At 61.3% G+C, this 57,671-nt stretch carries 52 protein-coding genes (1 of these 52 running past the window's edge); 25 read left to right on the forward strand and 27 right to left on the reverse strand.

Annotation, left to right across the window (positions count from 1 at the left end; genetic code table 11):
* Positions 1-115 precede the first annotated feature (115 nt).
* Positions 116-730, reverse strand: a complete 615-nt coding sequence (locus AC07VF_RS17830) for a hypothetical protein (protein WP_495007791.1) — start codon at positions 728-730, stop codon at positions 116-118.
* A 218-nt stretch (positions 731-948) separates the two neighbouring features.
* Complete coding sequence (locus AC07VF_RS17835; RefSeq protein WP_495007790.1) at positions 949-1,977, reverse strand: alpha/beta fold hydrolase; 1,029 nt, start codon at positions 1,975-1,977, stop codon at positions 949-951.
* 323 nt (positions 1,978-2,300) lie between these two features.
* On the opposite strand from AC07VF_RS17835, the gene AC07VF_RS17840 reads away from it, so the two are divergent.
* Positions 2,301-4,040, forward strand: coding sequence for a dipeptidase (locus AC07VF_RS17840; protein WP_495007789.1), 1,740 nt, complete (start codon positions 2,301-2,303; stop codon positions 4,038-4,040).
* A 68-nt stretch (positions 4,041-4,108) separates the two neighbouring features.
* Here the strand turns inward: AC07VF_RS17840 and AC07VF_RS17845 are convergent, their stop codons facing one another.
* The 6 genes from AC07VF_RS17845 to galU form a co-directional block, all read right to left on the reverse strand.
* Entirely contained in the window at positions 4,109-4,414 is a 306-nt protein-coding gene (locus tag AC07VF_RS17845; protein WP_282373314.1) for a DUF1883 domain-containing protein, read from the reverse strand.
* Between the two features lie 227 nt (positions 4,415-4,641).
* Entirely contained in the window at positions 4,642-6,204 is a 1,563-nt protein-coding gene (ahpF, locus tag AC07VF_RS17850) for an alkyl hydroperoxide reductase subunit F (protein ID WP_495007788.1), read from the reverse strand.
* Between the two features lie 158 nt (positions 6,205-6,362).
* The gene (gene ahpC, locus AC07VF_RS17855) at positions 6,363-6,926 is read right to left on the reverse strand and encodes an alkyl hydroperoxide reductase subunit C (RefSeq protein ID WP_065987199.1); all 564 of its coding nucleotides are present in this window, start codon (positions 6,924-6,926) and stop codon (positions 6,363-6,365) included.
* Between the two features lie 179 nt (positions 6,927-7,105).
* Positions 7,106-8,818 carry a hybrid sensor histidine kinase/response regulator gene (locus AC07VF_RS17860; RefSeq protein WP_495031060.1) on the reverse strand — a complete coding sequence of 571 codons (1,713 nt, stop codon included), beginning with the start codon at positions 8,816-8,818 and terminating at the stop codon, positions 7,106-7,108.
* A 105-nt stretch (positions 8,819-8,923) separates the two neighbouring features.
* A complete protein-coding gene (gene gorA / locus AC07VF_RS17865) occupies positions 8,924-10,279 on the reverse strand; it encodes a glutathione-disulfide reductase (RefSeq protein WP_495007787.1) in 1,356 nt (451 codons plus the stop codon).
* A gap of 136 nt (positions 10,280-10,415) precedes the next feature.
* Positions 10,416-11,258, reverse strand: a complete 843-nt coding sequence (galU, locus tag AC07VF_RS17870) for a UTP--glucose-1-phosphate uridylyltransferase GalU (RefSeq protein WP_192172113.1) — start codon at positions 11,256-11,258, stop codon at positions 10,416-10,418.
* Between the two features lie 349 nt (positions 11,259-11,607).
* On the opposite strand from galU, the gene AC07VF_RS17875 reads away from it, so the two are divergent.
* Both AC07VF_RS17875 and AC07VF_RS17880 read left to right on the forward strand, forming a co-directional pair.
* Entirely contained in the window at positions 11,608-11,793 is a 186-nt protein-coding gene (locus AC07VF_RS17875) for a hypothetical protein (protein WP_346629802.1), read from the forward strand.
* A 180-nt stretch (positions 11,794-11,973) separates the two neighbouring features.
* Positions 11,974-12,255, forward strand: a complete 282-nt coding sequence (locus tag AC07VF_RS17880) for a hypothetical protein (RefSeq protein ID WP_065987192.1) — start codon at positions 11,974-11,976, stop codon at positions 12,253-12,255.
* Between the two features lie 56 nt (positions 12,256-12,311).
* Here the strand turns inward: AC07VF_RS17880 and AC07VF_RS17885 are convergent, their stop codons facing one another.
* Complete coding sequence (locus AC07VF_RS17885) at positions 12,312-12,668, reverse strand: hypothetical protein (protein ID WP_122534636.1); 357 nt, start codon at positions 12,666-12,668, stop codon at positions 12,312-12,314.
* Between the two features lie 203 nt (positions 12,669-12,871).
* Between AC07VF_RS17885 and AC07VF_RS17890 the strand changes: the two genes are divergently transcribed.
* The 3 genes from AC07VF_RS17890 to alkB all read left to right on the forward strand — a co-directional run bounded on the left by AC07VF_RS17890 (position 12,872) and on the right by alkB (position 14,160).
* A complete protein-coding gene (locus AC07VF_RS17890; RefSeq protein WP_037010615.1) occupies positions 12,872-13,177 on the forward strand; it encodes a DUF1883 domain-containing protein in 306 nt (101 codons plus the stop codon).
* 96 nt (positions 13,178-13,273) lie between these two features.
* Positions 13,274-13,453 carry a hypothetical protein gene (locus AC07VF_RS17895; RefSeq protein ID WP_495007786.1) on the forward strand — a complete coding sequence of 60 codons (180 nt, stop codon included), beginning with the start codon at positions 13,274-13,276 and terminating at the stop codon, positions 13,451-13,453.
* A gap of 29 nt (positions 13,454-13,482) precedes the next feature.
* Positions 13,483-14,160, forward strand: coding sequence for a DNA oxidative demethylase AlkB (gene alkB, locus AC07VF_RS17900; protein ID WP_407073221.1), 678 nt, complete (start codon positions 13,483-13,485; stop codon positions 14,158-14,160).
* Between the two features lie 490 nt (positions 14,161-14,650).
* Here alkB and AC07VF_RS17905 read toward each other — a convergent pair whose 3' ends face one another.
* The 4 genes from AC07VF_RS17905 to gnd form a co-directional block, all read right to left on the reverse strand.
* Positions 14,651-16,456 (reverse strand): glycoside hydrolase family 15 protein, encoded by a 1,806-nt coding sequence (locus tag AC07VF_RS17905; RefSeq protein WP_495007785.1) that lies wholly within the window; start codon positions 16,454-16,456, stop codon positions 14,651-14,653.
* A 97-nt stretch (positions 16,457-16,553) separates the two neighbouring features.
* On the reverse strand, positions 16,554-17,372 hold the full coding sequence (locus tag AC07VF_RS17910; protein ID WP_495007784.1) for an HAD family hydrolase: 819 nt from the start codon (positions 17,370-17,372) through the stop codon (positions 16,554-16,556).
* Complete coding sequence (gene zwf / locus AC07VF_RS17915) at positions 17,369-18,892, reverse strand: glucose-6-phosphate dehydrogenase (RefSeq protein ID WP_346626305.1); 1,524 nt, start codon at positions 18,890-18,892, stop codon at positions 17,369-17,371. Before zwf ends, AC07VF_RS17910 begins: the two co-directional genes overlap by 4 nt.
* Positions 18,892-19,869 (reverse strand): phosphogluconate dehydrogenase (NAD(+)-dependent, decarboxylating), encoded by a 978-nt coding sequence (gene gnd / locus AC07VF_RS17920; RefSeq protein WP_192172119.1) that lies wholly within the window; start codon positions 19,867-19,869, stop codon positions 18,892-18,894. Before gnd ends, zwf begins: the two co-directional genes overlap by 1 nt.
* 321 nt (positions 19,870-20,190) lie before the next feature.
* On the opposite strand from gnd, the gene AC07VF_RS17925 reads away from it, so the two are divergent.
* Positions 20,191-20,364 (forward strand): DUF6026 family protein, encoded by a 174-nt coding sequence (locus AC07VF_RS17925; RefSeq protein ID WP_192172120.1) that lies wholly within the window; start codon positions 20,191-20,193, stop codon positions 20,362-20,364.
* Positions 20,365-20,714: 350 nt separating this feature from the next.
* Positions 20,715-22,460 carry a phosphoethanolamine transferase CptA gene (locus AC07VF_RS17930; protein WP_495007783.1) on the forward strand — a complete coding sequence of 582 codons (1,746 nt, stop codon included), beginning with the start codon at positions 20,715-20,717 and terminating at the stop codon, positions 22,458-22,460.
* 90 nt (positions 22,461-22,550) lie between these two features.
* Here the strand turns inward: AC07VF_RS17930 and AC07VF_RS17935 are convergent, their stop codons facing one another.
* Both AC07VF_RS17935 and AC07VF_RS17940 read right to left on the reverse strand, forming a co-directional pair.
* Positions 22,551-24,107, reverse strand: a complete 1,557-nt coding sequence (locus tag AC07VF_RS17935) for a TerC family protein (protein ID WP_495007782.1) — start codon at positions 24,105-24,107, stop codon at positions 22,551-22,553.
* Between the two features lie 400 nt (positions 24,108-24,507).
* On the reverse strand, positions 24,508-24,999 hold the full coding sequence (locus AC07VF_RS17940) for a GNAT family N-acetyltransferase (protein ID WP_495007781.1): 492 nt from the start codon (positions 24,997-24,999) through the stop codon (positions 24,508-24,510).
* A 606-nt stretch (positions 25,000-25,605) separates the two neighbouring features.
* On the opposite strand from AC07VF_RS17940, the gene glgA reads away from it, so the two are divergent.
* The 8 genes from glgA to AC07VF_RS17980 all read left to right on the forward strand — a co-directional run bounded on the left by glgA (position 25,606) and on the right by AC07VF_RS17980 (position 38,287).
* Positions 25,606-27,192 carry a glycogen synthase GlgA gene (glgA, locus tag AC07VF_RS17945; RefSeq protein ID WP_192172124.1) on the forward strand — a complete coding sequence of 529 codons (1,587 nt, stop codon included), beginning with the start codon at positions 25,606-25,608 and terminating at the stop codon, positions 27,190-27,192.
* A gap of 25 nt (positions 27,193-27,217) precedes the next feature.
* Positions 27,218-29,044, forward strand: coding sequence for a malto-oligosyltrehalose trehalohydrolase (gene treZ, locus AC07VF_RS17950; protein ID WP_495007780.1), 1,827 nt, complete (start codon positions 27,218-27,220; stop codon positions 29,042-29,044).
* Positions 29,034-31,118, forward strand: coding sequence for a 4-alpha-glucanotransferase (gene malQ / locus AC07VF_RS17955; protein WP_495007779.1), 2,085 nt, complete (start codon positions 29,034-29,036; stop codon positions 31,116-31,118). Before treZ ends, malQ begins: the two co-directional genes overlap by 11 nt.
* The gene (locus AC07VF_RS17960) at positions 31,115-33,901 is read left to right on the forward strand and encodes a malto-oligosyltrehalose synthase (protein WP_495007778.1); all 2,787 of its coding nucleotides are present in this window, start codon (positions 31,115-31,117) and stop codon (positions 33,899-33,901) included. The genes malQ and AC07VF_RS17960 overlap by 4 nt, the downstream gene beginning before the upstream one ends.
* A 16-nt stretch (positions 33,902-33,917) precedes the next feature.
* Positions 33,918-34,406, forward strand: coding sequence for a DUF2934 domain-containing protein (locus tag AC07VF_RS17965; protein ID WP_192172128.1), 489 nt, complete (start codon positions 33,918-33,920; stop codon positions 34,404-34,406).
* 174 nt (positions 34,407-34,580) lie between these two features.
* On the forward strand, positions 34,581-36,767 hold the full coding sequence (glgX, locus tag AC07VF_RS17970) for a glycogen debranching protein GlgX (RefSeq protein WP_495007777.1): 2,187 nt from the start codon (positions 34,581-34,583) through the stop codon (positions 36,765-36,767).
* A 664-nt stretch (positions 36,768-37,431) separates the two neighbouring features.
* On the forward strand, positions 37,432-37,761 hold the full coding sequence (locus AC07VF_RS17975) for a hypothetical protein (protein ID WP_074885710.1): 330 nt from the start codon (positions 37,432-37,434) through the stop codon (positions 37,759-37,761).
* Between the two features lie 220 nt (positions 37,762-37,981).
* A complete protein-coding gene (locus AC07VF_RS17980) occupies positions 37,982-38,287 on the forward strand; it encodes a DUF6482 family protein (RefSeq protein ID WP_495007776.1) in 306 nt (101 codons plus the stop codon).
* Between the two features lie 159 nt (positions 38,288-38,446).
* Here the strand turns inward: AC07VF_RS17980 and adhP are convergent, their stop codons facing one another.
* The 5 genes from adhP to AC07VF_RS18005 form a co-directional block, all read right to left on the reverse strand.
* Entirely contained in the window at positions 38,447-39,478 is a 1,032-nt protein-coding gene (gene adhP / locus AC07VF_RS17985; protein ID WP_495007775.1) for an alcohol dehydrogenase AdhP, read from the reverse strand.
* A gap of 382 nt (positions 39,479-39,860) precedes the next feature.
* Positions 39,861-40,646 (reverse strand): sulfite exporter TauE/SafE family protein, encoded by a 786-nt coding sequence (locus AC07VF_RS17990; protein WP_282372691.1) that lies wholly within the window; start codon positions 40,644-40,646, stop codon positions 39,861-39,863.
* A 146-nt stretch (positions 40,647-40,792) separates the two neighbouring features.
* Positions 40,793-41,296, reverse strand: a complete 504-nt coding sequence (locus tag AC07VF_RS17995) for a cupin domain-containing protein (protein WP_495007774.1) — start codon at positions 41,294-41,296, stop codon at positions 40,793-40,795.
* A 71-nt stretch (positions 41,297-41,367) separates the two neighbouring features.
* Positions 41,368-42,132, reverse strand: coding sequence for a trans-aconitate 2-methyltransferase (gene tam, locus AC07VF_RS18000; protein ID WP_495007773.1), 765 nt, complete (start codon positions 42,130-42,132; stop codon positions 41,368-41,370).
* A gap of 263 nt (positions 42,133-42,395) precedes the next feature.
* Positions 42,396-43,340, reverse strand: coding sequence for a glycoside hydrolase family 3 N-terminal domain-containing protein (locus tag AC07VF_RS18005; RefSeq protein WP_495007772.1), 945 nt, complete (start codon positions 43,338-43,340; stop codon positions 42,396-42,398).
* Positions 43,341-43,640: 300 nt separating this feature from the next.
* Here AC07VF_RS18005 and AC07VF_RS18010 point away from each other — a divergent pair, with 300 nt between their 5' ends.
* The 4 genes from AC07VF_RS18010 to AC07VF_RS18025 all read left to right on the forward strand — a co-directional run bounded on the left by AC07VF_RS18010 (position 43,641) and on the right by AC07VF_RS18025 (position 47,054).
* The gene (locus tag AC07VF_RS18010; RefSeq protein WP_346629787.1) at positions 43,641-43,988 is read left to right on the forward strand and encodes a hypothetical protein; all 348 of its coding nucleotides are present in this window, start codon (positions 43,641-43,643) and stop codon (positions 43,986-43,988) included.
* A gap of 210 nt (positions 43,989-44,198) precedes the next feature.
* On the forward strand, positions 44,199-44,762 hold the full coding sequence (locus AC07VF_RS18015; RefSeq protein WP_495007771.1) for a type 1 glutamine amidotransferase domain-containing protein: 564 nt from the start codon (positions 44,199-44,201) through the stop codon (positions 44,760-44,762).
* 209 nt (positions 44,763-44,971) lie between these two features.
* A complete protein-coding gene (locus AC07VF_RS18020; protein WP_495007770.1) occupies positions 44,972-45,637 on the forward strand; it encodes a glycosyltransferase family 2 protein in 666 nt (221 codons plus the stop codon).
* Positions 45,638-45,779: 142 nt separating this feature from the next.
* Positions 45,780-47,054, forward strand: a complete 1,275-nt coding sequence (locus AC07VF_RS18025) for an Nramp family divalent metal transporter (protein WP_495007951.1) — start codon at positions 45,780-45,782, stop codon at positions 47,052-47,054.
* A gap of 263 nt (positions 47,055-47,317) precedes the next feature.
* Here the strand turns inward: AC07VF_RS18025 and AC07VF_RS18030 are convergent, their stop codons facing one another.
* Together AC07VF_RS18030 and AC07VF_RS18035 are read right to left on the reverse strand one after the other, a co-directional pair.
* Positions 47,318-47,803, reverse strand: a complete 486-nt coding sequence (locus AC07VF_RS18030; RefSeq protein ID WP_495007769.1) for a copper chaperone PCu(A)C — start codon at positions 47,801-47,803, stop codon at positions 47,318-47,320.
* Positions 47,803-48,411, reverse strand: coding sequence for an SCO family protein (locus tag AC07VF_RS18035; RefSeq protein ID WP_192172142.1), 609 nt, complete (start codon positions 48,409-48,411; stop codon positions 47,803-47,805). Before AC07VF_RS18035 ends, AC07VF_RS18030 begins: the two co-directional genes overlap by 1 nt.
* A 440-nt stretch (positions 48,412-48,851) precedes the next feature.
* Between AC07VF_RS18035 and AC07VF_RS18040 the strand changes: the two genes are divergently transcribed.
* From AC07VF_RS18040 to AC07VF_RS18050, 3 genes are read left to right on the forward strand one after another with little or no spacing between them, the layout of a single operon-like run.
* Positions 48,852-49,883, forward strand: coding sequence for an acyl-CoA dehydrogenase family protein (locus AC07VF_RS18040; protein WP_495007768.1), 1,032 nt, complete (start codon positions 48,852-48,854; stop codon positions 49,881-49,883).
* Complete coding sequence (locus AC07VF_RS18045; RefSeq protein ID WP_192172144.1) at positions 49,880-50,641, forward strand: PIG-L deacetylase family protein; 762 nt, start codon at positions 49,880-49,882, stop codon at positions 50,639-50,641. Before AC07VF_RS18040 ends, AC07VF_RS18045 begins: the two co-directional genes overlap by 4 nt.
* Positions 50,638-51,237, forward strand: coding sequence for an SAM-dependent methyltransferase (locus AC07VF_RS18050; protein ID WP_192172145.1), 600 nt, complete (start codon positions 50,638-50,640; stop codon positions 51,235-51,237). Before AC07VF_RS18045 ends, AC07VF_RS18050 begins: the two co-directional genes overlap by 4 nt.
* Before the next feature lie 8 nt (positions 51,238-51,245).
* Here AC07VF_RS18050 and AC07VF_RS18055 read toward each other — a convergent pair whose 3' ends face one another.
* Entirely contained in the window at positions 51,246-51,977 is a 732-nt protein-coding gene (locus tag AC07VF_RS18055; RefSeq protein ID WP_495007767.1) for a GNAT family N-acetyltransferase, read from the reverse strand.
* A gap of 82 nt (positions 51,978-52,059) precedes the next feature.
* On the reverse strand, positions 52,060-52,407 hold the full coding sequence (locus AC07VF_RS18060; RefSeq protein WP_192172147.1) for a hypothetical protein: 348 nt from the start codon (positions 52,405-52,407) through the stop codon (positions 52,060-52,062).
* A 550-nt stretch (positions 52,408-52,957) separates the two neighbouring features.
* On the opposite strand from AC07VF_RS18060, the gene AC07VF_RS18065 reads away from it, so the two are divergent.
* Positions 52,958-55,360: a glucose/quinate/shikimate family membrane-bound PQQ-dependent dehydrogenase gene (locus tag AC07VF_RS18065; protein ID WP_192172148.1), complete on the forward strand. Its 2,403-nt coding sequence runs from the start codon at positions 52,958-52,960 to the stop codon at positions 55,358-55,360.
* Positions 55,361-55,457: 97 nt separating this feature from the next.
* On the opposite strand, the gene AC07VF_RS18070 is transcribed toward AC07VF_RS18065, so the two are convergent.
* The gene (locus AC07VF_RS18070) at positions 55,458-55,706 is read right to left on the reverse strand and encodes a hypothetical protein (RefSeq protein ID WP_346626323.1); all 249 of its coding nucleotides are present in this window, start codon (positions 55,704-55,706) and stop codon (positions 55,458-55,460) included.
* Between the two features lie 475 nt (positions 55,707-56,181).
* Here AC07VF_RS18070 and AC07VF_RS18075 point away from each other — a divergent pair, with 475 nt between their 5' ends.
* Positions 56,182-56,727, forward strand: a complete 546-nt coding sequence (locus tag AC07VF_RS18075) for a sterol desaturase family protein (protein WP_495007950.1) — start codon at positions 56,182-56,184, stop codon at positions 56,725-56,727.
* Here AC07VF_RS18075 and crtB read toward each other — a convergent pair.
* Positions 56,609-57,598: a 15-cis-phytoene synthase CrtB gene (gene crtB / locus AC07VF_RS18080; protein ID WP_495007766.1), complete on the reverse strand. Its 990-nt coding sequence runs from the start codon at positions 57,596-57,598 to the stop codon at positions 56,609-56,611. The genes AC07VF_RS18075 and crtB overlap by 119 nt on opposite strands.
* Positions 57,595-57,671, reverse strand: the final stretch of a protein-coding gene (locus AC07VF_RS18085; protein WP_495007765.1) for a phytoene desaturase. Its footprint extends 1,414 nt past the window's final position; 77 of the gene's 1,491 nt are visible here — the last part of the coding sequence; its start codon lies beyond the right edge, outside the window — the gene reads right to left on this strand; it ends in the stop codon at positions 57,595-57,597. Before AC07VF_RS18085 ends, crtB begins: the two co-directional genes overlap by 4 nt.

Raw genomic sequence — 57,671 nt, forward strand, 5'->3', positions numbered from 1 at the left:
CGAAGTCGGGCCCAACCGAGAGCAAGCACCCTTGGTTACTTGGGGTGCTTTTCCAAGTAACTCGCCGAAGGCGAAACGCTCTGCCGTTAGGCAGAGCACCCGAGGCGCCAACAGATCAGGCCATTTCCGCCTTTGCCATGGCGATCCTGGTCTTCACCTCCCGCTCAGCGACCTGCTGATCCGTCTTCTGCTTCTGCAGCTCAGTCACCTGCTTGTCAACCGCCGCCTGCTCTTCCGGCGTCATGGCGTCGTATTCCGCCTTGCTGACCCCCGTCAACCGCTGCCGCACCTTCTCCGCGTCGGTCTGGTTCATGTAGGACAGAAACTGATCCTTCACCGAACCCGCGCCGTCAGAACCCGCCGTGCCATCGCTGGCCGCCAGTTCATCGGAGACGGTCTTGCTGACGCTGTCAGACGACGCGACCTGCTTGTCAGCGCTGGACACAAACGCCGCAGCCGCAGCCGCCTTGTCTTCGTCCGTCACCGACGACGCCGTGTTGGCCGCCGCTGCTTTCAGGTTCACCATCATTTTGGCAAACGACTCGTCGTAGCCCTGCTTGCCGTCATTGCTGCTTTGCGCCGCGCCTTCACCATTGCTCGCAATCGCCGCCACGGGTGTGGCAGCGCCGGCCATGGCGCTGTTGTAGGCATCCGTGTCCGTCGTGGCGTAATGGGTGTGGCTTACGGCCTTCGACACGAACTGCTGGATGGCACTGTTGCCGATTAACATCTTTCACCTCCTGTTCAGGTTGTCCGATGTACCCCGACAACAGCAAAACCGATGCCATACCGCCTGATCCACCTGAAAGGCCCGCCAGCACTGGCCTACAGACCACGCGCCAGGGCGTGATGAGCCGCGTAATCGACAATGCTTGCCGTCTGCGGCAGGTTCTCGCCGCCGGCTTGCCGTACTGGGCAGTGCGCCGCTGACAACTGGAGGCCGCCGTCCTATTTAAGGAACGCCTTCACCGCCTCATTCACCTTGTCTGCTTCACACGCCGGCGCCATGTGCCCGCAATCGCTGTTGAGCACCAGCAACTGCGCGCGCTTTTGAGCGGCCAGCGCCTTGGAAGGCGCCGGGTCTACCATGCGGTCCCGTTCTGACGTGATGACTAACAGCTGCGCCTTGATCTTACCGGCCAGCGCGGCCATATCGCCCTGACGCAACAGATCAAAGGACGTCATCGCCTGCAATTGCCGGTACCAGTCGACCGTACTGAACGGCTGGCCACCTGTTGAAGCAGGAACGTTGCCGCCAGGCGCAGGCCTGTTCCCCGCCGGCTTGGCTGCAGCCCGCTCCGGTGTCCATAGATAACCGTTGTGTACCGCCGTGAGCTGCTTGAACACCGTGCCCGGCCCATAGTTGCCGTTGTTCCAGCCCGGCGCGTGTTCGATGGCGGCAAGTTCTGCATTCCATGCCTGCAGGTCGCGCTCGGTCGGGTGTGGCGTGCCGACAATGGTCACCACCTTGCTGGCGAAGTCCGGGTACATCACCGCCCACTGCAAGGCCTGCATGCCGCCCATGGAAATGCCGACGATGGCGTGGGCGTGATCGATGCCCAGGTACATGGCGAGCAAGCGATGCTGCGCCTTGACCATGTCGCGAATACCGAACTGCGGAAACTTCAGGCGCGGCGCGCTGAGGCTGTTGGACGGCGAGCAGGACACGCCATTGCCGATAGCGTCCATCGCCACCACGTACCAGCGATTGGTGTCGACCAACTTGCCAGGGCCGATCATGTCGGCCTGGTCGGACGTCCGCCCGGCGAGCCAGGTAGTCACCAACACGACGTTATTGCGATCTTCTGCCAGGGTGCCGTAGGTGCGATAACCCAAGTCGCAACGAGTGATTTTGCCGCCGGTCATGTTCAACGAGCCGATGTTCACACGCTGCTGCTCTGCCGCCTGGCAGATGCCTACACTCATCATGACCAGCAACGCACGCAGCGTCCGGTCAGCGTAATGACGCAGTTTCATGGAGTTCCTCAGTGAGATAGCCGGGCGTGGTAGCGCCTGAAAGGTTTGCGGCTACGGAAAACCATGTACATCAACACCATGCCGTCGCGCTGCGCCATCAGCGTAGACGGTTATGGCGTATGAGCGAGGCGGGTTCACGCCTATTTTTTCAGGCCATTCAATGGCCTGAGTCATTTACGGTTCTGCGCCGCTTTTCCCCTTGAAGGCGACAGATATCGCCATGAGGACTCCCCCTGCTCCACCGGCGATGGTAGCGTGCGGTGGTTTCTGATCGAATGATCAGACATTTCTCTCAACATGCCTGCCAAGGAATGCCCCACCCAATGGACTTTTCACTCAAAAAACTCGCCGCCGCCACTTTGATGTTCGCCGGCGTCTCCGCCATTGCACCGGCTGCCTTTGCCAACCTCACCGCGCAACAAAGCAGCACGATTGTCGGCAGTCTCAAAGAAAACGCGGTCACGGATTTCCGCCAATTCCTCAAGACGATCAGCACCACCGACGTCGTCAAGGCTGCCGGCATCGAGCCGGCGATCAACGCCTTCCTCGCCAATAAAAAGCTGTCCGGCGATGAGCAGAACGATATCCATCGCCTGCTGGGGATTTATGCGCGGGTGAAATACGGCAGCGCCGCCACCGAAACCCTGCGCGAGCTGGTCGCCATTCCTACGTTCCAGACTGAAGGCGTCGCACAGCACGACAACCCGGCGTTCATCAAGATGGCCGAGAAAATCAAAACCCTCGCGCAGTCGTTCAACCTGACCTTCCGCAACATCGACAACCGCGTGTATGAAATCTCCCTTGAGGGCGCGGGCCCTGAAGTGGTCGGCATTCACGCCCACGCCGACGTCGTGCCGGTCACATTGGACAACTGGGTGCTGGCCGATGGCACTCGTCTGGATCCGTTCAAAATCACCCTGATCGGCGACCGCATGTATGGCCGCGGCACCGAGGACGACAAGAACGGCATCGTCGTCGCGCTCTACGCCATGAAGGTGATCAAGGAAGAAAAGCTGCCCCTGGCGCGCAACTTCAAGCTGCTGATCGACACCACCGAAGAAACCTCCGGCGATGCCATTCCCTACTATTTCGAACGCAACCCGACGCCGGCCTACAACCTGGCGCTCGACGGCAGCTACCCGGTGGTCATCGCGGAAAAGGGCTACGGCACGGTCATGGCCAGCTTCGCCCGTCGCACCGCCGAAGGCACTGGCGCGGAAATCACTTCGATGACCGGCGGCATGGCCACTAACCAGATCCCGTCAAAATCGGTCGTCACGCTGGTGAGCGATCAACCCGCTGAACTCGCGGCCGAGTTGCAGAAAGCCGGCGCCGAGTACGCCCAGCGCAACGGCGGCAACTTCAAGGTCGACGCGGAAGTCGCCGGCAAGGACGTCAAGCTGACCGTCACCGGCGTGTCGGCGCATTCTTCCGAGCCAGAATCGGGGGTCAACCCGGTGGCGCGGATGCTCGATTTCATCAACGGCCTGGACGGTAAGGTCGCGCTCAAGCACAACGCGATCACCGACGCCGCGCGCTACGCCGCTGACAACTGGGGCCTGGACTACTTGGGCGCCAAACTGGGCGTCGGCTTCAGTGATGAGTTCATGGGCCCGCTGACGGCCTCGCTGACTTACGTGGCGATGGACGAAAAGGCCTTCAAGCTGGCGGTCAATCTGCGCGTGCCAAGGGGCAAATCACCGGAAGCGCTGAAGGCGGAAATCGCACGGAAGCTGACCGCCTGGACCCAGCAGCGCCATATCACGCCGGGCTTCAATTACTCGATCGCCGAGCCGATGTACCGCAATCCCGAGGGCGAGTGGGTCAAGGCGCTGCTGGCCGTGGCCACCGAGAACCTGGGCATGGAGCACAAGTTCGGCACTTCCGCCGGCGCCACGTCCGTGCATGAGCTGCCCAACGGAGTGCAGTTCGGTCTGGCTAAACCCGACGTCAAATACACCGGTCACACCGACGCCGAGTTCAAGACCACCGAGCAGTTCCTGCTGGACTTGCAGATCGTCACCGAGATGATGGGCCGCATCGGTCAGCTGCCGAAACTCTGACCCGCTGCCCCAGGCCCGCTGCAATGGCGGGCCTGATTCGCGCCGCTGAATGCGCAGTCATCAGCCACTCAGTTTTGAAGCTTTGAGCCTGTCCGGCGCACGATTTTGATCGAGTGTTTGAGGTTGGGCTTGCGCGTCACGCTGATCGCCCGTTGGGTGACCGTGTCCAGGGTGATGTTCCAGAAGCCGGTGCTGGGCACGACGATCTTCGCCGGAAAGCGGTCGAAGGCGCCGCCGTGATAAGTGTGGCGACCGCCGTTCTTGAAGCTGCGGAAGTTGGCGTCACTCATGAGGCGGATATTGCAGGCGTTCGAGGACTCGATCACCACGATGTCGCCTTCATTCAGGTGTTCGCGTTGGTGGATGAATTTCACGAGGATCTCAAGGCAGTGATGAAAACGGGCGCGAGAATATCACGCAGGCCCGGCTCCACAAGGCGGGGTCGCCTAAATGACAGCACAAAAAAAACCTCATGATCGCTCATGAGGTTTTGCTTTTAGTGGGACCGGCTTTAGCCGGGAAGAGGCTAGTCTGTACGCCATCATTTTGCAGTGTGGCAACCGAAGTCTTCCCGGCTGAAGCCGATCCCACTAATAAACCATCACGCCGGGGCGCTGGTGCGGATCAGGTGGTCGAAGGCGCTGAGGGAGGCTTTTGCGCCCTCGCCGACCGCGATCACGATCTGCTTGTACGGCACGGTGGTCACGTCGCCGGCAGCGAAAATGCCCGGAATGGACGTCTCACCGCGTTGGTCGATGATGATCTCGCCCCGTGGCGACAGCTCGACGGTGCCCTTGAGCCATTCAGTGTTCGGCAGCAGGCCGATTTGCACGAAGATGCCTTCCAGCTCAACGGTGATTTCCTCACCCGTGAGGCGGTTCTTGTAGCGCAGGCCGTTGACTTTCTGGCCGTCACCGGTGACTTCGCTGGTCAGCGCGCTGGTCAGGACCGTCACGTTGGGCAGGCTGTGCAGCTTGCGTTGCAGCACCGCATCGGCGCGCAAGTTGGCGTCGAATTCCAGCAGGGTCACGTGGGACACGATACCGGCCAGGTCGATGGCCGCTTCGACGCCGGAGTTGCCGCCGCCAATCACCGCGACGCGCTTGCCTTTGAACAGCGGACCGTCACAGTGCGGGCAGTACGCCACGCCCTTGTTGCGGTATTGCTGCTCGCCCGGGACGTTCATTTCACGCCAGCGTGCGCCGGTCGCCAGAATCACGGTCTTGCCTTTCAGCACGCCGCCGCTGGCGAACTTGACCTGATGCAGCTCGCCATTCTTGCCCGGAATCAACTGCTCGCCGCGCTGCAGGTTGATGACGTCCACTTCGTACTGCTTGACGTGCTCTTCGAGGGCGACCACCAGCTTCGGCCCTTCGGTGTGCTGCATCGAGATGAAGTTCTCGATCGCCATGGTGTCCAGCACCTGGCCACCGAAACGCTCGGCTGCCACGGCGGTGCGGATGCCTTTACGGGCAGCGTAGATCGCAGCGGCGGAACCGGCCGGGCCACCCCCGACGACCAGAACGTCGAAGGCTTCTTTAGCGTTCAGCTTCTCGGCCTGACGATCACCGGCGCTGGTGTCGATCTTCGCCAGAATCTCTTCCAGGTTCATGCGGCCCTGGCCGAACAGTTCGCCGTTCAGGTAGATGCTTGGCACCGACATGATCTGGCGGTCGGTGACTTCTTGCTGGAACAGGCTGCCTTCGATGGCGACGTGCTGCACGTTGGGGTTGAGCACGGCCAGCAGGTTCAGTGCCTGAACCACGTCCGGGCAGTTCTGGCAGGTCAGCGAGAAGTAGGTTTCAAACTTGAAATCACCGGTCAGGCTACGGGCCTGCTCGATGGTTTCCTCGGAGGATTTGGACGGGTAACCGCCGACTTGCAGCAGTGCCAGCACCAGCGAGGTGAATTCGTGGCCCATTGGCAGACCGGCGAAGCGCAGCTTGATGTCCTGGCCTGGGCTGTTCAGGGCGAAGGACGGCGTGCGGGCATCGCTGCCATTGGTGTCCAGGGTGATCTTGTCGGAGCTGCTGACGATGTCATTGAGCAGGGCCAGCATTTCCTGGGATTTTGCGCCGTCATCAAGGGACGCAATGATCTCGATCGGGCGAGTGATCCGCTCCAGGTAAGATTTCAGCTGAGCTTTAAGATTGGCGTCCAACATGGTTCGGCTTCCTTCTTTACTTTCAGGGTCCGGATCCGCTTCGGAATCCAGCGAGCTCTACAAAAAAAACGCCCGAGCGATAACCGCCCGGGCGTTTTTTGGGGGCGATGCGGTTTACGTGCCTACGGGCTCATCGCCCCCGATCCGGTCATGACGACTTAGATCTTGCCAACCAGGTCCAGGGACGGTGCCAGAGTGGCCTCGCCTTCTTTCCACTTGGCTGGGCAGACTTCGCCCGGGTGAGCAGCGACGTACTGAGCCGCCTTGATTTTGCGCAGCAGCTCGGAAGCGTCACGGCCAACACCGCCGTCGTTCAGTTCGACGATTTTGATTTCGCCTTCCGGGTTGATCACGAACGTACCGCGGTCAGCCAGACCTGCTTCTTCGATCAGGACGTCGAAGTTGCGGGAGATTTTCAGGGTTGGGTCACCGATCATGGTGTACTGGATTTTGCCGATGGCTGGCGAAGTGTTGTGCCAGGCAGCGTGAGCAAAGTGAGTGTCGGTGGAAACGCTGTAGATTTCGACGCCCAGTTTCTGGAACTCGGCGTAGTTGTCCGCCAGGTCTTCCAGCTCGGTTGGGCAAACGAAGGTGAAGTCAGCCGGGTAGAAGAACACCACAGACCATTTGCCTTTCAGGTCGGCGTCCGACACTTCTACGAAGTTGCCGTTCTTGAAAGCAGTTGCCGTGAACGGTTTGACTTGGCTGTTGATGATAGGCATCAGTGAATCTCCTGAGGGTTGTGGAAATGGGTGTTACAAATTCGATGGGGAGGATACTACGCAAAATCGTCGGCAAGAACTCATTGGCAAAGCTCATGCTAACGATTGGTTTTGACTATAAGGATGCTTTATTAATAGAAGACGTTGTTGATGGACGGTCGGGGCCGGGGAAGGCGCGTTCAGTCTGACTCGATCAGGCTTCGCACGCGCACCGCAAGTTCGTCGATGCTGAAGGGTTTGGTGAGCAGATCCATGCCATCGTCGAGAAAGTCGCCACGCACCTCAGCCTCTCGCGCATAGCCGGTCATGAACAGAACCTTCAGCCCGGGGCGATGCTGACGGGCCACCTCCGCCAGTTGACGACCATTCACGCCCGGCAGTCCGACGTCCGTCACCAGCAGATCGACCGGATCGCTGCCCTGCAGGACCGGGAGCGCCTCATGGCTGTCGCAGGCCACGATCACCCGGTAACCCAGCTCCTTCAGCACATCCACCACCAGCATGCGCACATCGGGCTCGTCTTCGACCACCAGCACGCGCTCGCCCTGACTGGCGCGAGGCGGCTCGATGCTGGGGTTCACGACGGGCGCACACTCGACGGCAGCCTCATGACAGGGAAGCAGCAAATCGATCCGCGTGCCGCGCCCTTCTTCGCTGGAAATACTGACCCGGCCGCCGGTCTGGTTGATGAAGCCGTAGACCATCGACAGGCCCAGCCCGGTGCCCTGTCCGATCGGCTTGGTGGTGAAGAACGGATCGAAGGCCCGAGCGATGACTTCGCTGGACATGCCCATTCCGGTGTCCTGCACGCGAAGGCGCACGTAGTCGCCCGGCGCCAGCGCATCCTGCAGCAGGGCGATGTGGGTCAGCTCGGTCTGAATCAGCAGCCGCCCGCCATCGGGCATCGCGTCGCGGGCGTTGATGACCAGATTGAGCAGCGCGTTTTCCAGCTGGTGCTCATCGGTGTTGGTCAGGCACGAGGTCCCGTGCAGATCGACTTCCAGCTCGATGCTTTCGCCGATGGTGCGGCGCAGTAACTCTTCCATCGACGCCACCATGTGATTAACGTCCACGGGGCACTGATTGAGCGACTGGCGACGGGCGAACGCAAGCAGGCGATGGGTGAGTGACGCGGCGCGGTTGGCCGAGCCCATGGCAGCCTCGATGTAACGATCGATCTCCGACACGCGCCCTGCGGCCACCCGCCGCTGAATCAGGTCCAGCGCGCCAAGCACGCCGGTCAGCATGTTGTTGAAATCGTGGGCGATGCCGCCAGTGAGCTGGCCGATGGCGTCCATCTTCTGCGCGTGGCGCAGGGCCTCTTCGGCCTGGGCGCGCTCGCTGATTTCGATCTGCAGGCGCTCATTGCTCTCGGCCAGTTCACGGGTACGCGCGGCAACGCGCTGCTCAAGACTCTCGTTCAGCTCACGCAGCGCATCTTCGGCACTGACTTGCGCAGTGATGTCCGTGCTGGTGCTCAGCCAGTGGGTGATGCTGCCGCGGTCGTCGCGGATCGGCAACGCACGGGACAGGAACCAGCGGTACTGGCCGTCTTTGCCACGCAGCGGGAAGGTGTCTTCCCACAATGAACCGGTCGCGAAACAGCGCTGCAGGCGCGACTCGACGCGCTGGCCATGGTCAGGGTGATGCAACGATCGCCAGCCCAACGCCATCATCGCCTCGTACGAGGTGCCGGTGTAACTGTACCAGCGCTCGTTGTACCAATGGATGCGCCCGGCCGGATCGGCGATCCAGGCCAACTGACTCATGTTGTCGGCGAGGCTGCGAAACTGCCGCTCACTTTCCTCAAGCGTTTCGGTTCTGGAAAGCGCCTGGTCGTCAGGTCCTGCTGGATTCAAGGGCATGGCTGCCGAAAAACTCGTGCTGGTCAAAGAGTGGGTCCGTCCCTAAAAACAATGGCTCGTCCAGCTCCCTCCATGGAGGCCGGACCGTTCGCATGTGCCGCGCGTCGTTCAATCACGCGCGCGGCGCACGCCTTAACGCGTCGGTGTGCGCATGGTGACGAATTCCTCCGCCGCCGTAGGATGCACGCCAATGGTGTCGTCGAAAATCTGTTTGGTAGCGCCGGCCTTGAGCGCGATCGCCAGGCTCTGGATGATCTCGCCCGCGTCCGGGCCGACCATGTGGCAACCCAGAACGCGATCGGTTTTGGCGTCGACCACCAGCTTCATCAGGGTACGCTCCTGGTTGTCGGTCAGCGACAGCTTCATCGGCCGGAACTTGCTTTCGAATACCTGCACCTCATAGCCGTCCTTCATGGCTTCGGCCTCGGTGAGACCGACCGTGCCGATGTTCGGCAAGCTGAACACGGCAGTGGGAATGTGGCGGTAGTCCACGGGGCGGTACTGCTCGGGCTTGAACAGGCGCCGCGCGACGGCCATGCCTTCGGCCAGGGCCACCGGCGTCAACTGCACCCGACCGATGATATCGCCGACGGCGATGATCGATGGCTCGGTGGTCTGATAGTCACCGTTGACCTTGATGAAGCCTTTCTCATCCAGCTCGACGTTGACGGTGTCCATGCCCAGGTTATCGAGCATCGGACGGCGGCCGGTGGCGTAGAAGACGCAGTCGGTGTTGAACGAGGTGCCGTCGTTCAGGCTCAGTTGCAAGGTGCCGTCGGCCAGCTTTTCGATGCTGTTGATTTCGGTCTTGAAGCGGATGTCCATCTCGCGCTTGGCGAGTTCTTCGTGCAGATGGGTGCGCAAGCTTTCGTCGAACCCGCGCAGGAACAATTCGCCGCGGTACATCAGCGAGACGTCAGCGCCCAGGCCGTTGAAGATCGAAGCGAACTCGACTGCGATGTAGCCGCCGCCCACCACGACGACGCGCTTGGGCATCTGTTCGAGAAAGAACACTTCGTTGGAGGTGATGGCGTGCTCACGGCCCGGAATGTCCGGCACCTGCGGCCAGCCACCGGTGGCGATCATGATGTGCTCGGCCGTGTGAACCTGGCCGTTGATTTCGACTTCGTGGGGGCCGCGCAGGCGCGCATGGCCTTCCATCAGTGTCACGCCGCTGCTGTCCAGCAGCTTGCGGTAGACGCCATTGAGGCGGCTGATTTCACGGTTCTTGTTGGCGATCAGGGTGGGCCAGTCGAAATGCGCCTCGCCACTGCTCCAGCCGTAGCCTTTCGCCTGTTCGAAGTCTTCGGAATAGTGCGCGCCGTAGACCATCAGTTTTTTCGGCACGCAACCAACGTTGACGCAGGTGCCCCCCAGATAACGGCTCTCGGCCACGGCCACGCGCGCGCCGAAACCGGCGGAAAACCGCGCTGCGCGGACGCCGGCCGAGCCCGCGCCAATTACAAAAAGGTCAAAGTCGTAGCTCATGTGTCTCTCCCAAGCGATGCGCTAGCATAACCGCTTGAGCGCGCTCGGCAAGTTCCGCAGGACAGAAACGACAAAGCCACCCGAAGGTGGCTTTGTCTGACAGCACAGCTAGACGCTGACTACCGATACAGATGCATCACTGAGTCGATTTGCCGGTCTTGTAGAAGTGCTCGAAGCAGAAGTTGGTCGCTTCCACGTAGCCTTCGGCACCGCCGCAGTCAAAACGCTTGCCTTTGAATTTGTACGCCAGGACGTTGCCCTCGGCGGCCTGCTTCATCAGGGCGTCGGTGATCTGGATTTCGCCGCCTTTGCCTGGCTCGGTGTTTTCGATCTTTTCGAAAATGTCCGGGGTCAGGATGTAGCGACCGATGATGGCGAGGTTGGACGGAGCAACATCCGGTGCCGGCTTCTCGACCATGTCAGTGACGCGGAACAGGCCTGGCTTGATTTCTTCGCCAGCAATCACGCCGTACTTGTTGGTCTCGTTCGGGTCAACTTCCTGAATCGCCACGATCGAGCACTTGTACTGCTGGTGCAGCTTGACCATCTGCGCCAGAACGCCGTCACCTTCCAGGTTGACACACAGGTCATCCGCCAACACCACGGCGAATGCCTCGTTACCGATCAGCGGACGACCGCTCAGAATCGCGTGACCCAGACCTTTCATTTCGGTCTGACGAGTGTAGGAAAAGCTGCACTCGTCGATCAGTCTGCGGATGCCGACGAGGTACTTTTCCTTGTCGGTGCCCTTGATCTGGTGCTCAAGCTCGTAGCTGATATCGAAGTGGTCTTCCAGCGCGCGCTTGCCGCGGCCGGTGACAATGGAGATTTCAGTCAAACCCGCAGCAAGTGCTTCTTCCACGCCGTACTGGATCAGTGGCTTGTTGACAACGGCCAGCATCTCTTTGGGCATGGCCTTGGTCGCTGGCAAGAAGCGAGTGCCGTAACCGGCTGCAGGGAACAAGCATTTCTTGATCATATAAATCCTTGATGAGCTGGGGGTGTTGCGGCGCAGTCTAATGAGGCGGCGATAACCTTACAATGCCGCTACTGGCCGTTCGCTGCCTAGGTAGAGGAACGCTGACGCAGATAGTTCCGCAGATCGTTCCACCAATAGCTCAGCAACCAGCTCATTCGCCACGCTTCACCCACTGATTATTGGGATTCCATGCTGTCCTTCGTACGAGGGCATCCAGCACCGCGTAACCGCCGTTCGGTGACCTTCGCAAGCGTAGCCCTGTTCGCCATCGCGCGTGGGAAATTGTGCGATTGCCCTTTGGCATTTGCCGATTATCATGGGCGCCTGAATTACTAATCGAGACGAGTCGATGCCTGAAGTCAAAAGCGTGAACGGTTACCAGATCAAAAAGCTCCAGGACGGCCAGTGGTGGCTGGTCGGCCACGACGGTGAAGCCGTGGCAGGCCCGTTCTCCAGCGAGAGCAGTGCCATCGAAGTCGCCGCCGTGTTCGAAGACACGCCAGCCCCGCGTCGTCGAGCTGACAAGAAGGACTGATCAGGCGGCCCGGCCCGCTCCGCAATGGAGTGCGGCCGAGGCCTCTCCTTCGCAGATTCGGCCACGGATATCGCCGAGCAAGTCCTGCAAAAAATCTACGGTGATGCCGGAACGATGGCACCGCCTCTCAGTCTCAGACTAGCAATTCCCACACCGGCCCTCATCGCGAAGCATTCCACCATGATCAAGATCTTATCCGTCATTGCTGTACTGGCCCTGACAGGCTGCGCGACTGCGCAGAACACTTACCTCAAAGACGGCAAGCAGGCGTTGAGCATCGACTGCTCCGGCGAAGCCATGTCCTGGGCCGCCTGCTACGAAAAGGCTGACGCTTCCTGTGCGGGCACCGGCTACAACATCGTCAGCACCAACGGCACGCCGCAACCCAAGGAAGACGACAAGACCCTGGGTGTCGATGTCGGCAACTATAAAAACCGCACAGTGCTGGTGGTCTGCAAATAACGTCTCGACCGTCTAACCGTTGAACCGCGTCACCCTTGATTCGCCCCGCAATCGCGTCACTCGCCCGAGATACAGGCCGTCACGGCGTGCTGCACGTCCTTGGGCCGCAGGGGGTTGTTCGACAGGCGTTCGAACAGCTTGATCGAGCTGCCGCTGGAGCGGGTCTCGATGTCGACGATGGCAGCAGGGTCACTGGTCAGCAACTTCTGTGGAACGATGATGCGCAGGCCCTCTTTGTGCGGCTCGATTTGCGGCGGCTTGCGGCTGTCAGAGATGCGTCCGACAAAGCACGCGGCATAATCCTTCGGCGACTTGCCGGACATGACGCTCATGGTCGCCGGGGTGTGTTCGATGTCCGTAACTGTGGCGCAACCGGTCATCGCCAGGGCCAGAATAACAACCGCCAATTTCATACAATCCCTCCAGTAAAGGTGCTTACGACAAGCCCGACCCGGATTAAATCCCGCGCGTGTGCTTTTTTAACTGCCAGCCTGGCGGTCAGCCTTGCGTCGATTCAAGCGAGTCCACGATCAATAAAACCCGCCGGGAAGATCAATGCCCAGGCTCGTCGTGCTATGGTTTCGGGTTTTCGAGAACGCTGTCTCCGGAGACACCCATGAAATTCGTACACCAGCGCGAGCACCTCAACGAAGACGACATGGTCGTCATCGAATGCTCCCAGCTTTGCAACATACGCCTGATGAGTGATGCCAACTTCCGCAGCTTCAAAAACGGCGGTCGTCACACTTACCACGGCGGCGCGTTTGACCGTTTCCCCGCCAAAATCGCGGTGCCCAGCACCGGCTTCTGGAACATCACCATTGACACCGCCGGCCGCAAGCTCGACAGCCATGGCGGGCGCAAGACTGCCTTCACCCATTCGATCAAAATCGTTCGCCGCTCGTCCTCGCGTCTGAGCTGATGCGCCATTGAGCCAAAGCGCCATTGAACACCGGCTGGCGTGAAATCTTTGTATTTTTTTTGCGAACATCCGGTCAGTTTTTTCCAGGAGTAAAATGTGAGCACCGCTGCCCCCGTCGTCAAATACGCAATCAGCTACAAGCTCAACGGCGAGCGTCGTTTCGAGTTTGCCCTGTTGCAGTCGCCCTCCGCCGATGAGGCCCTGGCCGCCCTGCAGAAGATGCACGGCGACAGCACCGATGTCATCAGCGATGTGAAGGTCAGCAAAGCGCTGTAGCCGAAATCTGAACGGGGAAGCCCATGGTGATGCAGCGCACAGGGACGACGCCGGCGACGTTTGATCTGTTCGCGGAGGACACGCCGCAACCGCCTTCACATGAGCAGATCGGGCCGGCGTCGTTTGTGTTTCGTGGCTTCGCTTTGCCTTTCATCGAGTCATTGCTGCCTGCGCTGGAGTCGGTGCTGACCCAGGCGCCGTTCCGCCATATGGTCACGCCCGGTGGTTACACGATGTCGGTGGCGTTGAGCAGTTGCGGGGACTTCGGCTGGACCACTGACCGAAGTGGCTATAAATATTCTCCCATCGATCCGCTCACGGGTGAGCCATGGCCAGCGATGCCTGGGGTTTTCATGGAGTTGGCGGTGGCGGCGGCTTCGGCTGCCGGGTTTGCGGGGTTTGTGCCGGATGCGTGTCTGATCAATCGTTACATCCCGGGAGCCAAGATGTCGCTTCATCAGGATAAGGATGAGCGCGGCTTGGAGTGGCCGGTGGTGTCGGTTTCGCTGGGCTTGCCGGCGATGTTTTTGTTTGGCGGGCTTGGGCGCAGTGATCCGACTCAGCGGGTGCCGTTGTTTCATGGGGATGTGGTGGTGTGGGGCGGGGTTGATCGGCTGCGCTTTCATGGGGTGTTGCCGATTCGGCAGGCGGAGCATCCGCAGTTGGGGGAGCAGCGGATTAATTTTACGTTTCGCAAGGCGCGGTGATCATCGGGGCTGCTTTTGAGGATCAAGAGCGTCTGCCTGGGGGCAGACTGTTTCGCCTTCGGCGACTTACTTTTGAAAAGCACCAAAAGTAAGCAAAAGTGCCTGCTCTCGGTTGGGCCCTTCGTTCCTCAGGGTTCCTTCACTCCGGTCCCGCTCCGTGGGCCCGCGCCGAACGGGCATCCATGCCCTGACGGCGCTCTCGCCGCATCCATGCGGCTCGGCCCACTGCGCGAGACCTGCGTTCAGCCTGCACCCAAGTCGCGATTGGCGGTGTCTGGACCTTCTGTGTATGAAGATCAAAATCAACAGCAAAAGCTTCCCGGCTGAAGCCGGTCCCACAGAGTGCGCCGCCAATCTCAATGACTGCATGCGCTGCTTTTTAGTGGGACCGGCTTTAGCCGGGAAGAGGCCCCTGTGAGCGCTATCAATCTCTCAGCGTAACGCAAAACCTGTCCCACCCATCACCGACATCGGCTAATGCCCTGCCCCACTAGGACCGAGTGGCCGCGCGGCTTTTTACGGGGCAGATGACGCGGTGAAGGTTCAGGGCGGTGTTGATGATGCCGATGTGGCTGAAGGCTTGGGGGAAGTTGCCGAGCATGCGGTTTTGCTGGGGGTCGTATTGTTCGGCGAGGAGGCCGACGTCGTTGCACAGGCCACACAGGCGTTCGAAGAGGATTTGGGCCTCGTCGTCGCGGCCTTGCAGCACGTAGACGTCGGCAAGCCAGAACGAACACACCAGGAAGGTCCCTTCGCTGCCCGACACGCCATCGGTGCTGCGTTCGCTGTCGTAGCGCAGCAGCAGGCCGTCTTTCATCAGCGACTGTTCAATCCGTGTGACGGTGCCGGTGACGCGGGGGTCGTCGACCGGGAGGAAGCCGGTGAGCGCGATCTGCAGGAGACTGGCGTCCATTTCCTGGCCGCCGTAGGTCTGCACGAAGCTGCCCAATTCTGCGTCGAAGCCGTGGGCGCAGACGTCGGCGTGGATCTGATCGGCGACCTCACGATAATGCCGACCCCGCTCGCGGTCTTGCGGGTTATCGCTCTTGGCCAACACCCCGGCATTGCGGTCGAATGACACCCACGCCATGACTTTGGAATGGGTGAAATGCCGAGGTGCCGAGCGGATTTCCCAGATGCCGGCGTCCGGTTGATGCCAGACTTTTTCCAGAAACGGCATGATCACTTTCTGGATGTCCGTGCTGCGCGGCAGCGCCGGCAGGCCGTTTTTAAGGGCTTGGGTCATGGCGTCGGCGACTTCGCCGTACACATCCAGCTGCACCTGACTGGCCGCACCATTGCCGACCCGCACGGGACGCGAATGCTCGTAGCCGGCCAGCCACGGCAACTCATACTCCAGCAAGCGCCGCTCCCCCGCCAGGCCGTACATGATCTGCACCTGTTCCGGGTTGCCCGCGATCGAGCGCAGCAGCCAGTTGCGCCACGCGGTCGCTTCTTCGAAGTAGCCCAGGTTCATGAACGCCAGCAGGGTCATGGTCGCGTCGCGCAGCCAGCAGAAGCGGTAATCCCAGTTGCGCTCGCCGCCCAGTTGCTCCGGCAACGAGGTGGTTACCGCCGCGACGATCCCGCCGGTCGGCGCATAGGTCATGGCCTTGAGGGTGATCAGCGAACGCTTGACCTGATCCGTCCAGGGGCCGACATCCGGGCAGCGGCCGGAAAAATCACGCCAGAAGGTTTCGGTCTGCTGCAGCGCCGATTCCACGTCGAACCCTGCACGCACCGGCTCGTGGGAGACCTGCCAGGACAGCGCGAAGCCCAGCCGCTGACCGGCTTCAACGCTGAACAGGCTCTCGGTGTGATGGTCCATCGGGTGCAGTTCGGCGGGCGTGCGCAGCACCAGCATGTCCGGGCCGGCAACGGCGGTCATGGTGTGCGGATCGCGCTTCTCCACCCACGGCACGGTGCTGCCATAGTCAAAGCGGATCGCCAGATCCATGGAAAAATCCACGCGCCCTTCTACGCCAACGACGATGCGCACCACGCTGCTGTCGATCTCCATGGGCATGAAGTCGATGAGCAGCGCCTGTCCGGTGTCGGTGGTGAAGAGGGTTTCGAGAATCAGGGTGCCGTCACGGTAGCTGCGGCGGGATCGGGCGCTGCCGTCGACCGGCGCCAGCTTCCAGCGCCCGTTGTTGCTGTCGCCCAGCAACGCGGCGAAACAGGCCGGCGCATCGAAGCGCGGGAAACACAGCCAGTCCAGCGACCCGTCGCGGGCCACCAGCGCTGCGGTCCGGCAGTTGCCGAGCAGCGCGTAATCTTCGATCAATACAGCCATCGGGCGGTTATCCCTCTTGGTGAGCACTTTATTCTTGTTGTGCGCCGGCCCCTTGAGTAGCGGTACCCATGAGTGGCAGCGCAACCGCCGCCCCGAATCAACGGGGCAGGATATAACGCTCGATGGCCTTCGCCAGCCCGTCATCGGCATTGCTGTCGGTGACGTAGTTGGCCTGGGTCTTGACGCCCACCTCGGCCTGCCCCATCGCAATCGACAGCCCGGCGCGAAGGAACATCGCCACATCGTTGCCCGCGTCGCCGATCGCCGCGGTGTGGGCCAGCGGCACGCCCAACGCATCGGCCAGCGTCTCAAGGGCAGTGCCCTTGTTGGCGTCCAGCGCGGTGACGTCCAGGTAGTAGGATTGTGAACGCGCTGCCAGCGCAGAATCGGCAATCAGCGGGTTGAGCGTGGCCTCCAGGCGCTTGAGCAGCTCGAAGTCCTTGCTCGCCGCGACGATCTTGTCGATGCGGTCCAGGTACTCGTCGAAGCTGTCGACCTGAACGAAGTCGTAGCCCAGCGTGTTGCGCTCGTGGTCGACGTAATCCCCTTCGGGATTGAGCAGCAGCCACTGGTCATCGGCAAAGACCCAGACCGCCACCGCCTCGCTGGCGAACAACTCCAGACTGGTGCGGGCCGCCGCGGCATCAATGCGGTGGGCCTTCAACAAACTGCCGTCCGGGTTGATGATGTTGGCGCCGTTGAACGCCACGGTCGGCAGCGTGATGCCCAGGGCTTCGATCTGCTGACGCATGGCCCGCGGCGGGCGGCTGCTGGCGACCGAGAAATAAATCCCGGCCTCCTGCAATTTACGCACGGCATCGATGTTGGCCTGGCTCAGGCTGTGATCGGGGTGCAGCAGCGTGCCGTCGATGTCGGACAGCATGAACTGGATGAGGGGCTGCGAAACGTCACTCATCCCAAGCGCTGCCATGTGCGGCCGTCACGGGCCAGCAACTCATCGGCCTCCGAGGGCCCGTCCTCGCCTGCGTGGTAAAGGTCCACTTGCGGATCCTTGGCCCAGGCATCAATGAACGGTTGCACGGCACGCCAGCCGTTCTCGATGTTGTCGGCGCGCTGGAACAGGGTCTGGTCGCCGGTCAGGCAATCGTAGATCAGGGTTTCGTACCCGGTCGACGGCTGCATCTCGAAGAAGTCCTTGTAGGCAAAACCCAGCTCGATGGTCTGCATGTCCAGGGTCGGGCCGGGCTTCTTGGCCTGCAGATCAAACCACATGCCTTCGTCAGGCTGGATCTGGATTTTCAGGAAATTCGGCGCGACGCTGTCGACATCGGTATCACGGAACTGCGCATACGGCGCTGGCTTGAAGCAGATGGCGATCTCGGTGTCGCGCACGCTCATGCGCTTGCCGGTGCGCAGGTAGAACGGCACGCCCATCCAGCGCCAGTTGTCGATCATCACCTTGAGGGCGACGTAGGTTTCGGTGTTGCTCTCGGGATCGACACGGTCTTCCTGGCGGTAGCCGGTGACGGCCTTGCCATCGATGCTGCTCTCCGAATACTGACCGCGCACCGAGTTGGCCAGCGCTTCCATTTCCGACCAGGGCCGAATCGCACCGACCACCTTGGCCTTCTCGCCGCGCACGGCATCGGCGCCAAACGCAGCGGGCGGTTCCATTGCCACCATCGCCAGCAGTTGGAACAGGTGATTGGGCACCATGTCCCGAAGGGCGCCGGTGGTCTCGTAAAAACTGCCACGGGTCTCGACGCCCACGGTTTCGGCCGCAGTGATCTGCACGTGGTCGATGTAGTGGTTGTTCCAGAACGACTCGAACAGACCGTTGGAGAAACGGCTGACCAGAATGTTCTGCACCGTTTCCTTGCCCAGGTAATGGTCGATCCGGTAGATCTGCTTCTCGCTCATGACCTTCAGCAAGCAGTTGTTCAATGCCACAGCGCTGGGCAGGTCGTGGCCGAACGGCTTCTCGATCACCACGCGACGGAAGCTCTCGTCATCTTCGACCATCAGCCCGGAAGAGCCCAGACGCTGGGTCACTTCACTGAAGAAACGCGGCGCGGTCGCCAGGTAGAACACGGCGTTGCGGGTGCCCGTGCTCTTGATCTTCGCGTCGATGTCCGCGTACGTGGAATCGTCGAGAAAATCGCCGGTGATGTACGTGATGCGCTTCGACAGGCTGCCCCACAGCGCCGGATCCAGAGGCTCTTCGCCGCCCTGAGCGACCTTGCTGGCCGCCTCCTGACGAATGAAATCCTCGAGCTTCTTGGCGAAATCGGCATCGCTGACGGTGTTGTGGTCAACGCCGACAATGTGCAGGTCCTCCCCCACCAACCCGTCGCGAAACAGGTTGTAGAGGGCCGGCATCAACAGCCGTTTGACCAGGTCACCATGGGCGCCGAAGAGGAACAGCGTGGTCGCCGGAGCGACCGGAGCATTCTGCTTGCTGCGGGATAAACCCATTATTTTGGTTCCTTATGACCACCAAATCCGAAACGCATGGCGGACAGCATTTTGTCGCCGTACGTGCTTTGTTGACGGGAGCGGAAGCGAGCGAACAGCGAAGTGGACAGCACCGGAACCGGCACCGCCTGCTCCATGGCCGCTTCGATGGTCCAGCGGCCTTCACCGCTGTCGGCGACGGAGCCGGAATAGGCGTTGAGCTGTGGGTCGGTGGCCAGAGCGTCGGCGGTCAGGTCCAGCAGCCAGGAGGAGACCACGCTGCCGCGACGCCAGACTTCGGCGATGTCGCCCAGGTTCAGGTCAAAGCGCTGCTCGACAGGGAGGTTTTCCGAGTTCTTGGTCTTGAGGATGTCGAAGCCTTCGGCGAAGGCCTGCATCATGCCGTACTCGATGCCGTTGTGAATCATCTTGACGAAGTGGCCTGCGCCCGGCGGGCCGGCGTGGATGTAACCGTGCTCGGCGCGGGGATCAGCGTCTTTGGAACGGTCCTTGGTGCGCGGGATGTCGCCAATGCCTGGGGCCAGGGTCTTGAAGATCGGGTCGAGGCGAGTCACGACGTCGGTTTCACCGCCGATCATCATGCAATAGCCACGTTCCAGACCCCAGACGCCGCCGGAGGTGCCCACGTCTACGTAGTGCAGGTTTTTGTCTTTCAGCGCCACGGAGCGACGTACGTCGTCCTTATAGAAGGTGTTGCCGCCGTCGATGATCACGTCGTCGGCATCGAGCAGGTCGGCCAGCTCGTTGATGGTGTCTTCGGTTGGAGCGCCAGCAGGCAACATCACCCAGACGGCTCGCGGTTTTTCCAGGGCAGCGACCAGTGAGGCGAGGTCTGTTGCCGGGGTCGAGCCTTCTGCGGCGAGCACGGTGCGAGACTTCTCATCGCGATCATAGACCACGGTGGTGTGGCCATTGAGCATCAGTCGACGTGCGATGTTGCCGCCCATGCGGCCTAGTCCAACAATCCCGAGTTGCATGTAGAGGTGCTCCTTAATCAAATTCAGAGGTGCCTCAGTTTATAGCCCAGTGCCGCATAGTGGGTTAGTCCGGGGAGGCAAACTATGGTTTCCCGGTGAAAAATGTTTCATGTGCATCGGCACAGAGGTCTGCAAGACTGCCCTATGACGCTGGTTTTCGCGATCAAGAAACGTTCGCGACAATCATAAATAAAAAAGTTCCTTTTTTACGCAAAAGAAATCAGAATTCCGGCCGATAGAGGTAGTGAGCAGGATTTGCCAGGTAGCAGACGTCCTTGCTTGAACCTTATGAAGTTGAACCCGCCATTTGCGAGGTGTGCAATGGGCACAGTACTGACAGCCAACGCTCCACAGACCCTTTACGTCACAATCCGTCGTGACGAGCTGCGCCAGCTCAGGGAAGAACGCGCCGTATTGCAGAACAAAGTCGCCCAGCTGACTTCGATGCTGCAACACGCCCAGCTCATCGGCAACGGCACCGCCCTGCACGCCTGATTCACGACTCCCCGCACCACACACTCCAAGGCAAGCCCGATCTGCAGGCTTGCCGGCGCAGTGTTCAATCCCCCCTCCGCCGTACCTCGGCAGCGCCTTGCATTGCCGCACACTTGACACGGTTTTCGACCCTCCGTCGGACCCGACACACGCCGTTACGTTCCCCGCCCTGCTCTAGCCTCCGCGCCTTTAGCCGATTTTGGCGATTTCGCAACACCCTCCTGACAAAATTTTCACCCCGCTGAAAACATAATCCCGACCCTCAACACATTGATTGCTGGCCATATGCTGGCACTTGAATTCATTCGGGCGGTGTTTGGTCGCCTGAACGGTCTATAGCGGAGCGCTTGATGACAACGATGAAACGGAGCACTACGACTCCGAAAGGGTTCGACTGGGCGGGAGTGATCTGGCTGTTCGTGTTTTTCTGGTACTTCTCCGGCATCACGCAACTGCTTATCCAACTGACCGGCATCACCGGTTTTGCCGGCTTCCGTCAGGCGTTCGTGATCAGCGGCATCTGGCTCGCGCCCATGCTGATGTTCCCGCAAAAGACCCGCATCATGGCTGCGGTCATCGGCATGATTCTATGGGCCTGCTCCATGGCGAGCCTGGGTTACTTCTTCATTTACCAGCAGGAGTTTTCCCAGAGCGTCATCTTCATCATGTTCGAATCGAACATCTCTGAAGCCGGCGAGTACATGACCCAATACTTCGCGTGGTGGATCGTGCTGGCGTTCATCGCCCACACCGCGTTCGCGATCTTCCTGTGGACACGCCTGCGTCCGGTGTACATGCCACGCGCTCGAGCCTACGCCGTTGCGGCAGCGCTGTTGATCGGCATCATCGGTTACCCGCTGGCCAAACAGTTGGCCCGCCACGACGACACCGCCTCGGCCCTCGAAGCCTTCGAGTCGCGCGTCGAGCCAGCGGTGCCATGGCAGATGATCGTTGCCTATCACCGTTACACCCAGCAACTGGATGGCATGCAGGACATGCTGACCAGCAGCAGCAACATTGCGCCGCTGAAAAACCTCAAGGACCAGCAGGCCAATCTGCCCACCACCCTGGTGCTGGTGATCGGCGAGTCGACCAACCGCGGGCGCATGCACCTTTATGGATACCCGCGCCAGACCACCCCGAACCTGGACGCCATGAAGGACCAGCTGCAGGTGTTCAATAACGTCATCACGCCTCGGCCTTACACCATCGAGGCGCTGCAGCAGGTATTGACCTTCGCCGATGAGGAAAACCCGGACCTTTACCTGAAGACGCCGTCGATCGTCAGCGTGATGAAACAGGCGGGCTACAAGACGTTCTGGATCACCAACCAGCAGACGATGACCAAGCGCAACACGATGCTGACCACCTTTTCCGAACAGGCTGACGAACAGGTCTACCTGAATAACAACCGCAACCAGAACGCTCGCCAGTACGACGGCGACGTGATCGCGCCTTTTACCAAAGCGCTGACCGATGCCGCGCCGCGCAAACTGATCGTGGTGCACCTGCTCGGTACCCACATGGCCTATCAGTACCGCTTCCCGGAGGAGTTCGCGAAATTCAGCGGACGTGACGGCGTACCGGCGGACATCGATGACAGCAAGCTGGAGTTCTACAACAGCTACGACAACGCCGTGCTCTACAACGATTTCGTGGTGTCCAGCCTGATCAAGGAATATGGCAAGGCCGACCCGAACGGCTTCCTGCTGTACCTGTCGGACCACGGCGAAGACGTTTATGACTCGCCAGGCCGCAACACCCTGGGCCGCAACGAGAACAAGCCGACCATACCGATGTACACCGTGCCGTTCATTGCCTACGCCTCGCCGAAGTGGAAGCAGACCCATGACTGGAATTTCGAGAGCATCCACGACCGCCCCTACACCAGTTCGAACCTGATCCACACCTGGGCGCAACTGGCAGGCCTGAGCTTTGATGAGCTCGATACCACCAAAAGCCTGGTCAGCCTGGACTTCAAGGCGCGCCCACGCATGATCGGCGATCCCTATGCGCCGAAGGGGCTGAGTGATTTTGCCCACATGGAAAAGGCCGCCAGCCAGCCCGGCACCATGCCCGAAGTGGTGCAAAAGTAAAAAAGGCGAAGTGACGTTCGCTGCAAACGAAAAGGCCTGCGCAATGCAGGCCTTTTTTTGTTCGTCGGCATGGGTGTGCTTCAACCAGGGTTAGGGAGCCGGTGTTTGACGCAGCAGCACGCGGGTCACCCGCCGTTCCTGCACTTGCACGACCTTCAGGTGCCAACCCTCCCACTGCAATTCGTCGCCAATCACCGGCAAACGATCCAGCAGGCTCACCACCAGTCCCGCCAGGGTCTGATAATCACTCGTTGCCCGCGCCTTGAAGCCGATGCGTTCGCGCAGATGGCTGAGGTTCATGGCGGCATTGACCAGCACGCCCCCGCCTTCCTCGACCAGGTCCGGGCCCTCGATTTCACTGGCGTCCGGCAGCTCGCCGGCGATGGATTCGAGGATGTCGGTCATGGTCAGGATACCGGCGAAATCGCCGAATTCGTTGATCACGAAGGCGATGTGGGTGGACTGCGCGCGCATCTGTTCCAGGGCGTTGAGGATCGAGAAGCTGTCCAGCAGATTGAGCGTCGGCCGGGCGAGGTGTTCGATGTTCGGCTCGGTACCGGACAGCCAGGCGTTGAGCATTTCCTTCTTGTGCACGAAGCCCAGCGGCTCGTCGATGCGGCCCCCGCGGATCAGCGGCAGCCGCGAGTACGACGAGTTGACCAGTCGCTGGCGAATGCCTTCCGGCGTGTCATCCAGATCGATCACGTCGACGTCGTTGCGCACCGTCATCACACCGCGAATGGGCCGCTGGGCCAATTGCAGCACGCCGCTGATCATCACCCGCTCGCGGCGGTCGAACACCACTTCGTCGCTGTCGCCATCGAGCATGTCGGCGATCTCCTCACCAAGCTCCTCGGCGCTCGGCCTGCGGCCACCCAGCAGGCGCAACACGGCATGGGCGGTGCGCTCGCGGCGTGGCAAGTCACCTTTTACGCTGCGTTTGCGGCGGGCACGGGCGATCTGGTTGAACACCTCGATAAGGATCGAAAAACCGATGGCTGCGTACAGATAGCCTTTGGGGATATGGAAACCCAGGCCGTCGGCGGTCAGGCTGAAACCGATCATCATCAAAAAGCCCAGGCACAGCATGATCACCGTCGGATGGGCGTTGACGAACGCGGTCAGCGGCTTGCTGGCGATGATCATGATGCCGATCGAGAACACCACGGCGATCATCATGATCGACAGCTCATCGACCATGCCCACGGCGGTGATCACGGCGTCCAGGGAGAACACCGCGTCGAGCACGACGATCTGCGCGACGATCGGCCAGAACAGCGCGTAGGTTGTGCTGCCCGCCCGCTGGGCAACGTGGCCTTCGAGGCGCTCGTGCAATTCCATGGTCGCCTTGAACAGCAGGAACACGCCGCCGAATAGCATGATCAGGTCGCGACCGGAGAAGCTCTTGCCGAAGACCTCGAACAGCGGCTCGGTCAGCGTCACCATCCACGAAATGCTCGCGAGCAGGCCCAGGCGCATGATCAACGCCAGCGACAGGCCCAGGACTCGCGCACGGTCGCGCTGCTCGGGTGGCAGCTTGTCGGCGAGGATGGCAATGAAAACGAGGTTGTCGATGCCGAGCACCAGCTCAAGCACGATCAGGGTCAACAGGCCAAGCCAGGCCGTGGGATCAGCAATCCATTCCATGGGTCAGCGCCCCTTCTCGATCAATGGCACAGACACGAAAAGGCCCGACGTGCCGGAAGGCAGGTCGAGCCAGACAGAAATCTTGTTTAAGCGGGATAAAGCGACGTGAACGCCTGCGACCCTGTTTGAGGGGAATCGGCGACTGGGAGGTTCCAGAGAGAGCGACATGTGTGTCCTGAAAGCAATACGGGAGGCGATCCTATCGCGCTCTCGGAATCGCCTTACAGGACAGAACTGTTACAAATGGTTTGGAAGGTGTTGCCTGGGCAACAACAGAAACACCGCGGGTATTGAGTGGGACCGGCTTTAGCCGGGAAGGCTTATTGCGTCACACCATAAAATTGAAGGTGTTCAAACCGGCCTCGTCCCGGCTGAAGCCGGTCCCACTGACAGCGCTTCGCTACAGCGCTTTCTGCCAGAACAGCGCGCGACCCATTTGCGGGTCCAGCTGGTAGTCGGCAAATCCAAGCTTGCGGTACGCGCCTTTGGCAGCTTCGTTGCCTTCGAGCACTTCCAGGGTGATTTTGCAGCAGCCGCGCTGGCGGGCGATTTCCTCGACTTTGGCCAGCATCTTCTGGCTGATCCCCTGGCCTCGTGCCGAAGCGATCACCACCACGTCATGCACGTTGACCAATGGCCGGCAGGCGAAGGTCGAGAAGCCCTCGAAGCAGTTGACCAGGCCGACCGGCTCGCCGGCGATGAACGCCAGCACGCTGAACGCATGGGGGCGCTTGGCCAATTCGATCGCCAATTGCTGACGGGTGTCCATGGACAGCGACTGACCGCCACCCATGGCGTCCTCGGCGTATTGATTGAGCAGAAATCCGATCGCTTCTGCGTGAACCGAATTGCTGTAGCTGGCTTGCAGTACCAGAACCTCAGGGGCTTGCATTGACTTCCTCTACCGCTGGAGAAACCTCAACAGGCAGTCGACTCAGTGTGCCGACGTGCCGCGTGGCGGCGATTCTAACGCCCTGGCCGAAAAAATATCCTTATACAGAAGTAGGAAATGTCTCGGATCGGTCAGGAATTCTTCCGGCGCGCACCGGGAAAAGGCAGCGCAGGCAAATTGTGCCTACGGTGTCCCACAACAGCGCAGGGGCTGCGCGCGGATAGACCATCGGCCCGGTAATTGTCCAACAATCCGACCGACGGCACCCCTGTAAGAAGGCCTACACCCCATGCTCCACAACGGCGCATTTAGGGCCTCGCAGATCGCTTCATCACCCTGAATTCCACAATACCCCGCATCGCAATCCCGCATGCCAGACATGGCCCGGAAAAATTGTCGAAACTTCTGCACAGGCGCATGGGTCATGTGAATAGAGCAACTATGCTGTTGAAAAAATCGAAGCAGAGTCCGCTTTCACCTTGTCCTCTAATGTGCAGTCGGTAAATCGGTATCGATCTTGCGTAGGTCTTGTGTGCCTGGCCATAGGAAATGGCTGCTTACACCTTAAGTGCTGTACCAACACTGCATATCGAACTGGAGAAAACGATGATTAGTGCCGCTGTCAAAACCCAGAAGGGAGAGAGTTTTAATCAGCCGGCCAGCGAGCTGACCCATCTGCCGGTCTTCGCAACGACGAGCGCACCCGTGCTGCAACTGCCTCCTGTTCAACCAGTGATTTCTTCGGTAACCCGCAAGAAAGTCCTGTTCGTGACTTCAGAGATGGCCGACCTGGTGAAAACCGGCGGTCTGGGCGATGTGTCAGCCGCACTGCCGCGCGCCATGCGCCACCTGCACGATGTACGCGTGCTGATTCCCGGCTATCCACAGGTCATCAATAGTGGCAACCCGATCCACATCATCAGCGAGCTGCCCGGTCACGCCGCGCTGCCTCCCTGCAAGATCGGCCGGATGGACATGAAAGACGGTCTGGTGATTTACGTCCTGATCTGTCCCGAGTTGTACGAGCGTGAAGGCACGCCCTACGGTGACAATGACGGCCGCGACTGGTCCGACAACCATATTCGCTTTGCCCGCCTGGGCCTGGCGGCTGCCGACTTTGCGGCCGGCGCGGTGAAGACCCAGTGGTGCCCCGAGCTCGTTCACGCTCACGACTGGCCAGCAGGCCTGGCGCCGGCGTACATGAAATGGCGCGGTCAGACCACGCCGTCGATCTTCACTATCCACAACCTGGCGTATCAGGGTTTTGTCAGCATCGCCTCCAGCCGTGAGCTGGGCATTCCCGACTCGGCATTGAGCCCGGAAGGCATGGAGTTTTACGGTCAGCTCTCGTTCATCAAGGCCGGCATGGCGTATTCCAGCCATATCACGACTGTGAGCGCGACCTACGCGAAAGAAATCACCACCCCGGATTTTGGCTGTGGCCTGGAAGGCTTCCTGCAGAGCAAAGCCGACCGCGGTCAGCTCAGCGGCATTCCCAACGGCATCGACGAGAGCTGGGACGCAGCCACCGACGAGCACCTGATCTGCCGCTTCGCTCCGAACGAGTGGACACGCAAGGAAATCAACGCCGACTACGTGCGCGAGCTATTTGAACTGGAGCCTTCCACCGGCCCGCTGTTCGCCGTGGTCTCCCGTCTGGTTTACCAGAAGGGTCTGGACCTGACCATCGGGGTTGCCGAGCACATCGTCAACAACGGCGGCCAGATTGCGATCATCGGCCGTGGCGAACCTGAAGAAGAAGACGCTATGCGCGCCCTCGCCGCCCGCTTCCCGGGACAGGTCAGTGTCCGTGTGGGCTTCAACGAAACCGACGCACGTCGCATGTTCGCCGGCAGTGATTTTCTGCTGATGCCTTCGCGCTACGAGCCTTGCGGCCTGAGCCAGATGTACGCGCAGCGCTTCGGCTCCCTGCCGATCGCACGCCGCACTGGCGGTCTCGCGGACACCATCGAAGACGGCTGCACCGGTTTCCTGTTCGACGAATCCACGGTCGAGAGCTACACCGAAGCCCTGACCCGCGCGTTCAAGGTCTTCGAAAGTCCATTGCTGCTCAACGCCATGCGCTGCCGCGCCATGGCCGCTCCGTTCGATTGGCACAAGGCAGTAGAACCCTACGCCGATCTTTACCAGGAGCTGCTGAAGAAAAACGCAGGCGTGGCACTGCATTATTGATAACCCACTGATCAAGGAATTACGGATGCCTTCGCGCACGGATCAAAACTGGCGCCACGGCGCCGTCATGCTGGATCCACAACACACCCGGTTTGCCCTCTGGGCACCGGACGCCCAAAGCGTCAGCGTCGAATTCGAAAACGGGCCTGCACAGGCCCTTCAGCCAGAGCAGGACGGCTGGTTCGTGGTCGAGACCGAGTGTGGAGCTGGCACGCGCTATCGCTTCAACGTCGCTCTCGATGGACAAAACAATCTCACTGTTCCTGACCCGGCTTCCCGGGCTCAGGACGGCGACGTGCACGGCTACAGCATCGTCGTCGACCAGGCCGCCTACCAATGGAAGAACACCGAGTGGCAGGGACGGCCCTGGCACGAGGCGGTCATCTACGAGCTGCACGTCGGTGCACTGGGTGGCTATGAAGGCGTTGAACAGCGTCTGCAGCATCTGGTGGACACCGGCATCACCGCCATCGAGCTGATGCCTATCGCGCAATGCCCGGGTGATCGCAACTGGGGTTACGACGGCGTGTTGCCTTACGCCGCGCAGTCGTCCTATGGCACGCCCGACCAACTCAAGCACCTGATCGACACCGCCCACGGGCTGGGCCTCGCGGTCATTCTGGACGTGGTCTACAACCACTTCGGCCCGGACGGCAATTACCTCGGCGCCTACGCCAGCCATTTCTTCCGCAGCGACAAGAAGACGCCGTGGGGCGACGCAATCGATTTCCGCCGCCGTGAAGTACACGACTTCTTTATCGACAACACGATGATGTGGCTGCAGGACTACCGCTTCGACGGCCTGCGTTTCGACGCCGTGCACGCCATCGAAGACCCGACTTTTCTGCAAGACCTGGCAGAACACGTACGCGAGACGATTCCGTCGGAGCGTCACGTGTGGCTGACCCTGGAAAACGAATTCAACGAAGCTGGACGCATGGATCAGGGCTACGACGCCCAATGGAACGATGACGGCCACAACACGCTGCACGTCCTGCTGACCGGCGAGACCGACGCTTACTACACCGACTTCGCCGAAAAACCCACGCAAAAGCTTGCGCGTCTGCTGGGCGAAGGCTTTGTCTATCAAGGCGAATCCACCCGTCATGGCCACGCCCGGGGCGAACCGAGCGGCCATCTGCCGCCGACCTCTTTCGTGCTGTTTCTGCAGAACCACGACCAGATCGGCAACCGGGCCTTCGGCGAGCGTCTGGTTCAGCTGAGCCCGGCCCCTGCATTGCAGGCGGCGACGGCGCTGTTGCTGCTGTCACCGATGATCCCGCTGATGTTCATGGGCGATGAGTGGGGCGCAAGCGAGCCGTTTCTGTTCTTCACTGACTTCCATGACGAGCTGGCAGATGCCGTGCGTGAAGGACGTCGTGGCGAGTTCAAGGATTTCGCCGCGTTCAAGGATCCGGCCAAGCGCGAGCAGATCCCTGATCCCAATGCTCTTGAAACTTTCGAGGCCTCGCGTCCGGCGTTCGATGCGCTGCTGCTGGAAACCGACAAGGGTCAGGACCATCGCAACTGGCTTGAGCTCTACAAAACCTTGCTGCAGATTCGCAAGACCGAGCTGTTCCCTCGCCTGCACGGCGCCAGTGCGTTGGGCGTGAAAGAGCTCGGCGACAAAGCCGTCAGCGCACGTTGGAAGCTGGGCGACGGCAGCGAGTTGCGCATTGATCTGAACCTCGGCAGCGAGGCGGTCGACACTGATGATCACACCGGCTACAGAGTGCTTCATCAATCCCGTGCCAAGTCCGCAGAACTTTCCCCATCCGCCACCCTCAATCCATACACGGCCATTGTCAGCCTGAAATCGAGTGACGTTGTGGAGGAACAGGATGAGCAATGAGCAACTGGAAAAACTGGCAGCCCAGGCGGGCCTGTCGGTTGACTGGAAGGACGCCAACGCCAAACGGCAACACGTAAGCCCCGAGGTCCTGCGCAAGGTCCTCGGCGGCCTGGGTTACCCCGCCGAGACAGAAGAAGACGTCAAAACCAGCCTCAAACGCCTGAACGAAGAAAGTCAGCCGGCTACCCCGCCGCCTTTGATGACCGTCGACCATGGCAAGGATCTCGACCTGTCGAGCTGGTTCGCCCCAGCCACCGCGTTCACGCTGACGCTGGAAGACGGCTCGCTGCTCGAAGCGAAGCTCACCGACAAGGCTGCCCTGCCCGGGTTGGCCACAGTGGGTTATCACCAGTTGGACGTGGGCGGCCAGCAGTTGACCGTCGCCGTCGCGCCGAAGACGTGCTACAGCCTGAACATGGCCAGCAAGAAAGCAATCGCCCGCGACTGGGGCCTGACCACTCAGCTGTACTACCTGCGCCGTGAAGGTGATGGCGGTATCGGCGATACCCAGGGGCTGGAGGCTTTCGTACGTGCCGCAGGCACCCGTGGTGCCTCGGCCGTGGCGATCAGCCCGGTTCACGCGATGTTCTCCAACGACAGCGAGCGCTACAGCCCGTACTCGCCGTCCAGTCGCCTGTTCCTCAACGCGCTGTATGCGGCGCCGGGCACCATTCTCGGTGACCGCGCGGTTGAGCTTGCGATCGAGAAAGCCGGCCTGGCCGACGAGTTCAAGCGTCTGGAATCACTGGAGCTGATCGAATGGCCCGCCGCCGCCAAAGCAAAATATGCCCTGCTGCGCGAGCTGTATGCCGGCTTCATCGGCAGCGATCATCCCTTCCACGAGGACTTCAAGAGTTTCCGCCAAGCGGGCGGTGAAGCCCTGGAAAACCACTGCCGTTTCGAAGCCCTGCGTGATGCGGGCGACGAATTGGGCATTGGCGGCAACTGGCATGAATGGCCGGAGCAGTACAAGAACCCGCGTAACCCTGCCCTCGACGCGTTCGCCAAGGCGCACGGCGAAGAGATCGGTTTCCACGCCTTCGCGCAATGGCTGATCGCGCGTGGCCTCGAACGCGCCCAGACCGCCGCACGATCGAGCGGCATGAGCGTCGGCCTGATCGGTGATCTGGCCGTGGGTGCAGACGGTGCCGGCAGTCAGGCCTGGAGTCGTCAGGACGAGTTGCTCTCCTCGCTGACCGTGGGCGCACCACCGGACATCCTCAACCGCTCGGGCCAGAGCTGGGGCATCTCGGCGTTCTCGCCGACCGGCCTGAAGCGCAATGGTTTTCAGGCGTTCATCGAAATGCTGCGGGCCAACTTCGCCCACGCCGGTGGCCTGCGCATCGACCATGTGATGGGGCTGCAGCGCCTGTGGGTCGTCCCGTTGGGATCCCCGGCGAGTGAAGGCGCTTACCTGAATTACCCGCTGGACGACATGCTGCGGCTGTTGAGCCTGGAATCGTGGCGTCACGAAGCAATCGTTTTGGGCGAAGACCTCGGCACGGTGCCCGAAGGTCTGCACGAGAAGCTGTCCGAGCGCGAGATCCTGGGGATGCGCGTGCTGCTGTTCGAACAGGACGACGCGACGTTCAAGCCCATCACGAAGTGGTCCAAAGACGCACTGGCTACCACCAGCACCCACGACCTGCCCACCCTCACCGGTTGGCTGAGCGAACTGGATGTCGACTGGAACAAAAAACTCGGGCTTGTTGATGACGACGCCGAGCAGAAGATGCGCGACGGCCGCGAACGGGAACGCAAGGGTCTGATCAAGGCGCTCAAGCAGAACTACACGCTGCCGAGCAGCGGTGAAAGCATCAGCGCGAAAGACGTCATCGACTACAGCATTGCGTACCTCGGCCACACCCCGGCGCCGTTGGTGCTGCTCCCGATCGAGGACGCCCTCGGCATCGACGAGCAGGCGAATTTCCCCGGCACCATCGACAGTCATCCCAATTGGCGACGTCGGCTCAACGGCGACAGCGGTACTCTGCTGGACAACGCCGATGCAGCACGACGACTTGAAATTCTGGCAGCGGCACGGCAACAAGCCGCGGAGCGTGATCAAAAATGAGTACCCCTCTTAAATCCCTGCGCGCCACCCAGCGCCTGCAGTTTCACAAAGACTTCACGCTGGACGACGCCACCAAGCTCGTGCCGTACTTCGCCAGCCTGGGCATCAGCCACATCTACGCCTCGCCACTGCTGAAAGCCCGCGCCGGTTCCATGCACGGTTACGACGTGGTCGACCCACGGGTGATCAACCCCGAACTGGGCGGTGAGCCGGCCTTGCTGCGTCTGGTCGCGGCGCTGCGTGAGCACGGCATGGGCCTGATTCTCGACATCGTCTCCAACCACATGGCAGTCGGCGGCAACGACAATCCCTGGTGGCTCGACCTGCTCGAATGGGGCCAGCGCAGTCCGTACGCCAAGTTCTTCGACATCCAGTGGAATTCCCCGGACCCGCTGCTCAAGGGCCAACTGTTGTTGCCGTTCCTGAGCACCGACTACGGCACCGTGTTGCAGAACGGTGAAGTGCCCCTGCGTTTTGATGCAGAGCACGGCACCTTTCACGCCGAGCACTACCAGCATCTCTTCCCGATCAATCCGGCCACGTACGCGCCGCTGTTGAAGGCAGCGAAGCGTTCCGAGCTGGATGAACTGGCCCAGCGCTTCGCCGACCTCGACAACTATCCGCAGGCCTACGAGCGTGCCCGTCAGGCCAAGGCTGAGCTGGCCGAGGCAGTGAAGGCCAAACCCGAGCTGGTCAAGGCCGTTGAAGAAGGTCTCGCGCAGTTTGATTCCAGCACCCCGGAAGGCTTCGACCGCCTGCACCGTTTGCTTGAGCAGCAGGACTATCGTCTGGCGAGCTGGCGCACCGCGGGCGACGACATCAACTGGCGGCGTTTCTTCGACATCAACGAGCTGGGCGGCCTGAAGGTCGAGCGTTCGCAGGTGTTCGAAGCAACCCACGGGAAGATTTTCGAACTCATCGCCAAAGGGCTTGTGGACGGTCTGCGCATTGACCACATCGATGGCCTCGCCGATCCGCGCGGGTATTGCCGCAAGCTGCGTCGTCGCGTCGACAGCCTGATGAAACTGCGCCCGGCCGGCACCGAACTGGAACGTCTGCCGATTTTCGTCGAGAAGATCCTCGGCCCAGACGAGCAACTGCGCACTGATTGGAACGTCGACGGCACCACCGGTTATGAATTCATGAACCAGGTGTCGCTGCTGCAGCACGATCCGAAAGGTGAAGCCGTACTGGGCGAGCTGTGGAGCCGCATCAGCGGACGCACGGCCGACTTCAATCAGGAAGTGCTGGAAGCCCGCGATCTGGTGCTCCATGGCACGCTGGCGGGTGATTTCGAAAACCTGGCCCAGGCACTGCTGCAGGTCTCGCGCAGTGACGTGATGACCCGCGACATGACCCTTGGCGCCATCCGTCGCGCGCTGCTGGCGCTGGTCAGCAACTTCCCGGTCTACCGCACCTACCTCACCGCCTGCGGCCGTTCTGCCGAAGACGAGCGCTTCTTCCAGCAGGCCATGGACGGTGCGCGGGAGATGCTCAGCGAAGGCGACTGGCCGGTGCTGGATTCCCTCAAGCTGTGGCTGGGTGGCGAGAAGCTGCGCGACTACCCGACGGGCCGGTTGCGCGAGATGCGCCGCAAGGCCGGCAACCGTTTCCAGCAGTTGACGTCGCCAGTGGCGGCCAAATCGGTGGAAGATACCTCGTTCTACCGCTCCGCCGTGTTGCTGTCGCGCAACGATGTGGGTTTCCACCCGCAACATTTCAGTGCGCCGGTGGAGGCGTTTCATCACGTCTCCATCGAGCGGCACAAGAGCTTCCCGAACAACCTGCTGACCACCGCAACCCACGACCACAAGCGTGGCGAGGACACCCGCACCCGTCTGGCCGTGCTCAGCGAACTGGCGCCCTGGTACGCCGAGCAGGTCGAGCGCTGGCAGCAGCTGTCGGCGCCGCTCAAGGCGGGTGACACCCACATCAGCCCGGGTGACGAGCTGATGCTGTATCAAGCAATCATCGGCAGTTGGCCGCTGGACCTCGAAGGCGAGCCGGCTTTCGAAGCCTACGCCAAGCGACTGACCCAGTGGCAGGAAAAGGCCCTGCGCGAAGCCAAACTGCAGAGCAGCTGGAGCGCGCCCAACGAGCCGTACGAGACAGCGTGCCGCGAGTTTCTCCAGCACTTGCTGCTGAACGCCGACGGTCTGGCACTGCGTCAATCCATCGGTGCCACGGCCAATCGCATCGCGACGGCCGGCGCGCTCAACAGTCTGGCGCAAACTTTGCTGCGAATGACTGCGCCCGGTGTGCCTGATCTGTATCAGGGCACCGAGTTCTGGGACTTCAGCCTGGTGGATCCGGACAACCGTCGTCCGGTGGATTACCCCGCTCGCGAACGTGCGTTGCAGGCATCCGTGCCGGTCACCGAGCTGTTGAACCAGTGGCATGACGGCCGGATCAAGCAGGCGTTGATTGCTCAGGTGCTTAGCCTGTGCAATGAGTACCCCGCGCTGTTCAGTGAAGGCGAATATCAACCCCTTGAAGTGGTGGGTGAAAAAGCCGATCACGTCATCGCTTTTGCCCGGGTAACGAAAGAGATGCGGGCTATTGTTGTGGTTCCGCGCTTGCCGGCTGAACTATTGGGCACTGCGCAAACTCCATTCATCAATGCAGCAAATTGGGGCGATACACGAATCAACCTGCCGTTCGCTGATTCACATCCAAATTGGAAGGGACTTTTTTCTCAGGCTACAGTCACATCCAGCAAGGAAATGTTGCTCAGCGCAGCGCTCAAGGAAATTTCTGTAAACCTGCTTATACAAACTTTGTGATACCGGGAGTGTCGAGATGAGTGCCGACGATAAAAGAATCAGCGAGCTTGCCCACCAGATCTGGGAAACGGAAGGCAAGCCACATGGGCAAGATGCCCGCCACTGGGAAATGGCTAGCAAATTGGCCGCCGCCGAGGCGAAGTCGCCTAAAAAGCCGGCTGCTGCGAAGACGGCGAAGTCCAAGCTCGACGGCAAAGCGGAGCCCAAGGCTGCCGCTGCCAAACCCGCTGCGAAGGGTGCAGCCAAACCGGCGGCGAAATCTGCTGCCAAGCCTGCGGCTAAACCCGCAGCCGCATCAGCCGCAAAATCAGCAGGCAGCTCCGCTGATCAGGCTGCCAGTAAATCCGAGGCAAAAGCTGACGCCAAGCCTGCCGCCAAACCGGCAGCCAAGGCGCCTGCCAAACCCAAGGCTGCTGCGAGCGGTACCGATGCTGCCGCCAAACCGGCCAAGCCGGCGGCCAAGTCTTCTGCCAAGAAGCCTGCCGCCGCCAAGCCTGCGTCTTGATCAACTGCTTTAACGCGTCACTGTTGCGCCGCTAACACCCCTACCGCAGGGATCGCCTTAAAACGGTCGTCACCCTGCGGTAATTTTCAAACCTGTTGCATCGATGGCGCAGTCACGTACTGAGGCCACGGCTTTGTTCGCCTTCAGGAACTCATTCGAACGTCAGGAATACACATGAGCACGCAAGATAAAAGCACCGCTACACAGAATGAATCCAGCAACGCTGGCAGCCCCGAAGTCACGGCCTCGCGCATTCGAGAAGGCCTGCCCTTCCCGCTCGGCGCCAGCTGGGACGGCCTCGGCGTCAACTTCGCCATCTTTTCCGCCAACGCCACCAAGGTCGAGCTGTGCCTGTTCGACTCGGCCGGTGAAGTGGAGCTTGAGCGCATCGAGCTGCCGGAATACACCGACGAGATCTTTCACGGTTACCTGCCCGACGCCCACCCGGGTCAGGTGTATGGCTATCGCGTCTATGGTCCGTACGATCCGAAGAACGGCCACCGTTTCAACCATAACAAGCTGCTGATCGACCCGTATGCCAAGCAACTGGTCGGCGAGCTGAAGTGGTCCGAGGCGCTGTTCGGTTACACCATCGGTCACCCGGACGACGACCTGAGCTTCGACGAGCGTGACAGCGCGCCCTTCGTGCCCAAGTGCAAGGTCATCGACCCTGCGTACACCTGGGGCCGCGAACAGCGCGTCGACGTGCCGTGGGACAAGACGATTTTCTACGAGACCCACACCCGCGGTTTCACCATGCGTCACCCGTCCGTGCCTGATGAAGTCAAAGGCACGTTCGCCGGCCTGATGGTCGATGACGTGATCAAGCACATCAAAGGTCTGGGCGTCACCTCGATCGAATTGCTGCCGATCCACGCCTTCGTCAACGACCAGCACCTGCTGGAAAAAGGCATGACCAACTACTGGGGTTACAACACCCTGGCGTTCTTTGCCCCGGATCCACGCTACCTGGCCCACGGCAAGATTTCCGAGTTCAAGGAAATGGTTGCGCACATGCACCACGCCAACCTGGAAGTGATTCTGGACGTGGTCTACAACCACACCGCCGAAGGCAACGAGCGCGGCCCAACCCTCTCGATGCGTGGTATCGACAACGCCTCGTACTACCGCCTGATGCCGGATGACAAGCGTTACTACATCAACGATTCCGGCACCGGCAACACCCTCGACCTGAGCCACCCGTGCGTGCTGCAGATGGTCACCGATTCGCTGCGTTACTGGGCGACCGAGATGCACGTCGACGGCTTCCGCTTCGACCTGGCCACCATCCTCGGCCGTTACCACGATGGTTTCAGCGAGCGCCACAGCTTCCTCGTGGCCTGCCGCCAGGATCCGGTGCTGCGTTCGGTGAAACTGATCGCCGAGCCTTGGGATTGCGGTCCAGGCGGTTACCAGGTCGGCAACTTCGCGCCGGGCTGGGCGGAGTGGAACGACAAATTCCGCGACAACATCCGTGCGTTCTGGAAAGGCGATGAAGGCCAACTGGCGGACTTCGCCAACCGCATGACGGCTTCGGGCAACCTGTTCAACCAGCGTGGCCGCCGCCCTTACGCTTCGGTGAACTTCATCACCGCCCACGATGGTTTCACGCTGCACGACCTGGTGTCGTACAACGAGAAGCACAACGAGGACAACGATGAGAACAACCAGGACGGCAGCAACGACAACCGTTCCTGGAACTGTGGCGTCGAAGGCCCGACCGACGATCCGGAAATCAACGCGCTGCGCCTGCGTCAGATGCGCAACTTCTTCTCGACGCTGATCCTGGCTCAGGGCACGCCGATGGTGGTTGCCGGTGACGAGTTCGCCCGTACCCAGCACGGCAACAACAACGCCTATTGCCAGGACAGCGAGATCGGCTGGGTCAACTGGGATCTGGACGAAGACGGCAAGGCCCTGCTGGCGTTCGTCAAGCGTCTGATCAAGCTGCGTCAGTCGTACCCGATCCTGCGTCGTAGCCGCTTCCTGGTGGGCGATTACAACGAAGAACTGGGCGTGAAGGACGTGACCTGGCTGTCGCCAAGCGGCGAAGAGATGACCATCGAGCAGTGGGAAGATCCGAACGGCCGCTGCCTGGGCATGTTGATGGATGGCCGCGCTCAGGAAACCGGTATTCGTCGCCGCGGCTCCGAAGCAACGCTGCTGCTGGTGGTCAACTCCCACCACGACGGCGTCAACTTCACGCTTCCGGAGGTGCCGGAAGGTCTCAACTGGACCAGCCTGATCGACACCAATCAGCCGGAAATCGACGGCAAGGACCAGTTCGAGTTCGGCAGCGAGTACACGGTCACGCCGCGTTCGCTGTTGCTGTTTGAACTGCAGAAGGCTCCACAGGCGTAACTGTTCGCGCCTGGATTCATAGCGACACCTGCTTGCCCGCGATGGGGTCAGTCAGCCAGAGGTAATGGCTGGCTGATCCGGTCGCGGGCAAGCGTCGTTTCGGCACCACTCTTTCATGCCCCCCGCCCGACGCCCGCGCTGTCAAACCCGGATTCATTGACTTTGTAGTCACGAATCGACCTCCATGTTCTGAAACTACAAAATATGTAGTGCACGAAAATAATCACTACAAAACCGTTGACGAGGCCTTTTGCCGACTGCATAGTGCAGGCGTCTCCCCGATCGGGAGAGCTGGCAAAAGTATTCCGGGCCCGTTCGACACAGCCGTCGAACAACCTCTGGATGTGTGCTGCCCACAAGGCAGATTGATGAAGCCGAACCGGCATGATCGACCCACCAGGCCGAGCGCTGGCGACACGTCCTCATGACACTTGTGGTCGACCACCCAGTCGCCCGTGTCTTCCAGGCGTCCGCCCTTCTCGCCCAGGTCCGATCTTCCCTCTCTGCCGTCATCAATACCCACACGTTGCGGCCCGGCACCGGCTCTGTGTACCGACGGACCTTGCTTGTCAGCGACTGGAAGGACTGCGAATCGACGGACGATTCGCCATTGCGTTTGAACTCACTCGATAGATTAACCAGTGGTCAAAAAGGGGTAACAACCATGAACCTGAACAACCAACCTACCATTGATCAATTGGCTCGACTGTTCGCCGCACGCAAGGACTCCCTTGATAGCCACATCCTCTGGGTGTGCGAGGAAGGCAACGTGCACATGGACGGCCTGGGTGCCTGCACCGAGGAAGAACAATTCGAGAGTCAGCACCCGCACATGCGTGCCCGGCTGAAGATGTACCGCAAGGGCCACGGTTATGTCGGCAAGAAGGCCGCGGCGGACAAGCAGTTCCTCGGCCAGGTACTGGAAACCCTGAGCAGTGAATGGGGCGCCGTGCAGCAAGCGCCTGGCCTGCGCGTTATTGACAAGCTCTGCTGATTGAAACGCCGTTGCCTGCCTGTTTTCGATGGGCAGGCAACGGTGGTTTTTTCGCGTCGCTGATCCCGTTGCAAGCCCCCGCCAACGCCCCCTCGTCCGCCTCCCCTGTTTACGTTGAACTTGGCATCGCCATCCTCTTCCAATGCAAGCGAGCCGCGTCGACGGTTCCGCATCAATCCATGGAACAGACAACGCCCGCGTGCGTAATTAAGGTGCCGTAATGGATCTGGACAAGCTCAGCAAACACGTCAAAGCCGGCGACATTACCGAGGTTAATCTGGTGTCGATCGAAGGTGGCTCGTATGCCATCCATGCGCTCATGGACGGCAAGTCCAATGCCATCGCCAGCCCGGACGGCAAGGTGCTGCACGTGGCATCGGTCGACGAAGCGCGCAAATGCCTGTCGTCCCTTCAGGACGTGAAGCTGTTCATCGTGCACCCGGTGGTCTACGACGAAATGGTCGGGCAGCCGCACACCACACCCGAAGCGCCCCGCCAGCCTATTCCGTTCCGCTCGGGGAACTGACCTGAATGCGCGCCGGTTCCTGCTGGATGCACACGTTGCAGTAGGACCGGCTTCAGCCGGGAAGAGGCCAGTGAGACCACCCTCAATTCTGCGGCGTGACGACTGATGCCTTCCCGGCTAAAGCCGGTCCTACTGGGTGCATGAGGCAGTTATCGTCAATCACCCGCGAAAATCGATGACGATCCTCGACTGTACTTCGCCGTCACCCAACTCCCTGAACACCTGATTGATCTCGGCCAACGGCCGCAACTCGATGTCGGCGTTCACCTTGCCTTCGGCGGCGAAGGCCAAGGCTTCGGTCATGTCCTGCCGAGTGCCGACGAACGAGCCGCGTACGGTGATGCAATTGGCGACCACCTCGAACAGCGACAGCGGAAACTCGCCCGGTGGCAGCCCGACCAGCACGCACGTGCCACGTTTGCGCGTCATGCCCACCCCTTGTTTGAACGCCGCCAGCGAAGGGGCGGTGATCAGCACGCCGTGCGCCCCGCCATCAGTGACGTCCCTGACTGCCTGCACAGGATCACCCGCGCGGGCGTTCACCACCGCGTCTGCGCCCAGCCTGGTGGCATGGGCCAGTTTGCCGTCGTCGACATCTACCGCACACACGCGCAGGCCCATGGCTTTGGCGTACTGCACGGCCAGATGCCCTAGCCCGCCAATCCCCGAAATCACGATCCACTGACCCGGCCTGACATCGGCCTCCTTGATGCCTTTGTAGGTGGTGACCCCGGCGCAGATGATCGGCGCGGCTTCATGGGGGGCGAGTCCGTCGGGGATGTGTGCGACGTATTCAGGGTCGGCGAGAATGTATTCGGCGAACCCGCCGTTGCGGGTGTAGCCGCCGAACTCGGCGCTGGCGCACACGGTTTCCCACGCGCTCAGGCAGTACTCGCAGTGACCGCACGCTGAATACAGCCACGGCACGCCCACGCGATCGCCCTCGCCCACACTGGTCACGCCAGCCCCCAGGGCCACCACGATGCCGATGCCTTCATGTCCCGGAATGAAGGGCAGCGAAGGCTTCACCGGCCAGTCTCCCCGTGCCGCGTGCAAGTCGGTATGGCACACGCCACAGGCTTCAGTTTTGATCAGGATCTGCCCGGGGCCCGGGGTAGGAATGTCCCACTCGCGAAGCACCAGCGGGCTGCCGAATGCTTCTACAACTGCGGCCTTCATTTTGCCTTTCATAGAGTCTGCCTTCGCCTGAGACGGGCTAAGTTCGAGTAACGGGCGCGAATGATCAGTCATGGAATTGCCTCATGAGCCTCCCACGATCGCGATGGGCTTGGCGGTGGCTGACCTGAATCAACCGACGGCCAGTGTGCTCGCCTGAAGTGACCCGGTATTGATCTGGATCAACAAGTCCCGTTCATCGAGACGCAGCGCTATTGGGGGGCAGACAAGAAGTGAGCTCAGAGGTGCAGGCGCTGAATGTCCTGCAGCAAACACATCCGTTGTGGGAGTGAGCTTGCTCACGAAGACGGCATTTCGGCCGCTGGAGAGACAGCGGATGCCCCCCCGGCAAACCAGCGCCCATGACCGCTACGTCAACAGGCGCATCCATGCAGGGTTAAAACACCAGCTTGTACCCGATCGCCAGCAGCATCAGCGCCAGACACGGGCGCAGGATGGCGTCGGGGATGCGGCCGGTCAGGTGGCTGCCGATGTAGATGCCCGGCAGCGAGCCCATCAGCAGGTAGCCCAGCATCGACCAGTTCATGTTGCCCATGCTCGCGTGGCCAATGCCGGCGATCAGGGTCAGGGGCACGGCGTGGGCGATTTCGGTGCCAACCAGGCGACGGGTTTCGAGGAAGGGATAAAGCAGGAACAACGCCACCGTGCCGAGGGCGCCGGCGCCGATGGACGTCAGCGCGACCATGGTGCCGAGGATGACGCCGGTCAGCACCGTCAGCCCGTTCAGCATTCGGCTGCTGAGGCGATAACGATCCCCGGCGTGGCGCTGAGCAAACGCCAGCAGGCGCTTCTTGAAAAAGATAGCCAGCGCGGTCAGCAGCAGCACCACACCCAGCGCTTGTTTGATCACCTGATTCATCGCGTCCGGCGCGGTGTGCAGGCTGCTCAGAAACCACAGCGTCAGGCCAGCGGCCGGCACGCTGCCCAGAGTCAGCCAGCCGGTGATGCCCCAGTCGATGTTGTCGTTCTTCTTGTGAACCAGCACGCCGCCGCTTTTGGTGATGGCGGCGTACAGCAGGTCGGTGCCCACTGCGGTGGCGGGATTGATGCCAAACCACAGCAGGATCGGGGTCATCAGCGATCCACCGCCCACCCCCGTCATGCCAACGATGAAACCGACCACCAGCCCTGCGACGACGAAACCTGCGTTGCCAAAATCCATTGCTCTGCCTGACTGCACATTCAAAAGCCGGCGGGCAGGATAGCGATTTTTGCTCTAAGGACTGCTGTTTTTCTTATATCGCGCCTAGATCGAGACGTTCTATGGTTATAACCAAATGGGTTACGGGCACAGGGCTGCCGATTGAATCAAGGCTCGCCCTCCCAGTAATCCAGTGTCGCATCAGGACGCTGCACGGCCGCAAACGCACGTGCTCCGTTGATGGTGACCATCGCCTGATACTTGCCGGAGTCCGGGTATTCGCACACTTCCGGCGTCTCGCGGGTGCTGATGGATAAATACTTCAGCGGCGCGTGAGAGGTGTTGATGATCTGGTGGGGATACTCAGGCCCCGGCGGAATGAAGATCACATCGCCGCTGCGGATCGAGAGCATTTCACCCGCCACGCGCAAGGTGCCCTGCCCGTCCAGAATGACGAACATTTCTTCCTGCGCGTAATGAAAATGATAAGTGCACGAGCGCTTGCCGGGTGCGACGATGTCCACCGACGCGCCCAGTTTCTTCGCGGCGGTGCCGGTGCCCAGGCGGGCGGCATGGCTTTCGTACAGCGGGTCGCGGCGCTCGTGTTGCAGCGGCACTTCATTGAAATTGCGAATCAGCCGTGCGGCCAGTTCGCCGGGGTCATTGCTCATGCTCACTCCATCAGAAAACGGCGGTGTCGATCACGGCTCGCAAAACAGCGGCTTAACGCAAGCCACAGGCTTCAACGTGTCGCAACGATGAACAAGCGCGGGAACGGCAGCAGCACTGTGCCGTCGTCCAGCGCCGGGTAGGCCTGGCTGATCGCCTGCAAATAGGTGTCGAGAAAATCCTGCTGCGCCGCTTCGTCGAGCTGTTGCAGATAGGGCCGCAGCGCCGAACCCTTGAACCACTCGACCACTGCCCCATGCCCGCCGGCAAGCGGATGGTGATACGTGGTGCGCCAGACATCGACCTCGGCGCAATGCCCTTGCAGCAGTTCGAAGTAATAGGCGGCAGGGTGTCGGTCGGGGTGTTTGACGTTGCCAATCCTGCTCGCCCACTCCGCACTCGCCGCGATGTCCCGGGCCAGACGATGGGCAGGCTCCTCAAGGTTGTCCGGCGTCTGCACCGCCAGCACGCCACCCGGGTTGAGCAGGCTGACCAGCCGCGGGTACAGCGTCGCGTGGTCAGGCACCCATTGCAGCGACGCGTTGGCGAGAATCACGTCGTAAGTCTGTGCCGGGTTCCAGCTGCCGATGTCGGCGAGTTCGAATGCAACATTCGGCAGCCGCTGACGGGCGTCGCGCAGCATGTCATCGGAGCTGTCCAGCCCCGTCACCGTGGCCTCCGGGAAACCCTCGGCCAGCACTTCGGTGGAATTGCCGGGACCGCAGCCGAGGTCGACGGCGGTGTGCACCGAGGCCAGAGGAATGGCGGCGACGAGGTCGCGGACCGGTCGGGTGCGTTGCTGCTCGAACATGGAGTACTGCCTGGCGGACCAGCTCATCGTGCCTTCCTTCTGGTTGGACAGAGTGGCGAGAGTAGAACGCGCGGGCCGCGAGTACAAATGGGGTGAGCGACAAGCCATAAGCTGCAAGCTGCAAGTGGTTGGCAGCGAGCAGCGGGGGTTCAGATCATGACTCGGCGGGTGAGATGACCGCATGAGACCGGGTAGGAGACGTACAGGCCTGAGTCCACTTGGGCTCTCGACCTTCGGGCGTGGGCGCGAACTGTGTGCGCGGCGGCAAGCAGGGTTTGCGCATCCAGTCCTCAATTGTTTACGGCATCGACGATGGCGCGCGAGATGTCGTCAAGCCCGGCCTCCGCCGACAGGAGCAACAGGTGCGCACCGGCATTCAGGGCGGCGACGGCGGTGTCGGCGATGCTGTTGCCGCGCAGGATGGAAACGGCGTCGAGGTCGTCGGACACGATCAGCCCTTCAAAACCCAACGCATCACTTAGCAGGCCGATGACCGCCGCTGAAGTGCTGGCAGACTGATGCGGATCCAGCGCCGGGAACACCGCAGGCCCGGGCATGATTGCGCCAACGCCTGCGGCAATGACCTGCCTGAACACTTCCAGCCCGTCGCTGAGCGCGGCGGCGTTGTCGGGCACGGTAGCCCGCGCCACCGCCGGGTCGTGCTCGACCTGGTAATGACCCGGAAAGTGTTTGGCCGTGGCAATCACGCCGGCACGCTGCACACCCCGAATGAACGCACAGGCAATGCGCGCCACCTCGGCGGCATCGGGCCCGAGGTTGCGCTGGTGCAGCCAGGGGTTGACCCCGGTGACCACGTCCACAATCGGCGCCAGGAACAGATTGACGCCCATGACCCTGGCCGAGCTGGCCATTTCATAACAGCGCGACTCAATGTCGGCGGTGCTCATGTGGGTCAGGTCGGTCGAGCTCGGCATACCGGGCACCAGACCGTGCAAGCGCTGGAGGCCGCCGAGCTCCTGATCCACGGCGATCAGCACCGGCGCCGCCGCACACAGTGCCGCCTCCCTGGCGATCGCGGAAAACTGCGCATCAGTTTCTTCCCGGCGGCGCTCGAAACTCATGCTTCGGGCCAGGTATTCATCACGCGTCTCACCCAGCAGGACCGATACGCCGCCAGCGTGTAGATGGCGGCGCACAGGCTCGTCCAGCGCCAGGCCGGCAATCGCCGGCATCAGTACTGACCGGGCAGCCCGTTGCAGTTCGTCGTGTGACATGTGTTCTCCGTCATTCAGGCCGTAACGAACGGGCACATGCTTAAGTGAGCGCTCGTTTTCGCTCACTCTATTAACCAATCGAGCAATATGCAAATAAATCGAGCAACAGCAGCGCTCGACTGAGCGAACCCATTGATCAGGATGACCCGTCCAGAAGCTCGGTGACGGCAGCGCAAGCCAGGCTTTAACCCGCGGTGAAATATTTCAAAGCGTGCGCTTTTCATTTGCACGGTTGCTGGTCAACATAGGCGCCCATCGACCCGATCAAATTGTTTTCGTTTTCTAATTCAGGATGAATTGATGCGCCGTTTATTACCGTACTCGTTACTGGGCTGCGCCATCGCCGTAGTGCTGGCCGGTTGCAGCTCTACGCCGAACAACCCGTCGTTTAATTTCGATACCGCAAAGACGCCATCTGACTACGCCAAATGCATCTACCCCAAGTGGCAGCAGATCAAGCCGGGCACGACCATGACCGAGAGCAAGGGTCACTACAAACTGCTGATCTCCGGCAAGATCGCCTCCGATGAAATTCTCGAGGTCTACAAAGGCAACCCCAATACCCGGGTTTTCCTGTACCAGCGCGCCCCGCTGTCGTCGGCCTTTGGCCGCAATGCATTGGAAAAAGCGGTCCGCGAGTGCTTGTGACGACGGTGTCATTACGCTGCGCCGTTTCGTCGCACGGCGGTGATCCCGGCGCCCGAAATCCGGGTGCTTAGCCTGAGTCGTCGCCATCGACCTCCAGCCCGGCCACGCAATCGGGCTGAACTTTCGCTTTTCCGTTTCCCTCTGAAAGTGACACCGCCCGCTGATAGCGGGCGCAGTTCAGCACTTTTTATTTCAGAGGAAAGCGAAAACATGAGCAATCAACTGAACGGCAAGAAGGTTTTGATCATTACGTCCAACACCGGCATCGAGCGCGACGAACTGCTCAAGCCGCTGGAAGCGTTGAAGGGTCAGGGTGCTACGGTGACCCACGCCTCCATCGAAGGCGGCACTGCGCAACTGTTCCTGAACGACACCGACAAAGACGCCGTCGTGACCTCCGACACCAAGCTGGCCGGCCTGTCTGCCAATGATTTCGATGCACTGGTCATCCCCGGCGGCACGGTCAACGCCGACACCCTGCGCCAGGACAGCGATGCCCAGAAACTGGTCAAGGCGTTCGCCGACGCAGGGAAGACCGTCGCATCGATCTGCCACGGCCCATGGCTGCTGATCGATGCCGGCGTGATCAAAGGCAAAACCCTGACCTCTTACCCAAGTGTGCGCACTGACCTGGTCAATGCCGGCGCGGCCAATTGGGTTAATGCCGAGGTCAAGGAATGCCCGGCCAACGGCTGGACCCTGATCACCTCCCGCACCCCGGACGATCTGCCAGCGTTCAACGAGGCCATCGCCAAGGCACTGCTGGCGGGCTGAACCCTGATTCCCACGCCGTGGGGTCTCGCCATAACGCAAAGCCATCGACGCCGCTATTCAGCGGCGTCGTTGCGTCTGGGATATGCCTCAACGCTGCCAGGCGAGTTGGTGGTCTTCGTAAACGAAAATACTTGAAACCAAATTTCCCTCGCTTCGGTCGACATCGAAGGACGCCGCGATCAGCGCAGGTGCCGAGACGAGACACTTCAATGATTGGAATTATTGTCCCCGCGCACAATGAAGAAGATTTCCTGGACGACTGCATCAAGTCGCTGATCGCATCCTCCGTTCATGAAGACCTCCACGGCGAGCCCGTGGAAATCCTCATCATGCTGGACGACTGCTCCGATGCCTCGGCCCGGGTCGCCGCAGCCCACGGCGTCAACACGCACGTTTGCGCCTACCGCAACGTTGGCATGACCCGGGCAGAAGGCGCACGGCTGATGCTCGAGCGTGGCGCGCGCTGGCTGGCGTTCACCGACGCCGACAGCGTCGTGCCCTATGCCTGGCTGGCGCATCAGGTCAGCCTGAAGGTGGATGCGGTGTGCGGCATCGTCGAGGTCGACGACTGGTCCGGCCATCCCGACCATGTGCGCCAACGCTATGACTCGCTGTACCGCCCGGTGGATGACCATCGGCACATCCATGGCGCGAACCTGGGCGTCAGCGCCGATGCCTATCAGCGGGCCGGCGGTTTCAAGGCGCTGGCGGCCCATGAAGACGTGCATCTGGTCGCCGATCTGCAACGCATCGGTGCGTCCATCGCGTGGATTTCCGCGAACAGCGTCACCACCAGCGCACGAAAAGACTACCGGTGCAAGGAAGGCTTTGGGGATTATCTAAACTCACTGGCAGCGGCGTCGCTGTCGAGCTGATGGTTGCCGGGCGCACTCGCTAAAACCGCACAGCAGACCCTGCCTGTCGCCACCTTTGATCACTCAGTATCCAACGCCGGAATCCTTAATGCCGCCTATCGATCACCCTGCCAGCCCCGGCGACGACACCCTCGGCGGGGGCATGCCCAGCGCCAGTGTCGCCATGCCCAAGAGCGGCAACTGGTTCAAGCGGCTGCTCGCGTTCACCGGCCCCGGCTATATGGTCGCCGTGGGCTACATGGATCCGGGCAATTGGGCGACGGACATCGCCGGCGGTTCGAAATTTGGTTACCTGCTGCTGTCGGTTATCTTGCTGTCGAATCTGATGGCCATCGTGTTGCAAGCGCTGTCCGCGCGTCTTGGGATCGTCACCGGTTGGGACTTGGCGCGAGCCTGCCGCGAGCGCTGCAGCCGGCCGGTGTGCATTGCCCTGTGGATTGCCTGCGAGATCGCGATCATCGCCTGCGACCTGGCCGAGGTGATCGGCACTGCCATTGCGCTGAACCTGTTGTTCGGCATTCCGCTGATCTGGGGCGCGGTGATTTCGGCGGTCGATGTGTTTCTTATTTTTCTGCTCATGGGCCGCGGGTTTCGGGCGCTCGAGGCGTTTGTCATCGCACTGCTGCTGGTCATCTTCGGCTGCTTCGCGATCCAGATGGTGCTGGCCCAGCCTGATCTGGCGGAGCTGTTCGCCGGTTTCATTCCCAAAGCCGAGGTGGTCACCAATCCCGAGGCGCTGTACCTGGCAATCGGCATCATTGGTGCGACGGTGATGCCGCACAACTTGTACCTGCACTCCTCCATCGTGCAGACCCGCGCCTATCCGCGCACGGATGAAGGCCGGCGCATCGGCCTGCGCTGGGCAGTGACCGACAGCACCATCGCGCTGACCCTGGCCCTGTTCGTCAATGCGGCGATTCTGATCACCGCGGCGACGGTCTTTCAGAAGGCCGGCAAAACCGACGTGGTGGAAATCGAACAGGCTTATCACTTGCTCTCGCCGATGCTGGGCGTGGGCATGGCGTCGATGCTGTTCGGTGTGGCGTTGCTGGCGTCGGGGATCAACTCCACGGTCACGGCGACCCTGGCCGGGCAGATCGTCATGGAAGGCTTTCTGCGTATGCGCCTGCCGGGCTGGATCCGCCGCCTGCTGACCCGTGGGCTGGCGATCATTCCGGTGATTGTGGTGACCAGCATCTATGGGGCTCAGGGCACGGCTAAATTGCTGGTACTGAGTCAGGTCATCCTGTCGATGCAACTGCCCTTCGCCATCGTGCCGCTGGTGCGCTTCGTGTCGGACCGCAAGCTGATGGGCGATTTCGTGACCGGGCCCATTCTGACGACCCTGGCCTGGGGCATCGCGCTGTTGATCATCGTGCTGAATGTGGTGTTGCTGCTGGGGGCGTTTGGGGATTGAAGCGTGTCCCACAGGAGAACGCATTCTATTTGTGGGACAGGCTTTAGCCAGGAAGACGCTGGGTCGAGCACCATCAATTCTGCGGTGTGGCGCCTGACGCTTTCCCGGCTGAAGCCGGTCCTACTGAGGTACGCGGTGTCTTCGTGGGACTGGCTTTAGCCGGGAAGACGCTGGGTCGAGCACCCTCTTTTCTGCGGCGTGGCGCCTGACGCTTTCCCGGCTGAAGCCGGTCCTACGAGAGGTACGCAGATAAGCGCTCCTGCTTAATGCGTCATTCCGTGGTCATGGGCCATGTCCATCGGTGCTGTCGCGGCGCGGGCCGGTGCGGTGACGTTCACCACTTCGGTCTCACCCTCGGCGTTCTTCACGGTCAGGGTCAGTGGCACCTGGTCGCCCTCTTTGATCTGGCCGTTCAGCCCCATGAGCATGACGTGGTAGCCATCGGGGTCCAGCGCCACGGTCTCGCCCGCAGGCAGCGGCACGGCGTCGACCGGGCGCATGCGCATGACGTCGTTGGTCATGCTCATCTCGTGGATCTGCACGTCCTTCGCCACCGGCGAGCTGACGCTGAGCAGCGTGCTGTCGGTGTCGGCGGTGATGCGCATGAAGGCACCGGATGAAGGCTGCCCGGCCACCGTCGCACGCACCCACGGATCCTCGACCCGCGTCTGCGCAACCGCACTCAGGCTGACGCCGGCCAACAGGGAGACAAGCAACGAGCGCGATACAGCATTCAACAAAGCATTCATCAGCAGACTTCCATGACAGTGAGCAAATCTTCCGCGCATTGCTTGGCGGAAAGCGAAGGCGACAGCCCCAGGCGCAGGTTACCCCGGGAGTCGAACACGAAGCTGGTGGCGGTGTGGGACATGGTGTAGGTGTTCCCCGCCGGGACCTTTTCGTAGAACACGCCAAATTCTTTGGCGACGTGGGCGGTCTCTTCCAGCGTGCCGCGCAGGGCAACGAACGTCGGATCGAACTGTTTGACGTAGGCGTCGAGAATCTGCGGCGTGTCGCGCTCGGGGTCGACGGTGATGAAGATCACCTGCAGCGTCTTGCCGTCCTCGCCCATCATCTTTTTGATCTGCGCAGCGCGGGCCAGCGCCGTGGGGCACACCGCCGGGCACTGGGTGAAGCCGAAAAACACCATCGGCATCAACCCGCGGTAACTCGACAGGGTTTTGACCTCACCGTCGGTGTCGGTCAACTTGAAGGTCCGGCCCATGATCTTGTTGCTCAGATCTTTGCCGTACTTGAAATCCAGCGCAGTGGTCGAACCGTCACAGCCGGCCAGCAGGCCCAGCCCCAACAGGCCCATGCCGGTGACCACCTGACGGCGGGTCAGAAACTCATTCATCTGGCGAACTCTCGAAAGCAGCGGCTGGCGCCAACGCCAACCCTTTTTTCGTCCACCTCGCCGGGCGCAGGCGTTGATTGGCAGTCGCGCTGCAGCAGCGAGGGACGAAGCGAAAAAAACAGGTGCCCGACAGTGTCGCGCAAAACCGGCTTGAATAGGTTACGAGCGGATTTTACGCAGGCCATCCGAAGACGCTGCACGCCTTGACGCCCATGGGTCGGGAAATGCCCACTGCGACAAAACCGCGCACCTGACTGCAAGGCGCCGATCACCGCCCACTTGAGTGCTCCCTGCAAGAGGCAACAGAACCGGCTGGCAGAAGAAATGTTTGAACCCCGCCCCGCTGGCGCTGCCGAATTCCATCAGCAGGCCGCGCAAGCGGGCCAGGCAGAAAGCCCGCGCACCTCGCGTCGGCGTCAACGGGTCGGAGACAGTCAGCCATGCGGGACGATGCACAAGGACTTGAATCACTGCTGGCGGATTTCGCCCACCGTGACAATCCCCACGTGCCGGACGCGCCCCTGCGGCACGCCATGCAGCGCTGCCTCGACAGCGGACTCGATCAACTGCCGTTGCCCGGCAGCGGTCGCACCCTCGAACGCTGGCGCCAATTGGCAACGGTGGCGGGCCTCGATCTGGCGCTGCTCAAACTCTACGAAGGCCATACCGACGCCCTCGCCATTCTGAAAGAACTTGGCGCCGCACCTTTCGATGCACCCGGCATCTGGGGCGTATGGGCCGCCGAACCGCCCGACGCCAAGGTCGGCGTCAGCCAGCGCCACGGCGACAAGGTCCGCCTCAACGGCCGCAAGGCCTGGTGCTCCGGCGCCCAACAGCTGGATTACGCCCTGCTCACCGCCTGGGCCAGCGATGAGGCGCCGCAACTGGTGGTCGTCGATTTGAAGCAGCCGGGCGTTCGCTTCAGCAGCGAGACCTGGCAGGCCGTGGGCATGGCCGGGACCGCCAGCGGCGATGTGCACTTCGACGGCGCGGTCGGCATTTGCGTGGGCAACAACGGCGACTATCTGACCCGGCCAGGGTTCTGGCAAGGCGGCGCCGGGATCGCTGCCGCCTGGTACGGCGCGGCAGTGGCGCTGGCGAAAAGCTTGCGCGCGCACCGACACCACGGACGGCCAGAACCCCACGCCGACGCCCATCTGGGCAGCGTCGATGCAGCGCTGTGTGGCGCGGCGGCGGCCTTGCGCGAATGCGCGTCATGGATCGACGCCCATCCGCAGGACGACGCGAGCCTGAGGGTGCAGCGCCTGCGGGCGCAGGTCGAGATGGCGGTTGAACAGGTGTGCCGACATGTCGGCCGGGCGCTGGGCGCAACACCGTTCTGCCGCGATCCGCACTTTGCGCGGCTGGCCGCCGACCTGCAGGTGTTTATCCGACAAAGCCACGCCGAGCGTGACCTGGCGCACCTGGGCCAGCGAGTCGCCACGGTCGAACCCGAGGATTGGTCACTATGAACGAAGCACAGCCATTCGGCGTCAGCGGGACACCGTTGAGCGCCTGGGAGAACAGCGTGGCGTTGCGCGGCGTGCGCCCGATCACCCTGGAAGAACTGGTTCCACCCGGTTCACGCCTGATCGTGCTCGCGCCGCATCCCGACGACGAAGTCCTGACCTGTGGCGGACTGCTCGCAGCGATGGCCCAGCGGCAGAACGATGTGCACCTGGTTGCCGTCACCGACGGCGAAGGCAGCCATCCGCAATCGCCGCTGTGGCCCATGCAACGCCTGCGCACCGAGCGTCGGCGGGAAAGCCAGCAAGCTGTCGCGCACCTGGGCCTGGACGTGTCGAGGTTGTCCTGGCAACGGCTCGGCATGGGCGATGGTCAGGTGGCCGAGCATGCCGAGTCATTGATTGCGCTGCTCAGCGAAGACCTGCGTCCCTCGGATGTGTTGCTGACCACCTGGCGCCACGACGGCCACTGCGACCACGAAGCCGTCGGCCATTGCGCGGCTCAGGCGGTGGCCAACACTGGCGCGACGCTGGTGGAGATTCCGGTGTGGGCCTGGCATTGGGCGGAACCGAATGACCCGCGCATCCCTTGGGAACAGGCCCGCAAATTCTGGCTCAGCGATGAGCAACTGCGGCGCAAGCGCGACGCCATCGGTGCTCACTTGAGCCAGCTGGAAAACGACCCGAGCACCGGCGCGCCCGCGGTGCTGAACCCGCAAACGCTGGAGCGTCTGCTGCAACCCTTCGAACTGGTGTTTCTGTGAGCATCACAGGTGAGTATTTCGACGAACTGTTCGCCAGCAGTGACGACCCTTGGGCCTTTCGCACGCGTTGGTACGAGCATCGCAAACGCGATCTGACCCTTGCTGCCCTGCCGCGTCAGCGCTACGCGCGCATCTTCGAGCCGGGCTGCGCCAATGGCGAATTGAGCCTGCGCCTGGCCGAACGGTGCGACGCGTTGTTGTGCATGGACCTCAGCCCCCGGGCCGTCACCCTGGCCCGCGATCGCCTGAGTGCGCACGCCCATGTGCAAGTGCTGGAAGGTTGTCTGCCCCAGGACTGGCCTGCCGGGCAATTCGATCTGGTGGTGATCAGCGAATGGGCCTATTACCTGACGCCGGATGCCTTTGGCGAGATCATTGAGCGCATTCGTGAAAGCCTGACGCCCGATGGCGCGGTGCTGGCGTGCCACTGGCTGCACCCCATCGAAGGCTGCCCCATGGAAGGCCGCGAAGTGCATCAGGTCCTCGCGCGGCACTTGGCGATGGAACGCACGCTGCATCACGCCGAGCGGGATTTCCTGCTGGAAATGTGGAGCAAGGACTCACGAGGAATCGACCTCAACGAGGCCGTTCGCTGATTCGGGCGTCAAACAAGCTTCGGGCCGATGAAGGCCTGCGCGCCTGACTCGCCCAGCAGTCCGTTGACGAACAGGCGCGCCTGCCGGGTCAGTTGGTCAATGTGTCGATCACGCTGTTTTTCCGCATCGGTCATCGCACGCTTGCCGTGCTGCTTCAACAGATAGCTGTGGATCTGCCGCACTTCCAGCGAGTTGTAGATCGGCGCGATGTCCAGCACCGCCAACAAGCCGTCGGTTTGCTGGTCACGGGTGTTCATCAACACCTGCGGCCCGCGTGCTCCCAGCACCTGAAAGCCCAGCGCCTCGAACACCGGCACTTTCGCAACGAAGCACGCCAGCTCGGCATGGGGATAGCGTTCGGTCATTTTCTCCAGCATGGCCCGCGCCACGCCCTGACGACGGCGCGCCGTATGCACTGCCATGTACGCCACGGCGCACGCCTGCGGGTCCTGTTGAACCGGCAGATAGAGCAAGAAGCCGATGACGACCGAAGGGTCCTCGGCATCCAGCGCCACGATCAATTCCACCGCAATCCCCCGCGATCCGTCCATCGCCTGCACGTACTGATGCACCTCATGGCCGACGCCGTATTGATACAGCGGGTACAACGGATTGCTCGGGGCGATGGCGACCATGCTGAGCTCGGTGACGTAGTCGATCACCATCTGCATAATCTGGCTCTTGATCGATTCCGGCGGCGTGGCGTCGAGGCGCATGACGGTAAACGTGGGGCTGGGCATTGTGATCCTGAATCCGGGGTCGGGCGGTGGGTTCGAGCCGTGCATGATACCCGCGCACTGCCTCAATTATCGAACCCTGCCGCTAATGCGAAGCCCAGTGGGACAGTTTGCGCTGGACGTCAGCGGCACCTGCCAGACACTGGCTCGCGGAGTGACCCGGTGCGCTGCGTTCCAGCGTGGTGACCGGCCGGCCGGGAGGGGAATAAATGGTGATCTGCCGTGCCCCCACAGGCTGAAATTCGATGCGGGTGCCGTCTTCCAGATACAGCGCCTCATCGGCGTATTTTCCGTCCATCGCGTGGTAATAAGGCGGAGCGCTCAAGCAGGTGCGCAGGTCGCCGTCGTCGAAGATTTCCACGTAAAACGTGCCGCCGGCATGGGGGCCGGCCCAGAGTCCGGTAAGGTGCTCGGGTGGGGAAGACGCGCTCACGGAGGTGTAATCCACTAACGACAGTCCGGTTGTTTTGGTATTACTGGCGGTGCCAGTGCATCCAGACGCGCACAACACAAACGCCGCACATAATAGCGTTAGTGTGGTTCGCGCTCTGCTAAAACGTTTATGCATAGCGAACTTACTTCCAGCTTGTTATTGACTCGCAGGCTTGATGGAAGTGCAAAGACTTCACTCGTTCATGCGCCTGCGGTAACAAAGTTAGGTGGGGCTGTTTCCGACTCTAGTCTGCCCCCACAACCCCCGCAACTTTGAGCGATGGGATGCACCGGCGCGTGCATGACCTGGCCCCTCTCCAGCGCACTCTGTAGCCGCCTTTCCGCCCTCGTCATCGTGAGCCGATCTCGCCCAACGCCGCGCCGTTCGCCATCTGAATGCTTTTCCACCGTGATCAGATTGCAAACACGGCCTATGCTTCGAAAGAGTGGATGGTCAGTGGCGCTGAAAATTTTATCCAGACTCCAGGTTCCGGAGTTGAACCCCCTATACGGCGCACAGTCCATGCACTACATCCCAAGGGGGAACATCGATGAATGACTTATCAAAAGCTTCAGGGCTGAGGCGTTTTACTTCCATCATTGCAGGCATCTTTGCTCTGTTTCTGGTGGTTGGCGGTATCTGGCTGCTCTCATTGGGCGGCTCTTTTTATTATCTGTTCCTGGGCGTCGCGCTACTGGTGTTCGCCGTCCTGTTGTGGCGACGTTCCGCTGCATCGCTCTGGCTCTACGGCGCGCTGATGCTGATCACCGTGGTCTGGGGCCTGTGGGAAGCCGGCACGGATTTCTGGGCGCTGGTACCGCGTTTCGACATCCTCGGGGTGTTGGGTCTGTGGCTGCTGATCCCGGGGGTCACCCGTGACATTCCGGAGCGTCTGAAGCCGGGCAAAACCTTTTTATCCGCGACATTGGCCCTGGCGATCGTGGTGATGGTGTATTCCATCTTCAACGACCCGCAGGAGATCAACGGCAGCATGGCGACGGCGCAACCGGCGCAACATCAGCCTGTCGAAGGCATCGCCAACGGCGACTGGCCTGCTTACGGCCGCACGCAGTCGGGCACGCGTTATTCCCCGCTGACTCAGATCAACGAAGGCAACGTCAAAGACCTTCAGGTGGCCTGGACCTTCAACAGCGGCGAATCGAAAACCGCCAACGACTCCGGCGAGACCACCAACGAGCTGACGCCGATCAAGGTTGGCGACAACATGTACATCTGCACCACTCACCAGATTCTGGTGGCGCTGGACCCGGCCACCGGTAAAGAGAAGTGGAGATTCGATCCCAAGCTCAAATCCGATCCGTCCTTCCAACACTTGACCTGCCGTGGCGTCGCGTACTTCGATCAGGCTGACACCACTCAGTTTGCAAAAAGCCTGGAAGGCACCCAACCGGTCGCCACCAGTTGCCCGCGCAAGGTATTCCTGCCGGTCAACGACGGTCGTCTGTTCGCCATCAACGCCGACACCGGCGCACCGTGCGCCGACTTCGCCAAAAACGGCGAGCTGGACCTGCTGCACTTGCAGCCCTACCCGTATCCGGGCGGCCTCGAACCCACCTCCCCGCCTGTCGTGACCGGCACCACCGTGATCATCGGCGGCTCGGTGACCGATAACCTGTCGGTGCACGAGCCATCCGGCGCGATCCGTGGCTACGACGTCAACACCGGCGCGCTGAAGTGGATCTTCGACACCGGTGCCGAAGACCCGAATGCAATCCCCGGCGACGGCAAAACCCTGGTCAACAACTCGCCGAACGCTTGGGCTCCGCTGGCCTATGACGCGAAAACCGACGTGGTCTACGTGCCAACCGGCAACCCGACGCCCGACATCTGGGGCGGCAACCGCACGCCGGTGATGGAGCGTTACGCCAGCTCGATCGTCGCGATGAACGGTTCCACCGGCAAACTGGTGTGGAGCTTCCAGACCACGCACCACGACTTGTGGGACATGGACGTACCGGCCCAGCCTACCCTGGCTGATGTGAAAACCGGCAGCGGCGAAGCCGTCCCTGCGGTGTACGTTCCGACCAAGGCAGGCAACCTGTTCGTGCTGGACCGTCGCGACGGCAAGCCGATCGTGCCTGTTCATGAAATGCAGGTGCCTGCTGGTGAAGCGGCGCCAGGTGATCGGGTCAGCCCGACCCAGCCGCGCTCGGACCTCAATCTAACGTCCGTTCAAACCCTTTCCGACAAGGAGATGTGGGGCGCGACGATGTTTGACCAACTGGTCTGCCGCGTGATCTTCAAGCAGCTGTCCTACAACGGCCAGTACACGCCGCCGTCCGAGCAAGGGACGCTGGTGTTCCCGGGTAACCTGGGTGTCTTCGAATGGGGTGGTATCTCGGTGAACGCTGACCGTCAGGTCGCGCTGATGAACCCGATGGCCTTGCCGTTCGTGTCCAAGCTGATTCCCCGTGGCCCGAACAACCCGCTGTGGCCTAAAGAAGGTGCCACCGGCAGCGGTACCGAAATGGGCATTCAGCCTCAGTACGGCGTGCCTTATGGCGTCGAAATCAACGCCTTCCTGTCGCCACTCGGCCTGCCGTGCAAAGAGCCGGCGTGGGGCTATGTGGCCGGCGTGGACATGAAGACCCACGATGTGGTCTGGCGCAAACGCATCGGCACCATCCGCGACAGCCTGAAAGGCATCCAGCTGCCGCCGCTGAAAATCGGTGTGCCAATGCTGGGTGGGCCGATCTCCACGGCCGGCAACCTGATGTTCATCGCCGGTACACAGGACAACTACCTGCGCGCCTTCAACGTCACCAACGGCGACCTGCTCTGGGAAGCGCGCTTGCCAGCGGGCGGTCAGGCCACGCCGATGACGTATGAGAGCAATGGCAAGCAGTACATTGTGATCATGGCCGGCGGGCATGGCTCGTTTGGCACGAAGATGGGCGACTCGCTGATCGCCTACGCCCTGCCGTCGAAATAATCAGCGGCTGAGCGGCAACAAAAAGCCCGAGTGATCGGGCTTTTTGTTGATTGCGATTCAAGTCATGGGCTGGCCATTTCTGGCGAACGCCGATGGCTTACTCGGTCTTGATCACACCCGTCATCGCCGTATAACGACTCTGCGGATTCTTGAGCTTGTCGAGCACCTCATCCGGCGTGGACTCACGGAACACCACCATGTGCCCTACCTCCTCGCCGCCCTCGGTGACGCGCTCGATGTCGTTGATCATCCAGGTTTTCAGCTCTTCCACACTGATGCCCAGTTGCTCGGCGACCTGACCGTGGAAGCGCTCTGCGTCGTATTGATTGAATTCGTCGTGGTTCATGGCCTTGGCCTCCTTTAGCGGTGTAAGTCTGAGGCCGCACGTGGCGCGCACAGTTCAGTCGACGTGGACGCGCGGTGCCAAGCACCGGCATCGGCAGAAGACCGAGGGCGCACGAACCGGCCCCTTCCCGGCTGAAGCCGGTCCCACGAAAAGCATCACTCTCGACGTGTAGGACTGGCTTCAGCCGGGAAAGCGTCGGGCGTTACACCGCAAGATTGAGAGTGTTAACACCGGCCTCTTCCCGGCTGAACCCGGTCCCACGAAAAGCAATGCAGTCCACTGGAACACCGCGGACTGATAGTGGGACCGGCTTCAGCCGGGAAGGCGGCAGACGTCACGCTACAAAAACAACGGACGGTGACGCCCAAACCAGCAACTGACAAACCGACCTCCGCCTTCAGCCATCGGCATGCGACAATCACGCACCGAACACCGTCGGCCCTTTTACGGTCTGACGTTGAGACTCTCCCCGCGGATGAACCCGATGATCAATGCCCTCGTCTTTTTCGCAACCGTGATCGGCATGGAAGGTTTTGCCGTGTTTGCGCACAAGTACATCATGCACGGTTGGGGCTGGGGCTGGCATAAGTCGCACCATGAGCCGAGAACCGGCTGGTTCGAGAAGAACGATCTGTATGCCGTGGTGTTCGCCGGCTTCGCCATCGTGCTGATCGCGCTGGGCACTGCAGGCGCCCATCCCCTGGAGTGGATCGGCGCGGGCATGACCGCTTACGGTTTCCTGTATTTCATTGCCCACGATGGTCTGGTGCACAAGCGCTGGCCGTTCAGATACGTGCCGCGCAATGGCTATCTCAAGCGCCTGTATCAGGCGCATTTGATGCATCACGCGGTATCGGGCAAAGAGCGTTGCGTGTCGTTCGGCTTTCTCTACGCGCCGAGCGTCACTCGGTTGCGCGCCCAGCTTCGACGCTTGCATGACGGCCCGTTGCACAAGTCCGACCCGGACGTTGCCAAAGCTTCGCCGGTCGCGCCGGCCAGTGCCGACCTCGAGACGCGCTAGCCTTCCACGCCCCCACCAAGACCAGACGCAGCTTGTCCAGCTTGCTGGTCGAGACCCGCGCATCCCACGCCCGGGCGCCGCGTTCCCTGACCTTCACGCCGATCTCCCGATAGACGCAACCCGCCGTCGCCACCGCCCACGCCGATCGCCATGGCAGCGCGGTCAGGCCGGCGTTGGCACTCTCGTAATACGGCTCGGCCATGTCCACCAGCCGCTTCGCCAGCACCGCCACTGCCGGACGATGCTCCGGAGCTGCAAGGCGATCATGGGGAATGCCCAACTCATCCAGCCAGTCCCCCGGCAAGTAGCAGCGCCCCACCGAGGCATCTTCGACGATGTCCCGGGCGATGTTGGTCAGCTGAAACGCCAGACCCAGATCACAGGCGCGGTCGAGGGTCGCGTCGTCACTCACGCCCATGATCTGCGCCATCATCAAGCCGACCACGCCGGCCACGTGATAGCAGTACTCCAGCGTGTCGTCGATGCGCCGATATTCGCGGTGGCTGACGTCCATCGCGAAGCCATCCAGATGCTGCAGGGCATAACGCTGCTCGATGCCATGGCGCAGGACAACCTCCCTGAACGCCTCGAACGCCGGACTGTGGGTCGGCGTGCCGGCGTACACGGCGTGGGTCTGGGCGATTAGCCGTTGCAGCCGCTCGGTGACTTCCTGCTGACTGACCACCGTCGCCGAATGCCCTGCTTCCTGACCGTCAATGACGTCGTCGCAATGCCGGCACCACGCATAAAGCATCACGGCGCTGCGCCGGGTCACCGGGTCAAACAGGCGTGACGCCGCCGCGAAGCTTTTCGAGCCGACTTTGATGCTCTGGGTAGCGTGGTCGAGCAGCGCCTGATCGGCGACGCTCATGAGTGTAAGTCCTCCAGCATCAGCCCGGCCGTGGCTTTGGCCGAACCGATGACGCCCGGCACGCCGGCGCCCG

The sequence above is a fragment of the Pseudomonas sp. GW821-FHT02H06 genome, from assembly GCF_059421525.1.

Coding starts and splice junctions, on each gene's coding strand:
- AC07VF_RS17830 (WP_495007791.1), bottom strand. CDS start 730: ATGTTAATCGGCAACAGTGCCATCCAGCAGTTCGTGTCGAAGGCCGTA.
- AC07VF_RS17835 (WP_495007790.1), bottom strand. CDS start 1,977: ATGAAACTGCGTCATTACGCTGACCGGACGCTGCGTGCGTTGCTGGTC.
- AC07VF_RS17840 (WP_495007789.1), top strand. CDS start 2,301: ATGGACTTTTCACTCAAAAAACTCGCCGCCGCCACTTTGATGTTCGCC.
- ahpF (WP_495007788.1), bottom strand. CDS start 6,204: ATGTTGGACGCCAATCTTAAAGCTCAGCTGAAATCTTACCTGGAGCGG.
- ahpC (WP_065987199.1), bottom strand. CDS start 6,926: ATGCCTATCATCAACAGCCAAGTCAAACCGTTCACGGCAACTGCTTTC.
- gorA (WP_495007787.1), bottom strand. CDS start 10,279: ATGAGCTACGACTTTGACCTTTTTGTAATTGGCGCGGGCTCGGCCGGC.
- galU (WP_192172113.1), bottom strand. CDS start 11,258: ATGATCAAGAAATGCTTGTTCCCTGCAGCCGGTTACGGCACTCGCTTC.
- AC07VF_RS17875 (WP_346629802.1), top strand. CDS start 11,608: ATGCCTGAAGTCAAAAGCGTGAACGGTTACCAGATCAAAAAGCTCCAG.
- AC07VF_RS17880 (WP_065987192.1), top strand. CDS start 11,974: ATGATCAAGATCTTATCCGTCATTGCTGTACTGGCCCTGACAGGCTGC.
- AC07VF_RS17885 (WP_122534636.1), bottom strand. CDS start 12,668: ATGAAATTGGCGGTTGTTATTCTGGCCCTGGCGATGACCGGTTGCGCC.
- AC07VF_RS17890 (WP_037010615.1), top strand. CDS start 12,872: ATGAAATTCGTACACCAGCGCGAGCACCTCAACGAAGACGACATGGTC.
- alkB (WP_407073221.1), top strand. CDS start 13,483: ATGCAGCGCACAGGGACGACGCCGGCGACGTTTGATCTGTTCGCGGAG.
- AC07VF_RS17905 (WP_495007785.1), bottom strand. CDS start 16,456: ATGGCTGTATTGATCGAAGATTACGCGCTGCTCGGCAACTGCCGGACC.
- AC07VF_RS17910 (WP_495007784.1), bottom strand. CDS start 17,372: ATGAGTGACGTTTCGCAGCCCCTCATCCAGTTCATGCTGTCCGACATC.
- zwf (WP_346626305.1), bottom strand. CDS start 18,892: ATGGGTTTATCCCGCAGCAAGCAGAATGCTCCGGTCGCTCCGGCGACC.
- gnd (WP_192172119.1), bottom strand. CDS start 19,869: ATGCAACTCGGGATTGTTGGACTAGGCCGCATGGGCGGCAACATCGCA.
- AC07VF_RS17925 (WP_192172120.1), top strand. CDS start 20,191: ATGGGCACAGTACTGACAGCCAACGCTCCACAGACCCTTTACGTCACA.
- AC07VF_RS17930 (WP_495007783.1), top strand. CDS start 20,715: ATGACAACGATGAAACGGAGCACTACGACTCCGAAAGGGTTCGACTGG.
- AC07VF_RS17935 (WP_495007782.1), bottom strand. CDS start 24,107: ATGGAATGGATTGCTGATCCCACGGCCTGGCTTGGCCTGTTGACCCTG.
- AC07VF_RS17940 (WP_495007781.1), bottom strand. CDS start 24,999: ATGCAAGCCCCTGAGGTTCTGGTACTGCAAGCCAGCTACAGCAATTCG.
- glgA (WP_192172124.1), top strand. CDS start 25,606: ATGATTAGTGCCGCTGTCAAAACCCAGAAGGGAGAGAGTTTTAATCAG.
- treZ (WP_495007780.1), top strand. CDS start 27,218: ATGCCTTCGCGCACGGATCAAAACTGGCGCCACGGCGCCGTCATGCTG.
- malQ (WP_495007779.1), top strand. CDS start 29,034: ATGAGCAATGAGCAACTGGAAAAACTGGCAGCCCAGGCGGGCCTGTCG.
- AC07VF_RS17960 (WP_495007778.1), top strand. CDS start 31,115: ATGAGTACCCCTCTTAAATCCCTGCGCGCCACCCAGCGCCTGCAGTTT.
- AC07VF_RS17965 (WP_192172128.1), top strand. CDS start 33,918: ATGAGTGCCGACGATAAAAGAATCAGCGAGCTTGCCCACCAGATCTGG.
- glgX (WP_495007777.1), top strand. CDS start 34,581: ATGAGCACGCAAGATAAAAGCACCGCTACACAGAATGAATCCAGCAAC.
- AC07VF_RS17975 (WP_074885710.1), top strand. CDS start 37,432: ATGAACCTGAACAACCAACCTACCATTGATCAATTGGCTCGACTGTTC.
- AC07VF_RS17980 (WP_495007776.1), top strand. CDS start 37,982: ATGGATCTGGACAAGCTCAGCAAACACGTCAAAGCCGGCGACATTACC.
- adhP (WP_495007775.1), bottom strand. CDS start 39,478: ATGAAAGGCAAAATGAAGGCCGCAGTTGTAGAAGCATTCGGCAGCCCG.
- AC07VF_RS17990 (WP_282372691.1), bottom strand. CDS start 40,646: ATGGATTTTGGCAACGCAGGTTTCGTCGTCGCAGGGCTGGTGGTCGGT.
- AC07VF_RS17995 (WP_495007774.1), bottom strand. CDS start 41,296: ATGAGCAATGACCCCGGCGAACTGGCCGCACGGCTGATTCGCAATTTC.
- tam (WP_495007773.1), bottom strand. CDS start 42,132: ATGAGCTGGTCCGCCAGGCAGTACTCCATGTTCGAGCAGCAACGCACC.
- AC07VF_RS18005 (WP_495007772.1), bottom strand. CDS start 43,340: ATGTCACACGACGAACTGCAACGGGCTGCCCGGTCAGTACTGATGCCG.
- AC07VF_RS18010 (WP_346629787.1), top strand. CDS start 43,641: ATGCGCCGTTTATTACCGTACTCGTTACTGGGCTGCGCCATCGCCGTA.
- AC07VF_RS18015 (WP_495007771.1), top strand. CDS start 44,199: ATGAGCAATCAACTGAACGGCAAGAAGGTTTTGATCATTACGTCCAAC.
- AC07VF_RS18020 (WP_495007770.1), top strand. CDS start 44,972: ATGATTGGAATTATTGTCCCCGCGCACAATGAAGAAGATTTCCTGGAC.
- AC07VF_RS18025 (WP_495007951.1), top strand. CDS start 45,780: ATGCCCAGCGCCAGTGTCGCCATGCCCAAGAGCGGCAACTGGTTCAAG.
- AC07VF_RS18030 (WP_495007769.1), bottom strand. CDS start 47,803: ATGAATGCTTTGTTGAATGCTGTATCGCGCTCGTTGCTTGTCTCCCTG.
- AC07VF_RS18035 (WP_192172142.1), bottom strand. CDS start 48,411: ATGAATGAGTTTCTGACCCGCCGTCAGGTGGTCACCGGCATGGGCCTG.
- AC07VF_RS18040 (WP_495007768.1), top strand. CDS start 48,852: ATGCGGGACGATGCACAAGGACTTGAATCACTGCTGGCGGATTTCGCC.
- AC07VF_RS18045 (WP_192172144.1), top strand. CDS start 49,880: ATGAACGAAGCACAGCCATTCGGCGTCAGCGGGACACCGTTGAGCGCC.
- AC07VF_RS18055 (WP_495007767.1), bottom strand. CDS start 51,977: ATGCCCAGCCCCACGTTTACCGTCATGCGCCTCGACGCCACGCCGCCG.
- AC07VF_RS18065 (WP_192172148.1), top strand. CDS start 52,958: ATGAATGACTTATCAAAAGCTTCAGGGCTGAGGCGTTTTACTTCCATC.
- AC07VF_RS18070 (WP_346626323.1), bottom strand. CDS start 55,706: ATGAACCACGACGAATTCAATCAATACGACGCAGAGCGCTTCCACGGT.
- AC07VF_RS18075 (WP_495007950.1), top strand. CDS start 56,182: ATGAACCCGATGATCAATGCCCTCGTCTTTTTCGCAACCGTGATCGGC.
- crtB (WP_495007766.1), bottom strand. CDS start 57,598: ATGAGCGTCGCCGATCAGGCGCTGCTCGACCACGCTACCCAGAGCATC.